Source organism: Arthrobacter sp. UNC362MFTsu5.1, from assembly GCF_000685965.1.
GTDB lineage: Bacteria > Actinomycetota > Actinomycetes > Actinomycetales > Micrococcaceae > Arthrobacter.
The window spans coordinates 1-55,675 of the sequence record NZ_JMLE01000010.1; the positions used below are offsets into that span (position 1 = coordinate 1).

Sequence of the window (55,675 nt, forward strand, 5' to 3'; positions counted from 1 at the left end):
GAACTGAAGCTGGGCTATTTCGGCAACGTCACCCACGCCCCCGCGCTGGTGGGCGTCAAGCAGGGTTTCCTTGCCAGGAGCCTGGGCGAGACCAAGCTCAGCACGCAGGTGTTCAACGCCGGCCCGGCCGCGATCGAAGCCCTCAACGCCGGTGCGATCGATGCCACCTACATCGGCCCGAACCCGGCGATCAACTCGTTCGTGAAGAGCAAGGGCGAGTCCGTGAGCATCATCGCCGGGGCCGCGGCGGGCGGCGCGCAGCTGGTGGTGAAACCGGAGATCGCCGCCGCGGCGGATTTGAAGGGCAAGACCCTGTCCACGCCGCAGCTGGGCGGAACCCAGGACGTGGCGCTGCGGGCCTGGCTGGCCGCGCAGGGCTACAAAACCAACACCGACGGCAGCGGCGACGTGGCCATCAACCCCACCGAGAACGCCCAGACCCTGAAGCTGTTCCAGGACGGCAAGCTCGACGGCGCGTGGCTGCCCGAGCCCTGGGCGTCCCGGCTGGTGCTGCAGGCCGGCGCCAAGGTGCTGGTGGACGAGAAGGACCTGTGGGACGGGTCCCTGACCGGGAAGCCGGGCGAGTTCCCCACCACCATCCTGATCGTGAGCAAGAAGTTCGCCACCGACCACCCCGACACCGTCAAAGCCCTGCTCAAGGGCCACGCCGAATCCGTGGCATGGCTCAACTCCGCCGCCGCGGACGAGAAGTCCTCCGTCATCAACGCCGCGCTGAAGGAAGCCTCCGGCGCTGAACTGAAGGCAGACGTCATCGAGCGGTCGCTGAAGAACATCGTCTTCACCGTGGATCCGCTCGCCGGAGCCTACAAGAAGCTGCTCGAGGACGGTGTGAAGGCCGGCACCACCAAGGAAGCCGACATCAGCGGCATCTTGGATCTCACGGCACTGAACAGCGTCACCGCCGAAACCGGCGGCAGCAAGGTCAGCGCCGCCGGACTCGGCAAGGAGTAGCCGCCTTAGTGCTCGATTCTTTCGGTCCGTCCGCTGTGCAGGGAACGGGTGGCCGCCTCGGCAATGGCCTGCGCCTTGAGCCCGTCCTCCAGCGAGGGCGTGGGTGCCGTGCCGTCCTCCAGCGCGGAAACGAAGTGTGCGAGTGCCGCGGCGTAGGTGGGCTTCACGAGCTCGAACCAGCCCGGATGCAGGCCGTCGTCGATGACCTGCCCCGCCCGGTACCGGGACACCGCACCCGTGCGCCGGCGCTGCGTCTCGGCCATCCCCTCGGAGCCGAACACCTCGATGCGTTCGTCGTAGCCGTAGCTGGTGCGCCGGATGCTGTCGATCTGCACCAGCGCCCCGGTGGGGAGGCGGAGCGTCACGGCGGAGGTGTCGACGTCGTCGTAGTCGGCAAGGCGCGGTTCCGCCAAAGCGGACCCGACGGCGGACACCTCCACGGGATCCAGCCCCGTCAGCCAGCGGACCAGGTCAAAGAAGTGCACGGTCTGGTCCCGCATCTGGCCCCCGGATGCGGCGATGTAGGACAACGGCGGAACGGCCGGCCCGCGGCTGGAGAGCTGGAGAAGTTCGACGGCGCCCACCTCCCCGGCGTCGATGATCCGCTTGAGTTCCACGTAGTCGCGGTCAAAACGGCGGTTGAAGTCCACCATCACCGGGACGCCGCGGCCGGCCGCGTGGGCAGCGGTTTCGCGGGCCCGGCGCAGGTCCAGGTCGATCGGTTTCTCGCACAGGACGGCCAGGCCGGCGTCGGCCGCGCGGGCCAGGTGCTCCGCGTGGGTGTCCGTGGAGGAAGCGATGAACACGGCGTCCACCTCCCGGGGGTCGAACACCTCGTCCAGGTCGCTGACGGCTTGGGTGCCGTGGACTTCGGCCAGGGCTTTGGCCCGGTCGTGGTCGATGTCGTAGATCCGGGAAAAGTCGATGCCCCGGTGCGCGGCAAGGTTGGCGGCATGGACGGAGCCGATGAAACCGGCTCCGAGAAGGGCGAAGCGTTGCATGTCAGATTCCTGCTTCCTGGAACGACGCCGCAGGACGGCCGGCGCCGGGCGAGACCCAGGCGGAGTCCCGGTGGTGCGATGCCGCCACGGCTTCGACGAATTGGACACCCAGGAGCCCGTCGATGCCGGTGGGGATAGTCAGTTCCCGTGACGGCGGCGGCGTGCCGTCGCGGCGGGCGCGCAGGATGTCCGCCAGGTCGCGGTAGAAGTTGGCGAACGCCTCGAGGAACCCCTCGGGGTGGCCCAGGCCAACGCGGGTGAGCCGGGTGGCGTCTTCGGACAGCGTGCCGAGGCCGTGGGTGAGGACCGTGGTGGCGCCGTCCAGGTCCTGGACGGTGAGGTGGTGCGGGTCCTCGTGCTGCCATTCGAGGCTGCCTTTGTCGCCATACACCCTGATGCGCAGGCCGTGGTTGTGGCCGGTGGCGGCCATGCTGGCCCAGAGCCTGGCCGGCACTCCCCCGGCCAGTTCAAGTTCCACTGTGGCGTGGTCGAAGACGCGGCGGCCGGGCACCAGGGTGCTCAGCCGGCCGGACACGCGGTCCGCGTCCAGTCCGGTGATATAGCGCAGCAGGTGGTACGCGTGGGTTCCGAGGTCACCCACCACGCTGGGGAATCCGGCAATATCCGGATTGGTCCGCCAGCGCGCCTGTTTGTGGCCCTGTTCCTCGAGCGGCGTGGCCGCCCAGCCGGAGGCGTGTTCGACGTCGACGAAGGTCACCCGGCCCAGGCCGCCGTCGCGGACCATCCGCGCCGCGTGACGCACCATCGCGTACGCGGAATAGCAGTGCGGGACCGCCAGGACGCAATTGTTTTCGGCGGCAAGCCGCACCAGCTCGGCTGCGGTGCCCGAGTCCCGGGTCAGCGGCTTCTCGCACACCACGGAGATCCCGGCTTCGAGGAAGGCGCGGGCGATGTCGAAGTGGCTGTCGTTGGGCGTCGCCACGACCACGACGTCGGCGCCGTCCGGCCGCGCTGCCTCGGCGGCTGCCATTTCCGTATAGTCCCGGTACGAGCGGTCCCCGGCAATGCCCAGCTCCGCGGCCAGGGCGAGGGACACTTCGCGGTCCCTGCCGAAAACGCCCGATGTCAGCTCGAACTGGTCATCCAGCCGCATCGCATACCGATGGGTCTTGCCGATGTCCGCCCCGGCTCCGCCTCCCACCATTCCTGCGACCAGCCGGCGTGTACGCGGTTCACTCATGACGTTTCCTTCGATTTTGGACAAGTATTGGACCGGTCCATAATGGAGGAGGAACAAGCCGTTAGTCAACCCCTTATGCTGAGGTGGGACCGAGAGGAGACGCAGCATGGACAGTTCGCCCGCATCCGGCGACCAGCCGCGCAGGCCCACCATTCGGGACGTCGCCGAGCGGGCCGGGGTCTCCAAGTCCCTGGTGTCTTTGGTGCTCGGCGGATCCGCCAGCGTGAGCCCCGGCCGCCGCCAGGCCGTGCAGGATGCCATGGCCGAACTCGACTACCGGCCCAACCAGCTTGCCCGCGGCCTCTCGAGCCCGCGCAGCGGCACCATCGGCGTGCTCCTCAATGACCTGCGCAATCCGTGGTTCGTGGAACTGCTGGAAGGGCTGAGCGCCTCGCTTCATGCGGCGGGAGTCTCGCCCGTCCTTGTCGATTCCTACACGGACCACCGGGTGGGCCGGCACTCGGTGGAAACCCTGCTCGAGCAGCGCATCGACGGCATCGTCGTTGTCGGCACCACCACGGAATCCGCCGCGCTGGAGGCGGCTGCCAGGACCGTTCCGGTAGTCCTCGCCGGCACACGGGAACCCGAGCTGGACCGGACCGACGTCGTGGTCAACGACGACGAAGCCGGCGCGCGCCAGGCGACCGGACACCTCATCTCCCTGGGCCACCGCCGCATCGCGCACCTGCAGGGGCCGGGCCGGATCGCCGAACTGCGGCGCGAAGGCTACGAATCATCCATGCGCGCCGCGGGGCTTGAGCCGCTGGTGGTGGCCGGCGGCATGAGCGAGGAAAGCGGCTACGACGCCACCCAGCGGCTGCTGGCCCGCAAGGAACGGCCCACGGCGATCTTCGCATTCAATGACATCGCCTGCATCGGAGCGTTGTCCGCCGCCGATGACCGGGGGCTCAGCGTCCCGGACGACCTCTCGCTGGTGGGCTACGACAACACCTACCTGGCCAAGATCCGGCACCTCTCGCTGACGTCGGTGGACAACGGCAACATCGCCGTGGGCCTGCAGGCCGGCAAGTTCATCCTGGAGCGCAGGGACCACCCGGAGCTGCCAAAGCGGCTGCATCTGGTACCCACCCAGCTCGTGGTGCGCGGGTCCACCGGGCACGCGCCGGCCTGACTGCAGCGGACGGCCCAACGGGGCCACCCGCCGTCGAACCTCAACCGCCGATGTAGCGGTCCCGCCCGGCCCGGTAGCCGAACACTGCGGCCAGCGTACCGACGACGAGGAACAGCACGCCGGCGGCCGCGAAGGAGCCGGTGCCCTGGTGCAGCTGGCCCACCATCAGGGTGCCCGTGGAGCCGAGGCCGTAGCCCACTCCCTGCATCATGCCGGACAGGTGGGCCGCCGTGTGACCGTCCCGGGTCCGCAGCATGATCATGGTCAGGGCCACGGCGGTCAGGCTGCCCTGGCCGAGTCCCAGCAGGCCGGTCCACACCCAGATGAAGTCCAGCGGCCCGAAGATGCTCAGCGCGAACCCGCCGCCGGTCATGAGCGCCACCACCGTGTTGATGGCCCGCTGGTCGCCGAACCTTGCGGCCAGCGCCGGCGCGAAGAGTGAACCGAGCATCTGCAGGACGATGGAGGCGGAGACGATCAACCCGGCCGTGCCGCCGTCCACTCCGCGTTCCCGCAGGATGGGGGCCAGCCAGGCGAACACGCTGAAGGACATCATGGCCTGCAGCACCATAAAAATGGTGACCTGCCAGGCCACCGCCGAGCGCCACACGTTCACGCCGTCGGCCACGGCCTGGTGCCGCGGGTGCCGCTGCCGGACGGCCAACGGCAGGAACAGCACAAGGACGACGGCGGCGGGCAGCGCCCAGAACCACAGCGCCGCCGTCCACTCCCCCGACGCGGCGAATACCGGGTACGTGAATCCGGCGCCCAGGGCGGCCGAGGCGCAGATGGCCGTGGTGTAGAGGCCGCCCATCAGCCCGAGCCTGTGCGGGAAGTCCCGTTTCACCAGTCCCGGCAGCAGCACGTTGCACAGGGCGATCGCCGCCCCGCAGGCAGCTGTCCCGGCAAGGAGGGCGGGCAGGTGGCCGGCGCCCGGCAGCTCGAACGGACGCAGCAGCAGCCCGGCAGTGAGCACAGCCATGGCTCCCAGCAGTACCCGCTCGGCACCGAAACGCCGGGCGAGGACGGGCGCCAGCGGGGCGAATACCCCCAGCAGTGTCACCGGCACGGTGGTAAGGACCACCACCGCCCAGCCCGGCAGGCCGGCGTCGGAGCGTATTTCCGGGAGTACCGCGGCGAAACTGGAGAACACCGTCCGCAGGTTCAGCCCGATCAGCACCAGGCATACTCCGAGGTACACCAGCCCGCGGCGGCTGCTGACGCGGGTGGGCTCGGCTGCGGGAAGCTCATCAATCTCGGCGTCCACCAGCGTGCCGGAGGTGTCGCTCCTGAAGCGGCCCGGGGCTTTGGTCTGCGCGGCATTGCCCGCGGAATTGCGCGATGGTTTGCTCGATGGCTCGCTCGCGGCAGCGTTCTTGGCTCGGTTCGTGGCTTCGGTCACGCGCCCCATTCTCGCAGGAGTTATCCACATAGCTATGAATCCCCGCGGCGGCATGCAACCGCCGCCGCTAGGGCGTGCTGACGATCAAGTACCGCTCGTCGGTGATCTCCTTGCCCCACAATGCCGGGTCCCCCAGCATGGTCACGGCGGCGTTCCTCCGGTGACGGCGGACCAGCTCCAGGCAGCGTTCGGCGGATATTCCGGCACCGGTCCCCCACAGCCCTTCCACGAGGATCATGGTGCCCGAACCGCGAAGCAGCCCGGCCCAGCGGGCCAGTGCCGCGTCCGGATCCGGCAGCGCCCACAGCACATGGCGGGCAAGCACCGCATCGAAGGAGTCCGGCGCCAGGGCCGGCGCAGACGCGTCGCCCACCACGAACTCTGCGGGCACTCCCGCGCCCGCAGCCTTCGCCCGGGCGAGGTCCACCATGTTCCCTGACAGGTCCACGCCCCGCACGCGGTGCCCGGCACCGGCCAGCAGCAGCGAAAGACTGCCGGTCCCGCAGCCAAGGTCCGCCACCTCACTGCCGGGTTCCGGAATCAGCGGCAAAAGCAGCGCCTCCCATGCTCCGCGGACGGCGGGGTCGGCCAGACCGTGGTCCGCCTCGTCGTCGAACGTCTCCGCCTGGTTGTCCCAATAGCTGCGCACGGCATCAGTCATGCGGGACAGTCTGGCATGTCCGGCGCGGGCTCGAAAGGCAAGGCGGCACCCCAGTGCCAGGGGAGTTTTTGTCCGCTTGTCGAGGCTTGGAGCGCTCCCGCCCCGCGTTTGCCGGGCCAAAACTCAACTATTCTGGAAGGGATGAGTGAATCCCCAGAAACCCCTGAGCCTTCCGCTGCCCAGTCGCCGGACACAGCCGCTGAATCAGCCCCAGGGCAGCCGCAGGCCCCCCGCCCGGTAACCCCCGGCACGCAGGCTTCGTTCGGCACCTACGGCGGCCGGCCCGTCAGCTTTGTGCGCCGCGGAACCCGTTTGCAGGGCCGCCGGCAGGTGGCCTGGGAGGAGCACTCGGACCGCTGGGCGGTCGACGTCCCGCGGCACATCGCCAACACCTCCGTGCACCCGGACTACGTGTTCGACGCCGAGGCGGAGTTCGGCCGCAAGGCGCCCCTGATCGTGGAGATCGGCTCGGGCCTTGGCGACGCTGTCTGCCACGCGGCGGAAGAGAACCCGGACTGGGATTTCCTGGCCGTGGAGGTGTACACCCCCGGGCTCGCCAACACCATGATCAAGATCAACAGCCGCGGGCTCAAGAACGTCCGCGTGGTGGAAGCCAACGCGCCGGAGGTCCTCGCCACAATGCTGCCGGCAGGATCGGTCAGCGAGGTCTGGGTCTTCTTCCCGGACCCCTGGCACAAGTCGCGCCATCACAAGCGCCGCCTGATCCAGCCCGAGTTCGCCGAGCTCGTTGCCACCGCCCTCCAGCCAGGCGGCCTGTTCCGGGTGGCCACGGACTGGTCCAACTACGCCGTCCATGTCCGCGACGTGATGACCGGCTCCGACCGTTTCGTCAATCTGCACGACGGCGAACGCAGGGGTCCCGAAAGCCCCCTTACCCAGGTGTGGCAGTCCGGGGTCGAGTCCCTGGTGGGCGGCGCTCCGGTCAAGGAGGGGCGCGCCCCGGTAAGCACCGAACACACCGGCCCCAACGAGGGCGTGGACGAGACCGGCGGCTGGGCACCCCGGTTCGAAGGCCGGATCCGGACGAGCTTCGAAAACAAGGCCCATGAAGCCGGCCGCCTCATCTTCGATCTGTGCTACCGGCGGTTATGATGCACCATGGCCTCCGTCCAGCCCTCCGCGGCTCAACCTGCCCCGCCGCTCCGGTCCGCTGATTCACGCGGGCTGGCGGCCGGCATCACCAGCCTGGTCTGCGCCGTGCTGGCACCGGTCGCGGCAATGGTCGGCCTGTCAACGTTCATCATGGCGGCGGCCGAGCCACTCATGGCAAACGTCCCGCTGCCGGACACCAGCGGCTACTGGATCCTGCTGATGGTCCTGGTGGGCCTGATGGCGGGGCTGGTCCTGACCTCGGTGATTACCGGAATCGTAGCCATCAAAAGGTCGCGCCGGATGAACGCCGCCAGGATCACCGGCCTGCTTGGCCTCGCTTTTACGGCCTTCAACCTGGCGGGCGGCATGTGGACCTGGACCGGCCTGGCCGGGCCCTGGCCCCTCCTCGGCTAGGCCCGGGCTTCGGGCAAGGCGGCTTGGCGCTCAACGCGGCACCCGTGCCCGGCGCGGCGTCCGTGCCCGGCGCGGCGTCAGCTGACCCTGATGGCGCCGACCACGTCTTTGAGCAGGCCGATCCGCGGCTCGAGCTGCGGGTCCACATACGGCCAGATCACCACAACGCCGATGAACCTGTCTTTTTCCCAGACGCCCACCGTGGCGGCCGCTTTCGCGTCTCCCCGGGCGTCGTCATAACCGACAACGACGGCGTAGGCGGCTTTGCCGGGAAGGTTCAGTTCGCCCTCGGTCAGCAGGCTGCCGCCGCGCTCGTCAAGATAGTGGGCCGACATCAGGTGGGCCCAGCCGTTGGCCTCGGCCGGACCTTCAACGGAGGTGTCGTCCTTGATAACGGTGACCAGGACGTCCCCCAGCAGCCCGTACTGCTCCGTGTTGGGGCCGGCAGTGGAATCGTCCAGGACCAGGGTGTGCTCGGGGAAGTCCGCCGTGAAACCGAGCGGGGATTCGATGTGAACTGTCATGGCTGGTGGTTGCTCCTTCAGCGAAAAGTCAGTGTGTGTGCAGGGCTGTGTGTGCAGGGCACGCGGCGGCATTACAGCCGGGACAGCCGGGTGTCGTTGGGGACCTTCTGGTAGGTGCTGACGTTCGTGCTGACCTGGTTTTCCGTGCTGACCTTGACCTCGCCGGCCTTGACATCGAACCCTGCCTCGTTGGACGCCGTGACCACGCTGTTCACCTGGATGGTGGCGGATCCCGCCTCGTAGAGCCTGGCCGCATCCCGGGCGGCTGCCGCGTCGTTCCCGAGTGCCACGTTCTTCATGTAGCTGTCGATCACGGCGCTGTTTTCCGGTGTGTAGTCGATGTCGATCTTGACGGTGCCCTGCGTGCCGGCTGTCACGCTGGATTCGACGTTCCCCGCCTTTACATCCATGCCCTCCTTGACGCCCTGCGTCACGGTACCTTCCAGGGACAGGGACACCGAACTGAGGTTGTTGTCCCTGTCCATGTTCAGCTCCAGGCCGCCCTTGCCGGAGGCTTCAAACGTCCGCCCGTCCAGGTCCAGGTTGCCCTCGGCGGACACTTCCACGCTGCCCTTGGACGTCCCGTCGCTGAGGTTCTTTTCGTAGGCCAGTTCCAGCTTCGCGGAGCCGGCGGCATCGGCGGATTCAGCCCCGGCCTCAAAGCTCAGCGACCCCTTGGCCTTGTCCTCGTGCCCGTTGGAACCGTTGTCCGAGGCGGCCTCGTTCAAGGTGTCCAGGATGTAGTCCGGCGGGTTGCCGGCCACGTCCTTAATGTCGCCCACGCTGTCCGGCGGGAGATCCGCATACATCTGGTTCCGGGCCGCCAAGGCCTCTTCGATGCTGTCGAAGGTGTACTCGCGGGCCACTTCGCCGGTGAGTGTGGCACCGGCCGACCCGGAGGCGTCGTTCACGCCGAGGCCCATGTTGCCGTAGACCTTCACGGTGGCAGAGCCGTCCGCGTTTTCCACCACCTCCGTGCCCACCTCTGCGCCGCCGTGGACCCACAGCACGCGCGCCTCAATGGAGGCCTTCCCTGTCTCCGTGTAGACCGGGATGTCTTCCTTGGCCAGCTCCAGCAGGTGCTCCCGGGCCAGGTCCTGGGCCGACTCCGGAATCCCGCCGTCCATGGCCATGAGCTCTTCGGCCAACGGACCGTCCGGGCCCTCGCCCTCGATCAGGTACTTCTTGTCCGCGGCCGAGAGCCCGTCCCACCACCTGGCCTGTTCCTCCGGGGTGGCCCCTGCCATCGTGGCCAGCTGGCCCTGGAGCTCCGCCCGGTGTTCGGCGGCCGCACGCGCAGCCTCGAGCTTTTCCTGCACCCAGTTTTTCATCTGCTCGAACAGGCCGGACGGCCCGCCCGGCCCGGCACTCGTGCTGCCGGAGCCGGCCGCCGAGGACCGTTCCTGCTCGGCGGCGTTCTGGAGCAGGATCTTCGAGTTCTGCCGGAGGCTTGCCACCACCCGCTCGATGCTGGGGCGGTGGCTTCCGGTCCACTCCTGCCGGAAACGCTCGCCGTCGCTGCCTTTCCAGGGTGCCGCGAGGATCTGGCTCTGCAGCGAGGATGCCCGGCTGCTGAGCAATGAAGCGGCCTTATCTGCTGCCTTGGCCAAGGCGCGAAGCTGACTGACGTCAGCACCGTAAAAGGTCATGGTGTCTCCCCGGAAGAGTGATGCAGCTGCGACGGTGGCGGCTGGTCCATATCGTGCCATGTCGCACTGTGCGGTGCCATGGGCATCACTCCCCATGCCTCCCGCCCGCAGCAGTCCGTGCCGGGGCAGGGATCTGTTCGGAAGCCGGTTCCCGTGGCACGATGGGGCTCTAACACGCACGGCGGGACATCCCCGCGGCGACAAGAACTGCACGAGGATCCGGACATCAAAAAAGAACTGAGAGAGGCCGCTGACACGGCCGAGGAAGTCACCAATTCGCGGCCGCTGGAGCTTATGGCCCGTGCCGGATTCGCTGTCAGCGGCATCCTGCACTTCCTGGTGGGCTCCATTGCGATCCGCCTGGCCATGGGCGGGCAGGGCAAGGCGGACGTCAGCGGCGCCGTGCAGGAACTGGCCAGCCAGCCGGCCGGCCCCATACTGCTGTGGAGCAGCTTCGCCGCCTGCGTGGCCCTGGCCATCTGGCAGACCAGCGACGCGATTTTCGACTACAGCCACCTGCCGAAGCGGGACAAGGTTCTGCGGAAGCTCAAAGCAGCAGGCCAGGCCGTGGTGTTTGCCGCGTTCGCCGTCACGCTTGCCTCGTTCGCGATCGGCACCGGGAAGGACAACAGCCAGTCCACGAGCGACTTCACCATCGCACTGATGAAGGCCCCCGGCGGCGTTGCACTGCTGATCGCCATCGGCGCCGGGGTTGCCATCACGGGAGTTGTCTACGGTATCCGGGGCATCCGTAAGTCGTTCGAAAAGCACCTCCGGATGCCTCCGCCCGGCACCATGCGCACCGCCGTCACCGTCCTCGGCGTGGTGGGCTACATCGCAAAGGGTTTCGCGCTGCTGCTGGTGGGCCTGCTGATCGTCATCGCCACCGTCCAGTCACATCCGGAGGAATCCACCGGGCTCGACGGCGGGCTGAAGGCCCTGCGGGACCAGCCGTTCGGACTGTACCTGCTGGCCGCCGTCGGAATCGGCCTGATCTGCTACGGCGTCTTCCAGGTGGTGCGGGCCAAACTGGCCAAGATGTAGCCGCCTGCGTTCGCCCGGCTAGGGTGGACGCATGCCCCAGGTACGCGCCGAACGCTTCATCCGCCTCGATCCGGAGACCGCGTTTGCGTTCTCCCAGACCACCGGCGAGTTCCGGCTGAAGTGGGATCCCTTCATCTCGGCGCAGGCGTGGCTGGACGGCGCCCGGGCCGCGGGCAAGGGCGTCCGCACCCGCACAGTCTCGAAGATGGGACTGGTGATGGTGAGCGAATACGTCTCCTACGCACCTCCCCGGAATGTGGGAATGACCATGGTGTCCGGCCCGTGGTTCTTCGGCAACTTTGGCGGCGGGTGGCGTTTCACCGCGGCCGACGGCGGCACCCGGGCGGTGTGGAAGTACACCTTTTCGTGCCGGCCGGCGTGGCTGCGGCCCGTGGCGGAGAGGATCGGCAGCTGGCTGCTGGGCCGCGAAATCGAAAAACGCATCGAAGCCTTCGCACGGGCGTGCGAGGATCCGCAGCTCGTGCAGGAGTTCCGCGCCCTGCAGCCCTAAGGCCGCCCGCCCTCGAGGGCCGCCCGGACGCGCTCTCCGATGCCCCGCAGCCGGCTCAGGGGTTCGGTGGCATAAACCAGCCGCACGTACCGCGGCGCCACATCCTGGCCCCACGCCGTCATGGGAGTGGCCGCTATCCGGCCCGTGGCCAGGAGCCGCCGGGACAGTTCCGGCGCCCGCATGCCCAGCGCCTCCGCGTCCAGCAGCAGCGACCAGCCGCCTTCAGGCACCACAACCGGCAGCCCGGCCAGCTCCTCGAGCACCAGGTCCCGGCGCGACTGCCATTCGCGCACCGCACCGGCGATCCCGTCATCGCTGTTGGTCAGTGCCGCGAGGACACCGGCCTGGTTGAAGCCGCTGGCCACGGCGGTGTTGTAGATCGCGGCGAGTGCCACGTCTCCCATCACTTCCACGGGGCCGGCCACCCAGCCCACGCGCCAGCCGATCATGCGGTAGTTTTTGGAAACGCCGCCCAGCGTGATGGTGTGCGGGGCCAGCTCCGGAAATGAGGCCGGATGCCGGTACGGCAGGCCGTCGAACAGGATCCTGTCCATGGCTGCGTCATAGATCAGCCAGCAGTCCGCGTGCAGGCAGGCGTCCCGCACGGCGCCCCATTCGGCGTCGTTGAGCACGTGCCCGGTGGGCATTGCCGGGCTCATCAGCAGGATGGCACGGGTTCGGGCGGACACCGCAGCGGCCAGCCGTGCCGGGTCGAGGCGCCAGCGCCCGCCGGAAACCATCAGCGGGACGAACACCGGCACCGCCCCTGCCAGCCGGACCCTGTTGACCATGCCCGCATAGGTGGGATCCGTGACGATCACTTCGTCGCCGTGGTCCACCGTTGCCAGGAGCACGCTCAGCATCCCCGCGAGCGCGCCGCCGGTAATCACCACCTCGGAGCGCGGATCGTAGGCGAGCCCGGTCTGCTGCCGGAGCCGGTGGGCCACGGCCTGGCGGAGGGCCAGCGTGCCGGTGAAGGGGAGCCAGCTGTTGGCGGCTTTGTTTCCCACTGCTTCCCGGGTGGCCATGACGGCCGACGGCGGCGGCGCGATGTCCGTGTCCAGGTTCTCCATGCGGAGCACGTCAGGATCACCACCGACGGCGGCTGCCACCTTATCGATGCCGAAGGGCTGAATCCGGGCAAACCGCCCGGTCCTGCCGCGGACCATGTGCCCAGCCTCCCACCGGGCGCAGGGTGCGTCAATGGGCCCCGGACGAGCCGTCCACCATGGAAATGACGGCCACGGTCTGCTGCCCCTCGGTGCGCAGTTCCACGCTGCTGATCCGGCTGATCTGGGTGGGTGTGGCCCCGGTGATCCTGGAGCGGCCCCCGGGCGTCGCGGACCAGCTGCAGGCCCGGTCCTCGGTGCCGTCCTGGCCCTTGACCCACAGGGACAGGGTGCCCTGGGTGGGCAGGCTGGTGCCGGAAAACGACACCTCGGTCCCCCAGGCCTTCTTCATGAGGGCAAGCTGGACCTGGAGTCCGCCGGGGGCCTCCACGGAGTAGCTGGCGTCCGGCCGGGGCGGCTGGTTGAATAGCGGCGCGGCCAGCACTCCCAGTGCCAGGCACGCGGCGGCCACCGCGCCGACGAACGCCGCCCACCGCCGTCGTGATTTCCTCCGACGGGCCGCCAGTTCGTCCAGCAAGGCAGCGGGCTCCGCCGCGGAAGCCACTGCCCCCAACGCAGTGGCCTCCGGTGTTGCCGGCGCCGCGGAGGCGGGCCCGGTCAGGGCGACGGCGTCGGCAACGGGAAGGGCGTCCAGCAGTGCCGGCAGGCTGGCGAGTTCGTCGAGCTCGCGGCGGCAGTCCGCGCACCCGGCCAGGTGCTGCTCGAACCGCGACACGTCGGCCGGCTCCAGGCCGCCCAGCAGGTAGGCCCCCAGCAGGTGGTGCATTTCCGCACTGCTCACCGCTGCACCCCCATTTCGTCAAGGATGGTCCGCAGCGCCCGCACCGCGTAGAAGGCGCGGGACTTCACCGTCCCGGCCGGGATGTTCAGCTCCGCGGCTGTTTCCGCGACAGTGCAGCGGCGGTAGTGCAGTGCCACCAGGACGTCCCGGTGTTCGGTGCTCAGCCGCAGCAGGGCTTCCTCCATCAGCACGCGGTTGAGCAGCTCATCAACCCGTTCGGTGGCTTCCGCCGGGTCCGCCACGTCCCGCTCCGTCGCTTCGATGGGACGGCGCTGGGCCTTGCGGTAGTTGTCGATCATGATGTTCCGGGCGGTCCGGAAAAGGTAGCTCCGCAGGCTCCCGGTGATCTCCGGAGCCTGCTGCCAGACACGGAGCACGGTCTCCTGGACCACGTCGTCGGCGAGCTGCGGATCCCGGGAGGCGCTCAGCACGAAGCGCCGCAGCGCCGGGCCGTGCTCCCGGTAGATCGCCGCTACCACGTCCTCATCGAGCGGCATCCCCGCCCCTCCTGCCGTGCTGATGGTCCCCTGCATTGTGTGTGCTGCCTCGTGCTGCTTCGTGTGCTGCCGCCGGGCAGGACGCCCGCCGTTCCCCCGTTACGACGCCACCCGGACCCAAACGGTTCACCGGCCAAATGGCACCGTCCCAAAGGGTTCGCAGGCGCCGGCGGTTCACCGGGCAGCCGTTTGAACCATTCTGCGTCGTTGGACGTCGTACCGGATAGCGCCTGGCCGCTTGGCCGGCCCGAATCCAAGGAGCAGGACATGAAAAAGCAATGGGGCATCGGCCTGTCCGTGGTTGCGCTGGCCGCGGCTCTCACCGGCTGTGGCGGCGGCACCGGAACAACGCCCACCACTGCGGCGGGTACGACGTCGGCCTCCGTCCCCGCGGAAAGCTCCGCCCCTGTGGGAACCTCGTCGTCTCCGGTCCCGGCGGGCGCGGCTGAACTGAAGACGGCGTCATCGGCCGCTGGCCAGATCGTGGTGGACGCGAAAGGCATGAGCGTCTACTTCTTCACCAAGGATGTGAAGGACTCCGGCACCAGCGCGTGCACGGGCGCGTGCATTGCCGCGTGGCCGCCGGTCCTCACGGAATCGGCCGCACCCGCTGTTGAGGGCGTGACGGGCACCGTCGGAACCATCTCCACACCGGAGGGGAAGAAGCAGGTGACCATTAACGGCCTGCCGGTGTACTACTACGTCAAGGACAAAGCCGCCGGTGACATCACCGGCCAGGGCGTCGGCAACGTCTGGTATCTCGTGGACCCGGCGGGCGGGATGGTGCAGGCGGCCGCCGGAGGGTACTAACCGCCGCTGTGGCCGGGAATCGGCAGGTCCACCGGGGGCGTGGGCACCAGCCCGGACGGGTCGGGACTCACCGGGGACGTCGGCAGCGGCTTCCCGGAAGGCAGCTGGCCTGACCCCGGGAGTGAGCCCAAGTCCCGGGGATCGGGCTTGGGCAGGTTGAGTTCCGGTGCGTGCGTCTGGCTTGGCGAAGGGGAGGCCGGCTCGGCCGGCGTCCCCTTACCGGGCTGTACGCCGGGCACGGAACTGCTTTCGGCAGGAGAAGGGGCCGGCGAGGCGGGTGTGGACGCGGGCGAACCCGGCACCGTTCCGGCGGGATCCGTGGCAGGCTGGCCGCCCGTTTTTCCCCCGCTTCCAGAGGTCATGGTTCCCACCACCAGCGTCACCGCGTGGCCGACGTTTCCCAGGGCGTGGCGGAAGTTCTCATCGGATGCTGCAGCGGCGGCACCGCCGGCGGCGAGGGCCGCGGCAACGGTGAGGGCCGTGAGCGGCAGGCGGTGTTTGCGCCGCCGCCGGGCAGCGAGTTCGTCGATGACCGGTTCGTCAACCGCGGGTTCCGGGGTTGCGGTTTCGTGGACAGCCGGCGCCAGGGCGAGCGTGGCGACGGGGACAGTAGCCGGTGCGGCGGCCGGCGCCATGAGTGCGGCCACTGCGGCGGACGGCCGGGGGCTGTCCGCCGCCAGGGCACGAAGTTCCAGCAGTACCGGGCGGAGGTCTGCGGCATCGTCCATGCCGGCGTCGGCCAGCAGGTCGTCAATGATCTGCTGGTTCCGGGATGAGGAGGTGTCACTCATGATCTGCCTGGCTTCCTGTTGAGGCGCGTTCCCTGAGGGCGCTGAGCGCCCTGCGATGCAACTGTTTGACTGCTCCCGGGGTCCTGCCCATGATCTCGGCGGCTTGTTCCACGGACAGGTCCGCGACCACCCGGAGGGCGAGGACTTCCTGGTGGTCCGGGCTGAGCCCTTCAAGCAGGGCTCCTGCCCCGCCGCCATTCGCCTTTGCCAGCGCCAGTTCTTCGGCCGACGCCGTGCTGCGCGCGTCAAGCTCGGATTCGTAGGGGCTGAGCGTCGGGGTGCGCTCATTGCGGCGGTAGTGGTCCACCATCCGTGCGTGGGCGATGGAGAAGATGAGTGACTTGGCGCCCTGGAGCCCGCCGCGCAGGCCGTCAAGCTTCGGATAGAAGGCAAGGAACACGTCCTGGGTGACCGCTTCCGGGTCATCCACGCCGCGCGCCCTCAGGTACCCCAGGACGGCGCCGGAGAACTTTCGGTAGACAAGGGTGAACAGCACGGCGGGGTCGGCCCCGTCCGTGTGCACGTATTCATCTGCCAAAGTGTCGAGCACCCTGAGGCTCCTCCATCCTGCGGGGCACGGTCACATATCTTCCGGGTTCGGAAGGCTGCGGACCGGCCCCTGTTGCACCGCGGGACTCCTGCCAACGGAAGGAGTCCCGCGATCCACCATAGGTAACTGCGTTACGGACGGCCAGCCGAGGTGGGCAGCTCCGGGAGCTGGGTGGGGACTTCGGCGGGGATCTCCGGGGCGGCCGGAACAGCTGCCTGGGTGGGCAGTTCCGGTGCTTCCGGCACCTTCGGAGCTTCAACGTCCACAGCAGCGCCGCCGTTGCCGGAAACTTCGGCCTTGTTGCTGTCAGCCTTGGCCGTTGCGTTGGCCGCGGCCGTGACTCCAGCGCAGTAGCCGTCGATGTTGGCTTCGCCTTCAGCGGCGATGGCCAGCGACTTGAAGCCGGTGGAGGAGGCGTTCAGGCCGCCCCTGGCGAAGGCGGTGCACAGGCCGAATGCGGCCGGGCCGGTGGCGTCAGGGCCGACGGCGCTTGCGGATGCTTCGCCGCTGGCGTTCTCGCCCTCAACGGAGCCGGCGGCATCAGCGGAAGCGGACGGCGTAGCCGAAGCGGAAGCTGCAGCGTCGGCGCTGGCGTCGGACGTGGCAGTCTCGGAAACGCCGCCTACGTGCGGAGCGGGGGCGCCGAGCAGTTCGTGGGCGCTCTGCTGGACGTCAGCAGGAAGGGCTCCGGCAAATGCGGCTGCGCCGGTGCCACCGACCGCCAGCGTGCCGGCCGCCAATGCGCTCGCGGCAATCTTGCTAGAGGCAAAAACAGTGAACAAGGACATGAAACCCTCCGAAAACATATACAACAGTGTCAGTAACGGCCAGGTTGATCCGGCCACTCAAGCGGTGCGGACTCGGTCCGCACTCCCCTTACATCGCCCCGGGCTCCGGAAAAGTTACGCGGTCCCGAAAATTCTTTTGAAACCGCCCGTCCGCCGGCCGAATCGGGTCCGGCGTTAGGATCAGGACATGGGCGAGCCGACCGATCTGAAAAATGCTGCGAAGACCTGGCAGACCATGGTGGACAGCAACCGTGCGCTGCTCCTGCGCAAGTCCGGCCGCGATGCCGGCTGGTGGGCTGCCCGGGGCCATGAGGCCGGGCTGCGGAATGATGCGGAACTCCGCGACTGGATGCGGGACAAGCACGGCATCACCGGTTACGCGCAGTATGCCGTGTCCTGGGAGATGTTCGGCTACCCCGAGTTCATGCTGCGCGACGCCGACGAACTGATCGACGCCCAGTACGCCGGCCACCCCGGGCTGCGGCCGATCGCGGACGCTCTCCTGGCCTGGGCAGCTGAAACGGAGGGCGTGGAGATCCAGCTGAGGAAAGGCTACGTGTCACTCCACTCGCCGCGGCGGAAGTTCGCCCAGGTCACACGGGCCAACAACACGAGCGTGGACATCACGCTCCGGCTGGACGCTCCGGCGGAGGGCCTGCTCAGCGCCGTCAAAGTGCGCGATGGTGATTCCTTCGGCCGCAAGGTGAGGCTGGCGTCCGTTGAGGACGTGGACGACGCCGTCCTGGGCTTCCTCGCGGAAGCGCTCCACCAGAACAGCTGAGCAGGTATCAGGCGTCGGCGGCGGGAAGGACGAAGGACACTGTGGTGCCCTCCCCCGGGGCGCTGGTGAGGCTGATGGAGCCGCCGTGTCCTTCGATAATGGTCTTGCTGATCGGAAGGCCAAGGCCTGCGCCCGGAATGGCGGTATCGCGGGACCTGGCGGATCGGAAAAACTTGGCAAAGGCCTGTTCCTGATCCTCCTTCGTCATGCCTGTGCCCGTGTCAGTGATGGAGCAGACCAGTTCCTTGCCGTTCCTGCGGGCCCGCACGGTAATGCGTCCGCCGTCCGGCGAGTACTTCACCGCGTTCGATATCAGGTTGCCCACCACCTGCCGGATCCTGACCGGGTCCACCCGGGCAGTCAGCGGTTCTTCCGTGTCCAGCACCAGGGCCGCTCCGCAGAGGGCAGCCTTCGCGTGGTGGGCGGCCACGGCGGCGCCCAGGAGCCCTGCCATGTCCGTCTCCTGCAGGACGAGCTCCACGTTTTCAGACGCGACGGCGATCAGGTCATTCACGAGGCCCAGGAGGTGGACGGCGTTCCGCTCCACGATCCGCAGCTCAGCCTGGATGTCTTCGTGGCCCGGTTCGTCAATGACGAGTTCCATGTACCCGAGTATTGACGTCAGCGGTGTGCGGAGCTCATGCGATACCGTGGCGACGAAGTTGTCCTTGGCAGCGAGGGCATTGATCAGCGCGGTCACCTCGGCGAAGGTGACAACAGCTCCCGTGTTGGTCCCGTCCAGGGACCGGATGGCGCGGCCGCTGACGGAATAGGCCCGCTGCCCGGTATCTTCGCCGGCCCAGTACAGCTCATTGGTGAACGTCTCACCGCGGGATGCCCGCACTGCAGGGAAACCGTCCGGCGGCACCGGAGTGGTCCTGTCGCCATAAAAAAGCTCGGGAGATCCTGTGGCTGGCGTCAGGCGGGCCAGCGAAGGATCGGTCCGCATCGCCCTGTTGGTCAGCACATCCTGACCGCTTGCGTCCACCACCCAAACGCCCACGTCAACAGTTGAAAGCACGGCATCAAGCAGCCGCTGGCGCCGGACGCTCTCGGCGAGGGTTGCTGCCAGGTCACGGTCCTTCCGGACCAGCGTCCCGCGTTGCCGGTACAGCGCACCCGCCACCACGTGGGCCGTCACCGCGATCGCGGCCATTACCAGCGGCAGGAAGATTGTCCGGATCATTGACCCCTGCAACGGGTCCGCTCCCAAGGCGACGGCAGGGACGACCGTGCTAAGCACAGTGGCGAGAATCGCCAGGACAACGCGGTGCCGGTGCCGGCTGACGGACAGCCATACCACCGGGAAAACCAGCAGCAGGCTCAGGACATTGAAGCTGGGGCCGCCTGCTTGCCGCGTGAATCCGATGGCCACGCAGTCAAGGACCGGTATCAGCGTGAACGCTTCAGGGTGCAGCTTCCCCCAGGGAACGGCAAGGCAGAGTCCGAGCAACGCGGCATGTGCCAGCACGGCGATCCTGAAGGTGTCGTCCGCCAGCGCTTCCGGGCTGAAGATCGCAGCAGCAACCACAACCAGGAACAAGGTAACGGACAGCGGCAACTGGCCCATCACCACGCGGCCCCGGACCCCGAGCCGGCCGAAGAACCGGTCGATCCAGTCGGCCAGTAGCGCGTCCCAGGCCGGCCGTGCGGCCTCCGCCGGCGGCCTGTCATTGCCTGGCCCTGCCGCACGCTCGTTCATGTCGATCGGGCCGCTTGCTTGGATACGTACCATCCGTCTGTCCCCCCGGCACAGAAAAGAATCCCCCCGGGCTGCTTCAAGGGCGCTGACCACAGTGTAGACCGCCCGGACGGGGGATCGGGGTTGCGGCGTTGCCCCGCACGGTTCGGAGCCTGTGCCCTAAGCCGCGGGCTGTGAAAAGATCAAGCATGCGTCCCATGCAGCACTCCAGCAAACTCCAGAACGTCCGCTACGAACTCCGCGGGCCCATCCTCCAGGCGGCCAAGGAGATGGAAGCCGAAGGGCACCGGATCCTCAAGATGAATCTTGGCGACACGGCACCGTTCGGACTGGAAACCCCCGAGTCCGTAGTGGTGGACATGATCCACCACCTGCGCGGGGCGCAGGGCTACAGCGATTCCAAAGGGATCTTCTCCGCGCGCACGGCGATCTCGCAGTACTACCAGACCCGCGGCCTGATGCAGATCGGCGTCGAGGACATCTTCATCGGCAACGGCGTGAGCGAACTTATTTCCATGTGCCTCCAGGCGTTCATGGAAGACGGCGACGAGGTCCTCATCCCGGCCCCGGATTACCCGCTGTGGACAGCCGCCGTCACCCTGACCGGCGGCAAGCCCGTCCACTACCTGTGCGACGAGGACGAGCACTGGTGGCCGGACATGGCCGACGTCGAATCGAAGATCACCAAGCGCACCAGGGCAATCGTGATCATCAACCCGAACAACCCCACGGGCGCCGTCTATCCGCGGCACATCCTGGAGCAGTTTGCGGCGCTGGCACGCAAGCACCACCTGGTGCTGTTCTCGGACGAAATCTACGAGAAGATCCTGTACGAAAAGGCCCAGCACATCCACACCGCCTCCGTGGCGGAGGACATCTGCGTCCTGACGTTCAGCGGCCTCTCCAAGGCCTACCGGATGCCCGGCTACCGCGCAGGATGGGTGGCCGTCACGGGCCCGCTCGCGGCAACCCAGGCGTACCGCGAAGGCCTGGAGCTGCTGGCTTCCCTGCGCCTGTGCCCCAACGTCCCCGCCCAGCATGCCATCCAGACCTGCCTTGGCGGCTACCAGAGCATCGAGGCCCTGGTCCGGCCCGGGGGCCGGCTGCGCGAGCAGCGGGACCGCGCCCACCAGCTGCTCACCGCGATTCCCGGCGTCACGTGTGTACCGGCGGCCGCCGCCATGTACCTGTTTCCCCGCCTGGACCCGGAGCTCTACCCGTTCAAGAGCGACGAACAGTTCGTCCTGGACCTCCTGCGTGAACAGAAAATCCTGGTTTCGCACGGCACGGCGTTCAACTGGCCCAGGCCGGACCACTTCCGCTTCGTCATCCTTCCCTCAGTCGAGGACATCGAGGAAGCAGTGCGCCGCATCGCGGCCTTCCTCGCCTCCTACCGGATCGGCGTGGAGGACGAGGCCTAAGCCAGGACCGGACCGCTCATCACCGGGAGGATCAGGAGGCGGCGGCCATCGGCGTGTAGCTGAAGGACTTCAGCGTCAGTGTGCCGTCCTTGGTCAGCGCCTTCAGGCCCGTGGGCGCGCCGGACGGATAGACGAGGGACGTGAGGGTACGCTCCCCGCCGTTGACGAACACTTCCACGGTGCTGTGGTCCACATAGACCGTCAGCTCGACCTTGCCGTCACGGGGTGCGGAGGCCGCCCGGCGGACCACGCCGTAGTCGGGCGCGAGTCCGGCGGTTTCCTTGGCGGCGCCGTCCCGGGAGACGAAGGCCGCTTCCGAGGCGAAGTCATAGCCCACGGTGGCGAAGACGCCGTTTTCGGCCAGCAGCTCCACCTTGGCTTCGCTGCCGTCGTCCCCGGCAGCCTTCTCAAGGGTCAGATCGAGCCGGTAGCCCCCGCCGTCGGGGGTAGGCAGTCCGCCGGCGCCGCCGGGGGTGAGCTTGCGGTCCGTCACGGTGGCGGTGTCGCCTTGCAGGGATTTCAGGGCGTTGGTGGGGGTGGAGACGAGCGTGGGCTTTCCGGAGACGGTCTTGAGACGGATGTCCCGCACCACGGTATCGGCGCCGCCGTGCCAGTCTTCGGTGGGCAGTTTCCGCGCATAGGCCCAGTTGTTCAGCCAGGCGACGGTGTGGCGGGAAGCCATGCGCTGGGCTTCCGTGAGCCGGGGATCGTCCCAGGTCACGGCGGCGTAGAAGTCGGCGCCGTCATCCATCCACTGGTGCTTGTCGTCCGCAGGCTCGAACCGGGTCCCGTCCCAGTTCCCGGTCCAGTAGGCCACGCCGGTGGACCGTCCTTCCCCGGCGCCGTTGGCGCTGGCAGCGAGGACCCAGGTCCGTTTGGCGGGATCGCCGTCGACGTCGAGCTGGAAGAGTTCGGGGCACTCAAGGATCCCCAGGCCTTGGCGTTCAAAGCCTGACAGGTAGCGCCATTCCTTCAAGTTGGCCGAGGCGTACAGCCCGATCTTCTCGCCCTCGGCCAGCGCCATCACCCACTGGTTGTTCGCCTCATCGCGGATGATCTTCGGGTCGCGCCAGTGCTGTTCCCCCGGGTTGTCCATGACGGGGTTCCCGTCGAAGGCCTTGAACGAATAGCCCTTGTCGGTGGAATAGAAGAGCGACTGCCGCTGGATGCCCTCGTCCTGCTGCGTCATGACGGCGACGACGGCGCCCTTGCCGAACCCTGCAGAGTTCTCGTAGTCCACCACGGCGCTGCCCGTTTCAATGTCGCCCAGCCCGTTCTTGTATTTTTCAATGGCCACCCCCTCGTCCTTCCAATGCACCAGGTCGGTGCTGGTGAGGTGGTACCACTCGGTGCCGTTTTCCTCCGGGTAGCCGGCGTTGTAGAGGTAGTAGTAGTGCCAGAGACCGTCCAGCAGGAACGGCCGCTGGGGATCGTTCATCCAGTTTTCGCGGGGTGTGATGTGGTAGCCGGGCCGGTACGCGGAGGCACCGTCCGGACGCGCGAATGCGGACTCCGCCGGTGCCGGCAGCTCCGGACCGGCTCCCAGGTCGGCCAGCATCGCATCCACCGCTTCCGGAGTAACGCAGTCCGGCCGGGAAATGTCCGCGGAACCCGCGCGCACTGCCTTTGCCTGCACGGCGGAGTCCTGTTCGCTGGACCGCACCATCACGTCCTGCCCGTCGCGGGCGGCGGCCACCCAGCCGTCGGCGCATTCGATGGCGCGGAGGTCGGCGACGCCGTCGGTCTGCAGCGGGCGGGCGAGGTTCTCCAGGCTGCGGTCTCCCCCGGCCAGCCAGAATGAGCCGTAATGTCCCGAGTCCTTCCTGGCTTCCGCCTGGGCGTCAGCAACGTCGGCAAGGGCCTCCGCGGCGGGACCAGCAGGGTCCGGCTGCTGCCCGGAGCCCACCACAATGGCCACGGCCACCAGCACGAGAGCCAGGGCGGCGGCCGCTGCGGCCCACAAGGCACGTGGCGTGATTTTGCTGGGAAGGAACCTGAGCGACATGTCCACCGATCATCGGGATGCACAAACGCCGGCGCCGGTTTTTGGCCGGCGCCGGCGTTCATGTTGGTCTGATTCCGCTCAATTTTACAGGGTTTGCGCAGACGAGGTCCCGCCGGAGTCCCGGCAGGGCCCTGGCGTCGGCTTAAGGCGGCGGCTTTAGGCGTCGGCTTAAGGCGGCGGCTTTAGGCGTCGGCTTCTTCGAACTCCACCGCGGCCACGATCTCCTTGGTCGAGGGGCTGATCATGTAGGCCTCGTCGTCCTCCTCCACCATGATGAAATCGCCCTGGTCCGTGGTGAAGTGCCAGGCGAGGACGGTTTCGCCGTTGTGTTCGTAGTTGGGGTCGCCCATGGTGATTTTCCGGAGTTCCTGGCCCGCCACGTCACACAGTTCGCGGATGATCAGCTCGAACTCCGGCGCGTTCTCAAGGGCTTCCTCCGCCGCCTCGGCCTGGCGCTCCGCAAGGTTGGGGATCTGGGCCACACGCTCGGCGATGTGCAGTTCCAGCTGCTCGTCGTCCAGCAGCAGCAGGCCTTCCTGGCCGCGGAGCCAGGCGGCGTTGAGCTCGAGGATGTCCTCGGTCTCAAGCAGCGACTCGAAGGCTTCGTCGAGCTCTTCGAGCTCCCTGACGGCTTCCGGGGAGCTTGTCCCGCCGTCGGCCTCGCCGAAGCCTTCGGTATCCCCGTCCAGGTACGCGTCGGCGTCGTCCTCGCTGAGCGCGTCAAAGGCCGCGGCGGTGCGGTTGAACAGCGCCAGGTGGGCGGTGGCGCCCATGCCTTCCAGGCCTTCGCGGACGTAGGCGTCAATCTCGTCGCGCTCCGGCACCGTGAAGACGTACTGGGCGAAGCCGCCGGCCAGCGCCTGCGTGAGGTAGAAGTCGACGTAGTAGCTGCGGAGGGCGTTGGGCGCGATTTCCGGGGCGTCGAGGAGCTCCGCGTACATGGCGTTGACCACGGTCACGTTGGAGTCGACAACGTCTTCGTTGGCCGCTTCGGCGCTTTCGAGTGCCAGGACGACGGGGTGCTTGCTGGCGGGCTGACCGGTGCTCATGGGAAATCCTCACTGCTGAAAGCGGGTGGTGCTTGGGACCCTTTCACGCTACGCGGCGCACCGGTCCGCGGGTTGAGGCGGAGTTGAACGTTGGGCGAAGTTTCAGGGCCTCTTCCGGCTCGCTAAGATGGATCAGATAACCTGCAGATTTTTGACCTGCTGAAAGTAGCGCGCACCATGCCATCCCAACCGGACGAGAGTGCGGCACTGGCAATACAGACCCCCGCGATCAACGACCGCTCCCTCGCGGCCGGACTCGCCTACGCCATGGGCAGCCGGGTTTCGGGGATCTCCTTTGATGCCGCCACCGGCCTGATGCTCGGCAAGGTCCGCGGCGGGCAGGACGTGCCGTATTCCACCACCGCGAAGCTGGTCCGTAAGGCCGGCGGCTGGAGCTGCACCGTCGGGGTCTGCAGCTGCCCCGTGCGCAAGGACTGCAAGCACGTGGCCGCGCTGCTCTTCGCGGCGGAGGACAATCCGGCCACCCGCGTCCAGCTCCTGGCCCCGGCTGAAAGCACCCGCCTGTCGCGTGAGCCCCTGGTGCAGGAGATGCCGGACTGGGAACAGGCCCTGGGGCCGCTCATTGCCCTGCCGGGAATCACCCCGTCCACCAACGGCATCCCGCTGGCCCTGCAGTTCGATATTGAGGAACCGGCCCCGCACTTCTCCTACACCGGCCGGCGCGATCCGCTCCGCAGTGTCCGGCAGCTCAAGGCCCGCCCGGTGATCATGGGCGCCAAGGGCAAGTGGATCCGCGGCGACGTCTCCTGGAACACGCTCAGTTACCTGAACTACCGGCGCGAATGCAACGAAGCGCATGTGGAGTGGATGCAGGAATTCCTCGCGTCCCACACCGCCCTCGCTAACCGCCAGCACAATTCCACCGCGCCCTGGCTGGGGCTGAACACCTATGCCGGCAAGAACCTCTGGAGCCTGCTCGCCCAGGCCCGGAAGATCGGCGTCGCGCTGGTCCACACCGGCAGCCAGGAGCCCGTCCGGTTCGTGGAGGAGCCGGCCGCCGTCGGCCTTAACCTGACCCGCTTTGGTACTTCCGGCGGGGGAGGCGCCGCCGCCGTCGAACCTGCCGTCGTCGAATCTGCCGCCGTCGACAGCGGAAAAACGTCCGACGACGGCGGGCTGACGCTGGCCCCCACCATCACCGTTGAGGGGGAGGTGGTTGATCCGGCCTCCGTGGGGACGATCGGCCGGCCCGCCCACGGGATCTTCCTGACGTCCGGTGCGGACGCCCTTCCGGGCGTGGGCAGCGGGTCGATCATCACCCTGGCTCCCCTGGAAACCGGCCTCAGCGAAGAACTCCTGACGTTCGTCACGGCCGGCAGCACCCTGCATATTCCGGCCCGGGACGAGACCCGCTTCCTCACCGGCTTCTACCCCAAGCTCAAGCAGGCTGCCCGGGTCACGGCGTCGGATGAATCCGTCGAGCTGCCCTCTCTGGCCGTTCCCACGTTGTCCCTCCTGGCCAATTACGGCAGCGACCACAAAGTGCGGCTGCACTGGGAATGGCACTACACGTCCGGGAACCTGGTCACGGCACAGCCGCTGTGGCGGCACCCGGGCGACCACGGCTACCGGGACGATCCCGCGGAGGCCCGCATCCTCGAGGCTCTGGGCCAGCCCTGGGAAGTGGTCCCCAAACTGGGCGAATCCGCTACCGGCGGCTGGGGCACCCCGCGGCTGGCGGCCTCGGCCGAACTGAGCGGGCTGGACACCCTGGCCTTCACGGAGGAAGTCCTTCCCCGGCTCCGCAACACCCCGGACGTTGTGGTGGACACCGCGGGGGACATCGCCGACTACCGTGAGGCCGAAGAAGCGCCCGTGGTGGCCATCTCCACCAAGGCCACCGACCAGCGCGACTGGTTCGACCTCGGCATTGTGATCACGCTCGAAGGCCAGCCGGTTTCCTTCGCTGCCCTGTTCTCCGCGCTGGCGGCCGGCGAAACCCGGATGCTCCTGCCCAGCGGCGCGTACTTCTCCCTGGACCTGCCCGAGCTGCATCAGCTGCGCGCACTCATTGACGAAGCACGCTCCCTGCAGGACAACAAGGACGCGCCGCTGCAGATCAGCCGGTTCCAGGCCGGGCTCTGGGACGAGCTCGCGCACCTCGGCATCGTGGACCAGCAGGCCTCCGCCTGGCGCGAAGCCGTGGGCGGGCTGCTGGAAGGCGGCATCAAGGGACTGCCCCTTCCGGACACCCTCAACGCCGAGCTGCGCCCGTACCAGCTGGAAGGCTTCAACTGGCTCAGCTTCCTCTACAAGCACGGGCTGGGCGGGGTGCTGGCGGACGACATGGGCCTGGGCAAGACCGTTCAGGCGCTGGCCCTGGTCTGCGCAGCCAAGGAGGCCGCCGGGGCACCGGCCCCCGCAGCGGGCTCCGCACCGTTCTTGGTGGTGGCCCCCACCAGTGTGGTGGGGAACTGGGAAGCCGAAACCGCGCGCTTTGCCCCCGGGCTTACGGTCCGGGCAATCGGCGAAACGTTCGCAAAAAACGGAGCGGACCCGGCCGAGGCGATGGCCGGAGCGGACATCGTGATTACGTCCTACGCCCTCTTCCGGATCGACTACGAGGCGTACGCGTCCCGCGAGTGGGCCGCCCTGGTGCTGGACGAGGCCCAGTTCGTCAAGAACCACCAGTCCAAGGCCTACCAGTGCGCGCGCAAGCTGCCGGCCGCCTTCAAGCTGGCCATCACCGGAACGCCGCTGGAAAACAACCTGATGGAGTTCTGGGCGCTGACCTCGATTGTGGCCCCGGGCCTCTTCGCGAGCCCCAGCAGGTTTGCCGAGTACTACCAGAAGCCGGTGGAAAAGAACGGTGACAAGGGGCAGCTGGACAAGCTCCGCCGTCGGGTCCGTCCGCTCATGATGCGCCGCACCAAGGAGCAGGTCATCCACGACCTCCCCCCCAAGCAGGAGCAGATCCTGGAGGTGGTGCTGAATCCGCGGCACCAGAAGGTGTACCAGACCCACCTGCAGCGCGAGCGCCAGAAGATCCTGGGCCTCATCGAAGACGTCAACAAGAACCGCTTCACCATCTTCCAGTCGCTCACCCTGCTGCGCCAGCTCAGCCTGGACGCTTCCCTGGTGGACCCGTCCCTGTCCGGTGTCCGCTCAAGCAAGCTGGACGTGCTGTTCGAGCAGTTGGAGGACCTGGTTGCCGAGGGGCACCGGGCGTTGATCTTCAGCCAGTTCACCGGCTTCCTGGGCAAGGTCCGGGAACGGCTCGTCGAGGAGAAAATCGAATTCTGCTACCTCGACGGCGGCACCCGCAACCGTTCGGATGTGGTGAACGAGTTCAAGAACGGCTCCGCCCCCGTGTTCCTGATCAGCTTGAAGGCGGGCGGTTTCGGCCTGAACCTGACCGAGGCGGATTACGTGTTCCTGCTGGATCCGTGGTGGAACCCGGCTTCCGAGGCGCAGGCCGTGGACCGCACCCACCGGATCGGCCAGGCGCGCAACGTGATGGTCTACCGGCTGGTTGCCAAGGACACCATCGAGGAAAAGGTCATGGCCTTGAAGGCGAAGAAGTCGCAGCTGTTCGCTGACGTGATGGAAGGCGATGCGCTCTCCGGCGGTTCCCTGACGGCGGAAGACCTGGCCGGCCTGTTCAACGACTGACGGCCGGGCCGGCTGTTCACGGACCGCGGCGAACGTTCAGCTGGCGAACCGTCAGCCCATGGCCGGGGCCAGGGACCTTCCCGTGGACAGCTGTTTCCGGGCCCAGCGGGCGAGCTTCTTGCCCTTGCCCTTCCACCAGTTGTCCTCGTCCTTGTCGTGATGCAGCCGGAAGATGATCATCACCATCACGAAGACACCCATGGCCACATCCAGCCAGGACCAGAAGACGGCATCAACCAGGACGCTGATGCCCATCACGAGGACCGACGGCAGCGCCAGCGTCCGGAAGACGGTGCTGGCCACGTAGCGTCGGTGGGACCTGGGCACGGACAGGGCACGGACCATGTCGAAGCAGAGGCACGCCACCACCATCGCCTGGCCCAGGGATAAGATCACCAGCCCTGCCAGCGAGCCGGCGAACATGGCGACGGATTCCATTCCCGCGCTCATCGGACGCCGCCCGGCGTGGCAGGGCGGGGCAGGGACACTTGGGCATTGCAGAACAGACACATAGGAAACCCCCAGAGAACAGAGACCACAGCTGTGAGACCCAGCTGGGCTCCATTCAAGCCGCTGCCGCTCCGGTACGTCACGAGTAGTGAGTACTCTATTCTGCTCGCCGGTCCCGGGGCCCGCGCCTAGGTACCCGGTCCGTCAGAGGGTGATCCTGCGGCCGATGACTTTTGCGGCGGTTTCGTAAATGGTCTGGTTGTGGGCACGGGCATAGTCGCGAAGCATCGAGAAGGCCCGGTTCATGTCCACGTTTGCCGTGTGCGAGATGACACCTTTCGCCTGTTCAATCTGGATGCGGCTGTTCAACGCGTGCTGTAGCTGTTCGTTGATGAGGGCGTTTTCCCTGGCCGCGCGCTCCTGCAGCAGGGTGATGGTGGCGACGTCGGCAAATGCCTGTGCAATCGCAGCATCATCCGCGCTGAGCGGACCCGGCTCCCGGCCGAAGAGGTTCATGGCACCGATGGTCCGGCTGCGCAGGCGCATCGGAACAGCGTGCAGGGACTTGAAGCCCTGGGCAAGGGCGGAAGCCTGGAACAGCGGCCACCGGGACCCGTCCGTGGCAATGTCGTCAATGGCCACAACAGCGCCGGTGCGGTAGCAGTCAACGCACGGACCCTCGCCGGCCTCCAGCTGGAGAACCTCCACCAACTGGCTTTCCTCGCTCGTGGAAGCCATTACCTGGAGGTCACCGCCCGGGTCAACGAGCACCAGCCCGGCCGCGGCGGCGTCGAGTATTCCCACAGATTCGTCCACCAGGGTGTGCAGGAGGTCGAAAACGTCGTAATCCCCCACCAGGGTGTCCGCTATCCTGACGAAAGCGGCACTTACGCGTCCGGCGCGGCTCATCATCGCCATATTGGGATTCTACTGCACGTCATGGGCGGCGGGTCACCCCGTCGGGAGGCGTGAAATCCAGGGTCCTGGCGACGACGTCACGGGCCACTTCGCGGACCGTGCGGCCCTGGGAGAACGCGTGCGCACGCAGTAACAGCAGCGCATCGGTGGCGGAAGCCCCTGTCTGGGCAAGGACCATTCCCGTGGCCTGATGCACCTCGCGCCGGGAAATCGGCGAGCCGTCCTGCGGTGCATCCGTGCCGTCCGCCGGGGCCAGGGTGAGGAGCTCCCGGAGCAGCTGCCAGGTCGCGGCATCGGCGAGCTGCAGCGCCGTCGAATGGTCGGCCGCACTGAGCGGGCCGGGGTCTGAACAGTAGAGTTCCGCAACCCCGATGTCCATGGCGCCGAGCACCAGGGGAAAGACGAATAGGGCGGACACGTCAAGGTCCCGGATGGCCTTCGCAAAGACGGGCCAGGCGGCATGCGAACCCGCGCGCACGTCGGGCAGGAGCACCGGCCTCCGTCGCTCCAGGGCTGTCCAGCGGGGCCCCTCACCCAGGTCGAACTGGAGTTCGTCAATCCGCGCCGAAACCCGGTTGCTGGCGCACACCGTGGTCTCCGGAGCCAGGCCCGAGAATACGGAGATCGAAGCGCCGGTAATGGGCAGCGACTCCAGGAACACCGTACAAAGGCCGGTGTCCAGCCCCTCAGCCATCGAACAGGAACCGTCAACCATGACGGCCCCGCGCGGCGACAGCCGGATCCGGGAAACGGAAGGACGTCGCTTGAACCATCGGAAAGGCACCTTCCATGCATCAACTGCTGTTTGTACAGTTTATGCCCGCTCCCGGATCAACCGGTTGGCAGCGCCCCGTGAGAGTTTGATCCCGGTCGGTCGGGGCCCGGACCAGCCGGTTCAGCGGGTCCCTGTTCACGTCCCGAGGCGCCGGATACACTTAATTTAGTTGCCCCAGACCCTGGTAGCGCCATTTTGTCGGCGAAAAATCCAGGAGGAGTCCACCCGATGCGCGGCAACCCATCCCTCGAAGTCTCGCTCACGCATGTGGCATCCCAGGACCATAGCGAGCTGCTCAGGGCCGCCATGGCAACGAGCCAGTGGAGGCAGCCCGATTTGCGCCTGAACCGAACCCCGTCCGACGCAGGGGACCCCGGTGTGGCGCAGGAGTTTGACTCGCAGGATTCCGACCGGTGGAACGACCCGCTGTTGGCGGAGATCGAGGACCTCGTCGCCGCGCTGAAGGCGAAAGTGGCACGCTACTCGCTCCTCCGGTCCGACCCGTCCCTCACGGGTCCGTCCCTCACGGGTCCGGCCCTCACGGGTGCCTCCCATCCGGGCGCGTCCCATCCGGACAACAAGACCGCCACAGACTGGATGTACGAAGCCCTCGAAGACATCGCCGCGACCGCCCTGGGCATCGAGCTGGCATCGCAGGAGCGCATTTTCCGGGCGATCTCAGACGCCGGACGGAGTCCCAGGGTCGAAACCAACCCGATCAAAACCACCAAGGAACCAAAGTCAGGAAACGCAGCATGATCAGCACCATCGAGGCCGGACGTACCTTTTTCGTCGAAGCCACGGATCCACGCCTTATCGACGCGGAGCTAAGCACCGCAGTTGAACAAGCACGGCAGCACGCCATGCAAGAGGGCCGCTGCGGCATCCTGGTGACGCGGCTGGGGAACACCACCTTCACCGTTGCCGTCAGCGAAGACGTCCCGTTCGGGGAGACGCTCGAACGGCAGGCACCGCCCACTGCGGGCAACCCCCAGGGCGAAGCCGCTCGTTCACACTAACGGTCCGCCTCCCCTGCGCCGGCCCGGTCAGACGCCGGGCCGGGTTTCCCCTGCGCCAGCCCGGTCAGATCAGCATTGCTTCGCGCACCTTGCCCGCGGATTCGGCCCCGCCCGTGCCGCGGGAACTGACCCGTCCGGCGGCCAGCACGTAGTAGCTGTCGGCCGCGTTCAACGCAAAGCCGATGTGCTGTTCCACCAAAAGGACGCGCATGCCGCTGCGCCGGGACAGCTTGATGATGGTCTCCTGGATTTCGGCAACCACATTGGGCTGGATCCCTTCCGTGGGCTCGTCCAGGATGAGCAGCGTCGGTTCGGTGATGAGTGCCCGGGCGATGGCCAGCTGTTGCCGCTGCCCGCCGGACAGGAGGCCGGCCCGGCGGCCCAGCAGCGGGTTGAGCGCCGGAAACATGTCCAGCGCTTCCGCCACGCGTTCCTTCGCGTTCCGGCGGCCGTCTGCCACCAGCTGCAGATTCTCCAGGGCGGTCAGCTGCCCGAACGACTGCTGCCCCTGCGGAACATAGGCCATGCCACGCGCCACCCGCTGGTGCGGCCGGAGGGCGGAGATGTCCTCCCCGTCCAGCGTGATGGTGCCGCGGGTGGGCCTGAGAAGCCCGACGACGGCGCGCAGCAGTGTGGTCTTTCCCGCACCGTTGTGGCCCAGGAGGGAAACCAGCGACCCGTCGGGGACGGTGATATCCACTCCGGAAATAACCTGGGTGCGCCCGTAGCCGGTCTGCAGGTCCGTGATTTCCAGCATCAGTGCCCTTCCATTCCGGCCGTGCCGAGGTAGACTTCCTGCACTTTTTTGTCGGCCTGGACCTGCGCCACGCTGCCCTCGCTCAGGACCTTCCCGGCCGCGAGGACTGTCACCGAAGTGGCGAACTCCCGGACGAAGTCCATGTCATGTTCAATCACCAGGGTGATGCGGCTGGCCGCGATCCGGCGGAGCAGCTGCCCGGTTTCGTCGCGCTCGTCCTGGCTCATTCCGGCGATGGGTTCGTCCAGGAGCAGCACGTCCGAGTTCTGGACCAGCAGCATGCCGATTTCCAGCCATTGCTTCTGACCGTGCGCCAGGGTGCCGGCCTGCTTGTCCGCGGCCCGGGTCAGCCCGATGATTTCCAGGGCTTCCTGGACGGCGGGGTCCACGCCCTTCCGTCTCCTCAGCAGCTCCCGTGCCTTCCTGCCCGGCCCGGCGGCGATATCCAGGTTCTGCAGCACCGTGAGGTTCTCGAAAACGCTCGCCGTCTGGAACGTCCGGCCCACGCCCAGCCGGGCGATCTTGTGCACTTTCCGGCCCAGGATCTCAGTGCCGGTGTGGTTCACGGATCCGGTGGCGGGAACCAGCCCGGTGATCGCATCGATGATGGTGGTCTTGCCGGCACCGTTGGGGCCGATGAGGAACCGCAGGTCGCCCTGGATGACGTCGAGGTTGACGCTGTCCACGGCGACGAAGCCGTCGAAGGCCACCGTGAGGCCGCGGACCTCGAGGTACTTCGGCCGGCCGTGGCGGAGCCCGCCGGCCCGTGGCTCGCCGTCGGGAAGCAGCGTGGGGGTGGTCATCGGCTTGCCTCTTCCGGGACGGTGGTTGGGGTGGTTGCTGCAGTTGCCGGGGCCGGCACGGCGGAGCCGGGAACCTGCGGCGCGGACGCCGGTGCAGCGCCGCCGGGCTGCTCTGTACGGCGCTGCTTCAGCCGGGAGACGAGCCGCGGCAGCGACGCGAGGCCGCCGGGCATGAACCCGATGACCAGGACGAAGAGCAGGCCTTGGAAGTAGACCCAGAACGACGGGAAGGTGGAGGCCAGGCTGGTCTGGGCGATGGCCACGCTGAGTGCTCCTAGGACGGGGCCCAGCAGCGTTGCCCTGCCCCCGATTGCCACTCCGATCAGGAAGGCGATGGACGGAATGACGCCCACGTCGGCCGGCGAGATGATCCCCACGATGGGCACGAACAAGGCGCCGGCGATCCCTGCCATGACGGCCGCGATCACATAGGTCACTGTCTTGATGGTGGCCGGGTCGTAGCCCAGGAACCGGACCCGCTCCTCCTGGTCCCGGACGGCGACGAGGAGTTCGCCGAACCGGCTGCGCATGAGCTGCCGGGCCGCCGCCAGGGCCAGGAGCAGCACCACGGCGGCGATCGAATAGAGCATCATTTTGTTGGACGGGTCCTTCAAATCGAACCCGAAGAAGGACCGGAAACCGCTGAGGCCGTTGGAGCCTCCGGTGGTGGCCTGCTGGCCGATCAGGAACACGGCGAAGGCGGCCGCCAGCGCCTGGCTGAGGATGGCAAAATACGCCCCCTTGACGCGCCGTTTGAACACGGCCAGCCCCAGGACGAGGGCCACCAGCCCCGGAACGAGGACGACGGCGAGGAGGGTCACCACCGGGCTCCGGAACGGCTCCCACCAGCCGGGGACCTCGCCGCTGCCGTACAGCGACATAAAGTCCGGCACGCCGGACCCGCCGAAGAGGGAGGCGTCCGCCAGCTTGAGGTGCATGGCCATGATGTACGCGCCGAGCCCGAAGAACACCCCCTGCCCCAGGGTGAGCATCCCGCCGCGGCCCCAGGCCAGTCCGATCCCCACCGCAACGATCGCGAAGCAAATGAACTTTCCCAGCAGGGCAAGGTTGAACGCCGAGAGTGCCGCGGGAGCCGCCACGAGCAGAAGCACCGCTCCCGCGGCGAAACCGGCCAGCACCCCCCACCGGGACCGCAGGAAAGTGCTCATGCCAGGCTCCTTGTCTTGAGGCTGAAGATGCCCTGCGGCCGCAGCTGCAGGAAGACCACGATCAGCACCAGGATCAGCACCTTGCCGATGCTCGCCGTCGTCGAAAATTCAAATACGGACTGCAGCACGCCCAGTGCGAACGCCGCGATGACGGCCCCCTTGATCTGGCCGACTCCCCCGGCCACCACCACCAGGAACGCGTCCACGATGTAGTTCGTCCCCAGGTACGGGCCGGTGGACCCGATCAGCGTGACGGCGACGCCCGCCACCCCGGCCAGGCCCGATCCGATGAAGAACGTCAGCTGGTCCGTGCGCCGGGTGGAGATGCCGCTGGTTTCGGCCAGGTCCCGGTTCAGCACCACCGCCCTGATGCGGCGGCCCAGCGGCGTCCCCTTGAGGACCACTACGAGTCCTGCCAGGCAGACCAGGGACAGCAGCAGGATGAACAGCCGGGTGAGCGGGATGGGCGCTCCCAGCAGCTCGACGTTGCCTTGCAGCCAGGCCGGGGCCCGGACGTCCACGCTGGGGGCGCCGAAAATGTCCCGGGCGGCCTGCTGCAGGATCAGCGCCACCCCGAACGTGACCAGCAGGGTGTCCAGCGGACGGTGGTACATCCGCCGGAGCAGCACCGCCTCGAGCACCAGCCCCAGCAGGCCGCCCACCAGGAAGCCCACCGGAATGGAAACCAGCAGCGAGATGCCGGCGTCGGAAATGCTCCGCTGCACCACGAAGGCCGTATACGCACCGGCCATCATGAACTCGCCGTGGGCCATGTTGATGACCCCCATCTGGCCGAAGGTCAGCGACAACCCCAGCGCGGCCAGCAGCAGCACCGAGCCGAGACTGAGTCCGGCAAACATCTGTCCAATCAACAGTTCCATTCCAGCGGGCCTTTCCTCCGGGTTTCTGCAGGGCGGTGGCAGCGGCTACTTGGCCAGGTCCTTGGCCCAGTCGTAGCTGGCCAGGAACGGATCGGGCTCCACGGCCTTCGGCGAGGACCAGACAGTCTCGATCAGGCCCTCGGAGTTGATCTTTCCGATCCGGGGCGTCTTGGTGATGTGGTTGTTCTCGCCGTCCACCGTGACAGTGCCCTCGGGCGCCTCGAACGTCACCCCGCCCGCGGCTGCCTGGACTTTGTCCACTTCGAAGGAACCGGCCTTCTCCACCATGGCCTTCCACAGGTACAGCGAGGTGTACGCCGCTTCCATGGGGTCGCTGGTGACGCGGTCGGCGCCGAACTTCGCCTTGAACGCCGCGACGAACTTCTTGTTCGCCGGCGTGTCAAGGGTCTGGTAGTAGTCCCAGGCCGTGAGCTGGCCCTCCACGTTTTCGAGCCCGACGCCGGGCACTTCCTCCTCGGCGATGGACACCGAGACCACCGGCATGGATGCGGCGGTCAGGCCAACGCTCTTGTACTGCCGGAAGAAGGCCACGTTGCTGTCGCCGTTGAGGGTGTTGAAGACGGCGTCGGCCTTCGAGTCCCGCACCTTGTTCACGATGGTGGAGAACTCCGTGGACCCCAGCGGGGCATATTCCTCGCCAAGGACCTCCATGCCGTGGGCTTTGGCGTAGGCCTGGATGATCTTGTTGGCCGTTCGCGGGAAGACGTAGTCGCTGCCCACCAGGAAGATGGATTTGGTGCCCTGCTCAGCCAGGTAGTCCAGGGCCGGGATGATCTGCTGGTTGGTGGTGGCTCCTGTGTAGAAGATGTTCTTGGACGCTTCGAGGCCTTCGTACTGCACCGGGTAGAACAGCAGGGCGTCGTTGGCTTCGAAGACCGGGAGCATGGCCTTGCGGCTGGAGGAGGTCCAGCCGCCGAACACCGCGGCCGTGCAGTCCTGCTGGATCAGCTTCCCGGCGCGTTCGGCGAACTTGGTGGGTTCACTGGCGCCGTCCTCGCTGATCACTTCCAGCTGTTTGCCCATGACTCCGCCGGCGGCGTTGATTTCCTCGGCTGCCAGGCTCAGGGAATCAAAGACGGTGTTCTCGCTGATGGCCATGGTGCCGGAGAGTGAGTTGATGAATCCGACCTTCACGCTGCTGCCAGACGTGTCCACGCAGGAACTGCCGCTGCTGGCGGTGGAATTGGCGGAGGCCGGATCCGAAATCTGGCTTCCGCAGCCGGCCAGGGCCGTTGCCATTGCCGCCGCGGCCAGGGGGATCAAAGCGCGCCTCGTTACTGAAACCCTCATGTTTACCTGCTTCTCGCTCCGCGCTGCCTCGCGGCAGCTGCTGGTCTCCAGGGTCCTGTCGGGTCCCCCTGGGGCTCAATCTAGGAGCGAATTGTTTCAATACGCATGATGGTTCGTTTCCGCACGATTTCGGACCGGGCGTCCGCAGTGGATCAGAAGCCCGGAAACGGTAAGTTGGCTGACAAAATGGCGGAAAGTGCGGATGGCAAAGTTAACCTGAAGGAAACTTTCCCGCCGTCATTTTGGGTTTGGCGGCGACACAAATCCCGAGGAGCAGCATGAGCGGCCAGCAGAACGCACAAAGAATCCTGGTTGTCGGAGCGGGGGCCACCGGCGGCTACTTCGGCGGCCGCCTGGCGCAGGGCGGCCGCGACGTGACGTTCCTGGTGCGGGAAGGACGGGCAGCCACCCTACGCCGGCGCGGCCTTCGCATCACGGGCCTGGGCCGCGACGACGTCATTGAACCGGCGCTGGTCACGGCGCCTGGCCTGCACGGACCGTACGACCTGGTGCTGGTGACGGTCAAGGCCGCCGCCCTGCCGCAGGCACTGGCAGACCTCGCACCGGCGGTGGGGCCGGAAACGGTGGTCATTCCGTTCCTCAACGGCATGGCCCACATGGACGCGCTCGAGGCGGCCTTCGGCGCGGACCGCGTGCTGGGCGGGATCGTCAAGGTGGTCACCACCCTCACCGACGACGGCGACATCCTGCAGATGAATCCGCTGGCCACACTCACGGTGGGGGAACAGTCAGGCCCGCCGGGCGACCGCGTCGTGCGGGCGGTTGAAACCCTGACCGTGCCCGGTTTCAAGGTTTCGGCCACGGCGGACGCCCTGGCATCCATGTGGCACAAGTGGGCATTCATCGTGTCCGCGGGGACCGTGACCTGCCTGATGCGCGGACCGGTGGGCGCCATCGTCGCGGTACCCGGCGGCACGGACTTCGTGCATTCGGTGCTGGCCGAAGCCGGCGCCGTCGCGGCCGCGGCCGGCTATCCGGTGCCGGATCACGAACATCAGCTGTCCGTGGACATGCTGACGCAGCCCGGGTCAACCTTCACGTCGTCCCTCTACCGCGATGTTGTTGCCGGCCGCCCCGGCGAGACCGAACACCTGCTGGGCGACTTCACCCGGCGGGCACGGCTCCTCGGGGCGGCCACGCCGCTGATCGACCTGGCCCTGATGCAGCTGAGGGTCAGCGCCGCATCCGGCTAGCCTGCGTGCAGCTCCCTGCTTACTTCTTCAGGAAGGCAAGGAGGGCCTGGTTGATTTCCTTCGCGTGGGTCCACAGCATGCCGTGCGGCGCGCCCTCGATCTCCACGTAGTCCGCGGCGGGCAGCGCGTCCTTGAAGCGCCGGCCGGTCACGTCGATGGGCAGGATGTTGTCCGCCGTTCCGTGCACGATGAGGGCAGGAACGTCGATCTTGGGGATGTCCGCGCGGAAGTCCGTCAGCCAGGTGGGCTGCGCCGCCACTGAGGCGTGGGCGGAGGACTTGCTGGCGGTGGCCCAGTTGGCGCGCAGGGCTTCTTCGCTGAGGCGGCTGCCCAGGGTGTCGTCGGTGTTGAAGAAGTTCTTGAAGAACTCCGTGAAAAACGCGTAACGGTCTTCCTTCACTGCGCTGAGCAGGCCGTCGAACACGTCCTGCGGGACGCCGTCGGGGTTGTCGTCCGTCTTCAGCAGGAACGGCTCGAGGGAACCGAGGAACACTGCCTTGGAGACCCGGTCCGAGCCGTAGGTGCCGAGGTAGCGGGCCACCTCGCCGGTGCCCATCGAGAAGCCCACCAGCACGGCGTCGGTGAGATCGAGCTCGGTGAGCAGGGTGTTGAGGTCGGCAGCAAAGGTGTCGTAGTCGTAGCCCTCCGTGGGCTGGCTGGACTTGCCGAAGCCGCGGCGGTCGTAGGTGATGACCCGGTAGCCTGCCGCCAGCAGCGCGCTGGTCTGCCGTTCCCACGATGCGCCGTCCAGCGGGTAACCGTGGATGAGGACCACCGGCTGTCCCTGTCCGTGGTCCTCGTAGTAAAGCTCAACGGTGGTGCTGTTTTCTTTTCCGACAGACACAAAGGCCATGAGGGCGTTCCTTCCGGGGCAGTGAAGACTGGCAACTGGCTTGACCATTCACTCTGTTCCGGCAGGCTTGGCCTGTCAAGGAACGGCGTGTCAGGTCAGTCCGGAAGGCTCAGCCTGCAGCGCTCACTCCGTGGAACGGGGGCGCCACACCACCACGGCCTGGGAGCGGGCGCGGGGCCGCTGGCCGCGGGCCAGGCTCACCACGTCGCCGGCTGCTCCGGCCGCGAAAATGCGTGAATCCAGCGGGCTGCGGCGGCTGCTGAGCTGCTCGGTCAGTTCGGACACCCGGCGCTGCAGCGCGGCCACCTGGTTCTCCAGCTGGAGGATGCGTTTGATGCCCTCCAGCGAGACCCCCTCATGCGAGAGCCGCTGCACTTCCCGGAGCACGTTGACGTCCCGCTGGGAGTACCGCCGGGATTTTCCGGGCGCGCGGCTGGGCGAGACGATGCCCAGCCGGTCGTACTGCCGCAACGTCTGCGGGTGCATGTCCGCCAGCTCAGCCGCCACCGAGATCACGAAGATCGGCTGATCGAAATCAATGTCCAAGGCCGGCTCCTCCCGCTAGTCCCAGTCCCAGTCCGCGCGTTTCCTAGAGACGTGCCTTGGCAGCCAGTCCGGCCCGCACATCGTGTCCGTCCGTGGCTGCAGCGAACGCCTTCACGGCTTCCTCCGCTTCCTTGGTCAGCTTCTGCGGAACCACGACGTCGATGGTCACCAGCAGGTCGCCGGTGGCCTTCGCATGCTTGACCCCGCGGCCCTTGACCCGCAGTGTCCGCCCGGAGGGCGTCCCCGCGGGAACACGGACCTTGACCTTTTCGCCGTCGATCGTCGGCACTTCGATGTCAGCACCCAGGGCAGCCTCCGGGAAGGTGACCGGAACATGGATGCGGAGGTTGTCGCCGTCGCGCGTGTAGAAGTCGTGGCCCTTGACGTTGACGGTGACCATCAGGTCGCCGTTGCCGGCCGGTCCGTACTGGCCCTTGCCGCGGACACGGACCTTCTGGCCGTCCTTGATCCCGGCGGGAACACGGACGTCGATGACGTCCCCGTCCGGTTCGCGCAGGCCGATGGTGGTGCCGCGGATGGACCCGGCGAAGGAAATGGTGGTGGTGGCCGTTCGGTCGGCGCCCTTTTGCGGGGCACGCTGGAATCCCGCTCCGGAGCCGGGGCCGCCGAACTGTCCGCCGAAGAGATCGGCGAATTCCGGCGGAATGCCGCCCGAGGTGCTGTAGCCGCCGGAGTGGCGCCCGCCGCCACCGGTGAAGAGGCCGCCGAAGAGGTCTTCGAAGCCGGCGCCGCCGCCTGCCCCGGCACCGCCGGGAGCGAACCGCGCGCCGCCGCCCATGGCACGGATGGCGTCATACTGCTGGCGTTCGTCCGGATCCGAGAGCACGGAGTATGCCTCGGAGATGTCCTTGAACTTCTTCTCCGACGCGACGTTCCCCGCGTTGGTGTCCGGGTGGTGCTGCCGCGCAAGCTTCCGGTAAGCCTTCTTGATATCGGCGTCGGAAGCGTCCTTGGCGACTCCAAGGATCTTGTAGAAGTCCTTGTCGACCCAGTCCTGGCTAGCCAATGGCGTTTCCTTTCAAGTTCTTTCAAAATGCGCTGCGCAGGTGATGGGCCCCCGCCCCTTCGCGTGGTGGCCTGGTCCTTGCGGACCAGGCCACCACGCTCCGGCAGGCCCGATGCCACTCCCGGGGCCCACCAACTGCTACGCGCTTGTTTGGGCTACTTATGCAGGGACTGCAACAATAACCTGTGCTGCCCGGAGGACCCGTTCGCCTGACCTGTAGCCGGAGCGCAGGACCTGGCTGACGGTGTCGATTTCGACGTCCGGGCCGGGCTGCTGGATGAGGGCTTCGTGGATCGTGGGATCGAACTCCACGCCGGTCTCATCGATGCGCACCAGGCCGTAGGTCTTCAGCGCGTTCTCCAGCTTGGCGGCGATCGCGGCGAACGGGCCGTCGGCCAGGTCGCCGTGCTGCCGGGCGGCGTCGACGTCGTCCAGGACCGGAAGCAGGGAGTTCAGGACGCCGATGACGGCCATCTCCCCTGCCACGGCGCGGTCGCGTTCCACGCGCTTGCGGTAGTTGACGTACTCGGCCTGCAGGCGGCGGAGGTCGTTGCGGAGTTCTTCCGCTTCCTCCGCGCCCACGCCCTGGGCCACTGACTCCTCGGCCGGAACCTCAACGCTGTTGAGGATGTCCTCGGCCTGGGACAGTGCGTCCCCGGAACCGTGGCCCCTTGCGGCGGCGTGCTCCTGGTCAGGGTGGCGGGCCTGGCCGGTCTTCGGATCAACCTTGCGGTTGTCGTGGATCACCGGTTTCTGCGGCTCGTTCTCCTGGTTGTCGTTGTCGCCGCTGGCGTGCGCGTGTTGCTGGCCTGCGGAAGAGTGGTGCTCTTCTTCATTACCGTGGTGCGGCATGATTACTTCTTCTCGTCTTCGTCAACGATCTCGGCGTCGACGATGTCCTCATCGGCCTTGGCGCCTTCGGACCCGGAGTGGGCACCCTCTGCGCCTGCGGCACCCGTGGCACCGTCCGGCGAACCGGCCTGTGCGTAGATGGCTTCGCCGAGCTTGCTCTGGGAAGCCTGCAGCTTCTCAAAGGCGGTCTTTACCGCGGCGTCATCCGCGCCTTCGAGGGCCTTCTTCAGGGCGTCGACGTCGGCCTTGACCTCGGTCTTGACCTCTTCAGGCAGCTTGTCGGCGTTGTCCGCGATCAGCTTGTCCACGGAGTAGGCGAGCTGCTCGGCGGTGTTGCGGGTGTCGGTTGCCTCGCGGCGGGCCTTGTCCTCGGCTGCGTGCTCCTCGGCGTCCTTGACCATGCGGTCAATGTCTTCCTTGGAGAGCGCGGTGCCGCCGGTGATGGTCATGGACTGTTCCTTGCCGGTGCCCTTGTCCTTCGCCGAGACGTGCACGATGCCGTTGGCGTCGATGTCGAAGGTGACCTCGACCTGCGGGACGCCACGGGGTGCCGGCGCGATGCCGGTCAGCTCGAACGTGCCCAGCGGCTTGTTGTCCCGGGTGAACTCGCGCTCGCCCTGGAAGACCTGGATGGCCACGGACGGCTGGTTGTCGTCAGCCGTGGTGAAGGTTTCGGAGCGCTTGGTGGGGATGGCCGTGTTGCGCTCGATCAGGTGCGTCATGATGCCGCCCTTGGTTTCGATGCCCAGTGACAGCGGCGTGACGTCGATCAGGAGGACGTCCTTGCGTTCGCCCTTCAGCACACCTGCCTGCAGCGCGGCGCCGACGGCGACGACCTCGTCCGGGTTGACGCCCTTGTTGGGCTCCTTGCCGCCGGCGAGTTCCTTGACGAGTTCGTACACGGCGGGCATGCGGGTGGAGCCGCCCACGAGCACGATGTGGTCGATCTCGGAGAGCTTGATGCCGGCTTCCTTGATGACGTCCTGGAACGGCTTCTTGGTGCGGTCCAGCAGGTCCTTGGTCAGGTCCTGGAACTTGGCGCGGGTCAGCTGCTCGTCCAGGTGGACCGGGCCGTCGGGGGTGACGGACAGGTACTGGAGGGAGACGTTGGTGCTGGTGGAGGAAGAGAGTTCCTTCTTGGCCTGCTCGGAAGCCTCGCGCAGGCGCTGCAGGGCGATCTTGTCCTTGGACAGGTCGATGCCCTTGACCTTGAGCTGGTTCAGCAGGTAGTCAACGACGCGCTGGTCCCAGTCGTCGCCGCCGAGGTGGTTGTCACCGGCGGTGGCGCGCACCTGGATGGTGGAGAAGTTGTCTTCGTCCTTGCCCACTTCGAGGAGGGAGACGTCGAAGGTTCCGCCGCCGAGGTCGAAGACGAGGATGAGTTCGTCTTCCTTGCCCTTGTCCAGGCCGTAGGCCAAAGCGGCAGCGGTGGGCTCGTTGACGATGCGGAGGACGTTGAGGCCTGCGATTTCGCCGGCCTCCTTGGTGGCCTGGCGCTGGGCGTCGTTGAAGTAGGCCGGCACGGTGACGACGGCGTCGGTGACCTTTTCGCCCAGGTACGACTCGGCGTCGTTCTTCAGCTTCATCAGGATGCGCGCGGAGATTTCCTGCGCGGTGTACTTCTTGTCGTCGATCGCGACGTTCCAGTCAGTGCCCATGTGGCGCTTGACGGACGCGATGGTGCGGTCGATGTTGTTGACGGCCTGGCGCTTGGCGATCTCGCCGACCAGGACTTCGCCGGACTTTGAGAACGCAACGACGGACGGCGTGGTGCGGCCACCCTCGGCGTTGGCAATAACGGTGGGCTCGCCACCTTCGAGAACGGAGACGACGGAGTTGGTGGTTCCGAGGTCGATACCTACTGCACGTGACATGTGTTGCTTCCTTCTTTCCGTGGAAACGCTGGTCTAGATTCAGGCACGCCCACTGATTGAGCGATCTACACTCAACTTTACCCACGGCCGGATTTAAGTCAATCCAAAGTTGAGTCTGCTCCGCTCAACTTTGGAATTCGACGTGGGGACACGGCTGCGCAGGACGCAGGAAAATCGCGCCAATCCGCAGAATTCCGCCAGACGCAGCGGCACCGGGACAGGGTTTCGCTGTGCGTGAAACCCTGTCCTGGAGCAGGCTGGTGGCGTAATTGACTGTCAGGCGGTATCCCCCGGCTCCTCGCCAGATTCTGCACGGCGGGCCGGCTCGCGGGTCTCCGCCTGGCCTGCGGTACCGGCCGTTCCGTAGTCGCCGTCGGGGTATTCGGCTTCCTCCAAGGTCACCAGGTTCTCCCCCGCAGTGCCGGCCTTGCCGTAATCACCGGCCTCGTACTCGCCTTCGACGGCCCCGGCAGGCTCCTCGACCTCCCCGGCGGTTCCGTAATCGCCTTCGGGATACTCGCCGTCGCCGGCGGCCACCTGGTCTTCGTGCGCAATTCCCGCCTTGCCGTAGTCGCCGTCGACATACTGGCCGCTGTCACCTTCGACTGCCGGCGCGGGTTCGGTGCTGCGCTGTTCCGCTTCGTTTGCGCTGTTCTTGGAAATTTCGCTGTTCTCTGACACTGACGGTTCCCTCCTGGAAGCATCGGACGCCCGGACGGGCGCAGGGGCAGTCTATCCATCCGCCCGGCACTTCAACAGGGGGCGGAGGGCAGAGCGGCCCGACCCGCACACCGCCCGCAAACCCACGGCGGGCGGCCACGAAAACGTGCCGCCCGCCGTCGTCCGTCACGGTGTCCGCCGCGCCGGCGCACCGCCTCAGTTGCGCACGACCTCCAGTTCGATGGCCGTCCAGGACAGGGCTGGCAGGGTGGCCCGGACTTCGCCGCCGGCGGCCTTGACGCCATCCAACGGGATGAGGCCCACGGCACCGGGGTTTGCCTGCGTGTTGGTGATGAACCGGTCCGCACCGTCCGGGATGCGCAGCACGTCGGCCCGGACCACCTGGCGGGCGTCGAAGCCGCGAAGGACCACTTCGACGTCGGCGGCTTCTTCCAGTCCGCGGTTGGCCAGGAACAGCGCGATGCGGCCGGTTTCCTCGTTCCAGGTGGCACTGACGTCCACGAGGTCGGCATCGCCGAACTTGGCGTTGCCGTACTTGTCCGAGTCCACGGCGAGCCGGAGGATCTGGCCGTGCGCCAGCTCGGCCATGCGGGCGAAGGGGTGGAAGATGGTCTGCTTCCATGCCGGGCCGTTTTCCTCGCTGAGGATGGGGGCGATCACGTTGACCAGCTGCGCCTGGTTGGCGATCTTGACCCGGTCACCGTGCCGGAGCAGGGAGTTCAGGAAGGTCCCGACGACGACGGCGTCCGTCACGTTGTACTGGTCCTCGATGACGCGGGGGTGCTCGCGCCAGCCGTGCTTGCCCACCTGTTCGGGGCTGTCGGCGTCGCCGGGGCGGGTGTACCAGACGTTCCATTCGTCGAAGGACAGGTTGATGTGCTTCTTGTGCTTGCCCTTGGCCCGCACAGCGTCCGCGGTGGCGATCACGGATTCGATGAAGTAGTCCATGTCCACGGCACTGGCCAGGAAACTGCCGGCGTCGCCGTCGTGCTCCTGGTAGTAGGCGTGCAGCGAGACGTAGTCCACCTGCTCGTAGGCGTGGGTCAGGACCGTCTGCTCCCAGGCGCCGAAGGTGGGCATCCCCGAGTTGGAGCTGCCGCAGGCCACGAGTTCGATGTCCGGATCAACGAAGCGCATGGCCTTGGCGGCTTCCTGCGCCAGCCTGCCGTATTCCTCGGCGGTCTTGTGCCCGATCTGCCACGGGCCGTCCATCTCGTTGCCCAGGCACCACAGCTTGATGTTGAACGGATCCTCGTGGCCGTTCTTGCGGCGCAGGTCGGACAGCCGGGTGCCGGACGGAATGTTGGCGTATTCCACCAGCTCGCGGGCTGCATCGACGCCGCGGGTGCCGAGGTTGACCGCTTCCATGACCTCCACGCCGGCTTCCCGCGACCAGTCCACGAATTCGTGCAGGCCGAAGGCGTTCGTTTCCAGGGTGTGCCAGGCGCCGTCGAGCCGTCGCGGCCGCTCCGCCACGGGACCGATGCCGTCCTCCCAGTTGTAACCGGAGACGAAGTTGCCGCCGGGATAGCGGACCACGGTGGCGCCCAGCTCTTTGACGAGGTCCATCACGTCGCGGCGGAAGCCGCGCGCGTCGGCCCGGGGATGGCCCGGTTCGTAGATGCCGGTGTAGACACAGCGGCCCATGTGCTCAACGAAGGATCCGAAGATCCGGCGGGGAACCTCGGCTACGGTGAAGTCGCGGTCAATGGTGATGCGTGCGCGGGACATTTTGCTCCTGTCCTAGGGGTGGATTTGATGGCGAAGGATGCTGGGGCTGCTACGTGCCGGCAAGGCCGGTGGTGGCTACGCCCCTGATGATCTGCCGCTGGAAGAAAAGGAAGACGACGATCAGCGGCAGTGCGGCCAGCAGCGCGGACGCCATGTTCTGGGCGTACTGGATGCCGTAGGCGCTCTTGATGGTCTGCAGGCCCACCGGCAGGGTGAGCAGCGAGCTCTCGTTGGTGGCAATGAACGGCCAGAGGAAGTTGTTCCAGGCCCCGATGAACACGAAGATCGCGACGGCGGCCAGGATGGGCCGGGACAGGGGCAGCACGATCGTGGTGAAGATCCGCAGCCGTCCGGCGCCGTCCATCAGCGCGGCTTCCTCGAGTTCCCGCGGAATCTGGTCGAAGAATTTCTTGAGCACGAACACCATGGGCGAGTGGATCACCTGCGGCAGGATCAGCGCCCAGTAGGTGTCGATCAGGTTCAGGGACTGCATCTGCTGGAACAGCGGGATGATGAGGACCGGCGGCGGGATGATGATGGAGGCCACGATTACGCCCATCAGCATCCTCTTGCCGCGGAAGTCGATCCGCGAAATGGCGTAGGCGACGGACGCGGAAATCACCAGGGTGATGGCAGTAATGGCCGCTGACGTGAACAGCGAGTTGAGCGTCCAGGTGGGGATGTTGCCGCTCTGCAGCACTTTGGCAAAGGCATCGAAGGTGAAGCCCGACGCCGGTATCCAGCTGATGGGGGTGGACGCGGCGTCGGTTTCGCTCTTCAGCGCGGTGACGGTGGCCCAGGCAAAGGGCACCAGCCACGCAACGGCGAGGACAGACACGACGACGGTGGCCAGGATGCGGGACAGCGGCGTCTTCGCACGCCGGTTGGCAACGGTTTCGGCGTACCCCTTGGGCTGGAGCGCGGGTTTGGAAAGTGTGGTGGTGGCCATGGCTAGGCGCTCCTTTTCCGTGTGATGAAGACCTGCGCCAGCGCGATGAGCAGGATCAGGCCGAAGAAGATGTAGGAAATGGCTGCGGAGTAGCCCAGCCGGTAGCCCGTGAATCCGGCCTCGAAGATGTACTGCACGATGGAACGGGTTGCTCCGCCCGGTCCGCCTTCGGTCATCTGGTAGATCTGGTCAAAGACCTTCAGGGACGCGAGGATCTGCAGGATCACGATCATCACGGTGGTGGGGCCCAACTGGGGAAGGCTGATGGAGAAGAACTGGCGCCAGCCCCCGGCACCGTCGAGCGAGGCCGCTTCATAGTGCTGCTGCGGAATGTTCTGCAGTGCAGCCAGGTAGAGGAGGAAGTTGAAGCCGATGGTCCACCACACCGTGGCGATCACCACGGCCCACATCGCCACCGCGGGATCGTTCAGCCACGCCACCGGCGGAATGCCGAGATTTGCGAGCATGTCATTGAACAGCCCGAGCTCGGGGTTGTACATCCAGGCGAAGAACAGTGAGACCACGGTGGAGGCGAGCAGGAACGGGGAGAAGAAGGAGAGCCGCCACAGCCACTGCGCGGGAAGGCCCATGTTGACCAGTGCTGCCAGCGCCAGGGCGATGACCACCAGCGGGACGGTGCTGATCAGCGTGAAGTACAGCGTGTTCCCCAGCGAGCGCCACATGTCCGAGTCGGCGAACGCCTCGCTGTAGTTGGCCAGGCCGATGAACCCGCTGTTGGCGCCCGTGAGGGACTTTCCGGTGAGGCTCATAACGGCCCCGGAAATCATGGGCCAGACCAGGAACATCAGGAAGAAGGCCAGGAAGGGGGCGGAGAAGGCCCAGCCGTGGAGGTTGTCGCGCCGGGAACGCAGCGATTTCGCCGCGGGCGCAGGTTTTACCGCGGGCGCTGGTTTTGCCGGGGGCGCTGTGGTGCGGGCAGTGCTCATGAGGACTCCTTTGTCACGGACTTTGTCACGGGCGGGTCAATGTTCAGGCGGGATTCTGCAGAGGATTCGGCGGCCATGCCGGATGCCGTCCTCACACCGGGTTCGGCATTGCGAGGACGGTGTTGATGCGCTTCATAAACGCGTCCCAGCCGTCGGCGGCCTTGTCCCGTCCGAGGAACACGTTCTGGACGTTCTCGGCGAAGTAGCCTTGGAAATCGGATCCCGAGCCGGTGAACCAGGCCACGGGGTCGTAGTTGATGATGTCCGCCGCCTGGGCATAGTCCGCCTGCGGCTTGAGTGCCGCGTATTCCTTGGACTTCACCACCGGCTGGTAGGCCGGGATGTGTCCGGCCTCGGCCCAGCTCAGGGAACCCTTGAGCATGGACGCCACGAACTGGTAGACGCCGCGGCGCTTGGTTTCGTCCAGCCGGGCCTGGTGCGGCAGCACGAACGAGTGCGAGTCGGCGAAGGCGGCCGGCGTTCCAAAGAGGGTGGGGATGGTGCTGGCACCGAACGGAACTCCTGCCGTTTTCATGGTGGGCAACTCCCACACACCGGTGAAGAGCAGCCCCGACCCCGAGCCGGCGAACTCCGCGATGGCTGTCCCGCCGTCGCCGCTTTTCGTGGAGATGGTGTTATCCAGCAGGGACGTGATGAACTCCAGGCAGTCGATGGCCACGTCCCGCTCCACCTGGGCGGGCCTGCCCGGCTCCAGCACGAAGTCCGCGCCGTGTTGGCGGTAGAGCGTGTAGAACAGCCGCCACATCTGCGCGCCGTCGCCCAGATATCCGTAGGAGAGCCCGTGCTTGCCGGTGACGCGCTGCAGTTCGCGGCTTACTTCCAGGAACTGCGACGGCGAGGAGATCTCCGCCAGCCGGCCGTCCTTCCCCAGGACGCCGGCCTTGTCCGCAACTTCGGTGTTGTAGAGCATCACGAACGGGTGCGAGTCCAGTGCCAGCGAAAATACCTGGCCGTTGAACTGGCTCTTCTCCCAGATTCTGGGTCCGAAGTCCTCCGGGCGCACGCCGAACTCCGCCAGCAGGTCCAGGTCCCACGCATCCAGCAGTCCGCCGGGAGCGTAGCCCGGCACCCTGGCCGCATGCATCACGGCAACCTCCGGAGGCCGCCCGCCGGCGGAGGCCATGGCCAGCTTGGTGTAATACGGCGCACCCCACGCCAGCACGGTCGGCTTGACCCTGTAGTCGGGGTGGTCCGCGTTGACCTTGTCGATCATGGCCATCATCTTGATGCCGTCTCCGCCGGAGAGCAGATGCCAGAAGCGGATGTCGTTGCCCGCCGCCTGGGCCGCGCCGCCGCAGCCCGTCAGGCTCGCTCCGAGGGTAAGGCTGCCTGCGAGCACACCGCCTCCGAGCAGCAATTGCCTGCGGGTCATCTGCATCGGGCGTGAATCAACTTGCTTCACCGTCACTCCTTTGGACGTAGCCGTTGGTAAAAAATTCGCCGACTGTCCGGCTGCTTCGGGCCCGTGGGGGCGGGCCGGACAACTGTGGGCTGCAACACACTTTATATCGTTGTAAATGGAGTTACAAGGAAAATTTGTTAGCGCTCACAAATTGAGAGTTGCCATGCTGTTTTTTCGGGTGCGACAGCCGTTATTCGAGTCCGGCTACACCCGCCAGAACCTGCAGGTGGTGCTCGAACAGAGCGTCCTTTGCCGCAAAGGTACCCTCCCCATATTGGCCGAAAACCTCGAAGCTGATGGCACCGAAAAGCGAAGTCCAGACCAGCGCACCGCGCGCCAGCAGTCCGTCGGGAAGCGCCAGCCCGAGCTCTTCCCGGATGGCTGCCAGGTCGACCGCCAGCTGCGCCGACACCGCAGCCGCAGACGGCCCCGCCAGAGGCTCAGGCTCGGCGCGCAGGGCGCCGGCCCGCCAGGCGGCGTCGACAATGGCGGTCAGGCTGCGGATCACCCTGGTCCCGGGACCGGCTGTCCGTTCCGCCGGCGCCCGGTACCCGGGCACCGGACTGCCGAACAGCAGGGCGTAACGGGCGGGTTCACGGACGGCCCAGCCGCGGACGGCGCGCCCCAGGGCCCGGAACCGCCCGGCGAAATCCGCTTCGGGCACGCGGGCGACGGCGGCCTCCACCTCGTCGCCCAGCTCGCCGTACGCGTCGATCAGCAGCAGGGTCAGGAGCTCGTCCCGGTTTTGCACGTACCGGTACACGGCCGAGGACACCACTCCGAGGTCCCGGGCCACTGCCCGCAGCGACAGGGCAGCCGCGCCGTGGACGGCCAGGTGTTCGCGGCCCAGCCGGACAATGTCGGCGGTGGTCTGCGCACGGGCACGCTCCCGCGGCGTGCGCGGTGCGCGCGGTGCAGGGGCGGAGTCATTGTTGGCCGGCATGCCTCCAGCATTTCACGCTTCAGAGCACTGTCAACAATTGAGAGCAGTGCTCTTGACTTTGGAACTCCCGCCGAGCATCCTTATTTCGAGAGCGGCGCTCTCTCAGATTCCAGAGCAGACTGAAGATCCCGAGGAAAGGGAATCCAATGCCCGAACTTTTTGTGGTCACCGGCGCCGGCCCGGTGGGCTGGACCGTTGCGGAGCAGCTTGCGGCCCAGGGTAAGCGCGTGCGGGTGCTGACGCGCTCCGGCAGCGGCCCGGAGCACCCCCTCATCGAGAGGATGTCTGTGGACGTCGCCCATCCGGCACTGCTGGACGGGGCGTTCGCCGGGGCGGCCGCCGTCTTCCACTGCATCCATGGCTCCGCCTACGCTGAGGACGCATGGCAGCGGGAGCTCCCCCGGGCCGAGGAGGCCGTGCTGGCGGCGGCCGGCGAGGCGGGCGCCGTCGTCGTATTTCCTGAAAGCCTGTACTCCTACAGCCGGCCCGGCACCGTCATGGCGGAGGACAGCCCCCGCGAGGCGCAGGGCGGAAAGCGCGGAGTCCGGACGGCGCTGCTGAAGGCGCGCGCAGCCTCCCCCGCGAATACTGTCAGCGTGGTGGCGGGCGATTTCTTCGGCCCGCGCGTGCGGAACTCCCACGCCGGCGAACGCATCGTGCCGGCGGTGCTGGCCGGAAAGCGGCTGCTGGTGATCGGCAGCGCGGACCAGCCGCATTCCTTCACGTACGTGCCGGACCTTGCCGCGGCCATGATCCGTGCCGCGCAGACTCCGGCCTTGTGGAACCGGGTGTGGCACGCTCCCACGGGCCCGGCAGTCACCCAGCGCAGGCTTGCGGCGGCCTTCGCGGAAGCCGGCGGGGTGCCCGCTCCCAAAATGGGCGCAGTGCCGGGCTGGGCCCTCCGGGCCATCGGATTGTTCTCCGGCGGCACCCGCGAGCTGGCCGAGATGCTGTACCAGTTCGAGCGGCCGTTCGTCATGGATTCGCACGCCAGCGAGGCCGCCCTGGGCCTGCATCCGACCCCGCTGCCGGAAGCCGCAGCCGCCACCGTGGCCTGGTGGCGGGCGCAGGGGTGACGATTCAGCCGTCACGCACAGCAGGCTTTTGGCCGACCACGAAGGGCGCGGCCGCGTAGATTCGCGGCCGCACCCTTCGCGGAGTCCCGATAATGTGCGTGGCGTGACGCGCACGCCCCGCTAACTGCGCGCGGCACCCTCCAGGTCCGTATCCAGGCTGCTCTCGGCATCACGCGGGCCAGCGGATGCCCGACCGCCGTCGTCCAGCCGCCCCAGTTTGCTGGGCCACCAGATCCGTCCGCCCAGGTCGTAGGCAAGCGCCGGGACCAGCAGCGAGCGGACCAGAACGGTGTCCAACAGGACCCCGAAGGCCACGATGAAGGCGAGCTGGACCAGGAACATGATGGGGATGACGCCCAGCGCGGCGAAGGTGGCAGCGAGGACCACGCCTGCGGACGTAATGACGCCGCCGGTCACGCCGAGTCCCCGCAGGATCCCCGGCCTGGTGCCGTGCTTGAGGGACTCCTCCCGCACCCTGCTCATCAGGAAGATGTTGTAGTCCACGCCCAGGGCCACCAGGAACACGAAGCCGAACAGCGGCACCGTCGCATCGGCCCCCGGGAACCCGAAGAGGTTGTTGAACACCAGGGCCGAAACGCCCATGGCGGCGGCGTAGGAAAGCACCACCGAGGCCACCAGCAGGACCGGGGCCAGGACGGAGCGCAGCAGCAGCATGAGGATCAGCAGGATGACGGCGAGGACCACGGGGATGATGACGATCAGGTCGCGCTGGGCCGTGGTGTTGGTGTCCAGCGCGGTGGCCGTGACGCCGCCCACCAGGGCGGAGTCGTCGATCTTCTTCAAATCCTCGCGGAGCTTCACCACGACGTTCTCAGCGTCGCTGGAATCCGCGGCATAGTTCAGGGTGGCGTTGATCAGGACTTTGCCCTCGCGGACATCAGGGTCGCGGGGAGCCCCCGGGGCCCCTGTCACCGGCACGCTCCCCTCCGCCAGGAGGTAGGCATCGCCGACGCCGTCGGCCGCCTTGGTCTTCTCCAGCACCTCCTGCGCTTTCGCTTCGTCGGCGACGATCACCGCGGGGCTGCCGGAACCGGCGTCGAAATGGCGGGCCAGCGCGTCCTGGCCGTCCACCGCGTTGGAGGCGGTGAGGATAACGTCCGTCTGCGGCACGCCGTTGGCCTTCAGCTGCAGGATGCCAGCGGAGGCCACCAGGAGCAGGAGCACCGAGGCCACCCAGACGGCCCGGGGGCGGCGGGAAACGAGGGAGCCGGTGGCGCGCCACAGGCCCTTCTGGCCTTCGAGGCCGGTGACGAGTTCAGGCTCGCGCTCGGTCTCCGGGATCAGCTTGGGACGGAACGGCCAGAAGGCGGCGCGGCCCAGCAGGGCCATCAGTGCCGGGAGCAGCGTGAGGGCGGCAAAGAGCGAGCACAGGATGCCGGCGGCCGCCACCGGGCCCAGCGCCTTGTTGGAGTTGAGGTCGGAAAAGAGCAGGCACAGCAGGGCGATGATCACCGTGGCGCCGGAGGCCAGGATGGGTTCAAAGGAGGCTTTCCAGGCCGTGAGGACGGCGGACGTGCGGTTGGTGGTGTGGGTTAGCGCTTCGCGGAACCTGGCAACATACAGCAGCGCGTAGTCCGTCGCGGCACCGATCACCAGGATGGAAAGGATGCCCTGGCTTTGGCCGCTCAGCTGGATCCAGCCCAGCTTGGCCATGCCGAACACCAGCAGGATGGCTGCGCACAGCGCGAACACCGAGGTGAAAAGCACCGCGATGGGCAGGAGCAACGAGCGGTAGACAATCAGCAGGATGATGAACACGGCGGCGAGGGCCACCAGCAGCAGGATCCCGTCTATGCCCGCGAAGGCGCTCACCAGGTCAGCCGTCAGTCCCGCCGGACCGGTGACGAAAGTCTGCATTCCTTCCGGGGCTGACGCCTGAACTTCCTGGCGGAGCTCCTGGACGATTTCCTTGACCTGGCCCGACGAGGATATGGGCACCACGAACTGGACCGCTTCGCCGTCCTCCGACGGGATGGGACCGATGACCGCACTGCCTGCCTGCAGCTCCTCAAGCTTGTCCTTTAGGGCGGCAGCCTCGCCCAGTTGCGCAGGCGTGAAGGCGGAGTCGCTTTCGACGACGATGACGGCCGGGATCTCGTCGGAATCCCGGAACTTTGCCTGCCAGTCCTGGGCTTCGGTGGCCTCGGCACCGGCAGGCAGGAAGGACGCCTGGTCATTGGAGGAGACTTCGTCGAGGCGGCCGAAAGTGGGTCCGCCGACGCCGGCGATGGCCAGCCAGGTGATCACGAGCAGTACGGGGACCAGCCAGCGTAGCCAGAACGGGACGCGCGCGGTGCCGGGATGCCTCTTTTTCATGGGTCCTTCTTGGGGTGGCTCGGAGGAGTAGAATTTACTCCATAGTAGACTATCTCCACCATGGAGATAAGCACTTCGGCACAAATAGTTGCTCGCACCCGTCGGTGAGAGAATTTTGGCTAGGCTGGCGCAGTTGCCAAGCCATTGCAGAAGGAGGGTCGCCGTGTCAGAAGAGTCATCCGAGCGCCCCGAACCGGCCGCGCCCCAGGGCCTTGTCCGGCTGCTGCAGGAGTTCACGCTTGAAGCCAACCGGTATGTGGATTCGGCCGGCGGACGCAATGACATGCACCGGACGGACCTCAATGCCCTGGCGGTGATCATGCGGCATGCCGCCAAGGACCAGATTGTCACCCCCGGCGTACTCCGCAAGGAGCTCAACCTCAGCTCCCCCGCCACCACGGCGCTGATCGACCGGCTGCACGGTTCGGGACACGTGGTGCGCGAACGCCAGGGAGCGGACCGCCGGCAGGTCCAGCTTCGGATGACGCCCAAGGCCTACCGCGACGGCGGCGCCATGTTCCTTCCGCTGGCCCGCCACATGGGCGCCGCGATGGCGGATTTCACCGCGGCGGAGCTGGAGGTGGCTGCCCGCTTCATGGAATCCATGATCGGGGCAACCATCAGCGCAGCACAGGAAGCGGCCGCGCAGGAACCGGCAGGAAACGCGCCCCCGACCACACCGCAGCAGCAGCCAGCAACGCCGGAACCGCCAGCGCCCAGCCGCTGAAAAGCAGGATCAGCAGCATCACCCCGGCAGCGACAATGACGCCGAACCACGCCGGCGTTCCGGACGGCAGCAGCCGGGTGCCCGCCGCGAGCCCGAAGGCCGTCACCGCGGTGAAGCAGGCCGAGGCCGCGCCGATCTGGAACTGCATGCTGGCCAGCCCGGCCACCGCCGCTCCGAAGGACAGGAAGGTCATCCCGGCCAGGACGGCCAGGCTCACGGAGGGCACCTCGCCCGGGCCGCCGCCGCGCGCCATCGCCGGCGGCAGCACGCCGTCGGCCGCCAGCCTGGAACCGAGCCGGCTGGCGCCCGCGATGAACGTGTTGAGCGGGCCGAAGGTCAGCACAGCCGCAGCAACCGCGGTCAGCGGGGCGGCCAGCGGTCCCAAGCCCATTTCGAGCAGGTCGGCCACCGGCACCGCGCTTTTAGGCAGGGCCGGGCCCAGCACGGCCACCGAGGCTGCCACCACCCCGATGTACACCACTCCGACGACGACGAGCGTCAGCCAGGTGGCTCGCCTGAGGTCCCGGCCGGGGTTGCGGAACTCGGCCGCCAGGTGCGTCACTGCCTCCCAGCCGGCGAAGCAGAAGAACAGCAGGCTGGCCACTCCGCCCACGGCCCAGTAGCCGTGCGGCGCGAAGGGTTCAAAATTCTCCGCTTTGGCAAAGGGTGCGGCCACGGCAACGGCGAGCGCCAGCGCCACGAGCAGCACCATCAGCACCAGCTGGAGGCGGCTGGACAGCCTGATTCCGACGGCGTTGCTCGCGAACCCGGCCGCCAGCAGCAGCGCCGCGGCCACGAGCGCAGTTCCGTGGCCGCCGCCCAGTGCATTGGCGATGTAGTTGCCGCCGATCACCGCCGTGGCGGGAGCGCCGAACGGGATGGCGAAGTAGAACAGGTAGCCGGCAACCACCGAGGCGCGGCGACCGAAAGCCCTGGTCACAAAGTGGGCGATCCCGCCGGCGTCGGGCTCCTGCCGGCTCATCTCAGCGAAGCTGAGGGCGACGGGTGTGCAGAACACCAGCAATGCCGCCCATGCCAGCAGCGAGGCCGGACCCGCCTCCCGGGCGGCGATGGCCGGGAGCACCAGGATGCCCGATCCGAGGATTGCGCCCACGTAGATCCCTGTTGCCCGGAACAGCCCGAGCCCCGCTGAACTGCCGGATTTCTTGTTTCCCACTCCTCCAATGTTCCGCAGAACGGCGGGCTGCAGAAGCGGGAAAACTGACGTCGAAGCACAATAAACTGCCTGTTTTGCTCCGCCCGATTGCCGCGCATTTTCCCGTCGGAGCGGTAGCGTTTCCTTATGAGTGCGCAGCAGCCTGAAGATGTGTACACGCACGGACACCACGAGTCCGTGGTCCGTGCCCATGCCTCACGGACGGCCGAGAACTCCGCCGCGTTCGTGATCCCGTACCTTGCCCCGGGCAGCTCGGTCCTTGATGTGGGCTGCGGGCCGGGCAGCATCACCTGCGACTTCGCCGGCCTCGTGTCGCCGGGGCACGTCACCGGGCTGGACCGCTCGCCGGATGTGATCACCCACGCCAGCGAGCTTGCCGCTGAACGCGGTGTGGCCAACGTCGAGTTCGTGGCCGGGAACATCTACGATCTGGATTTCGACGACGAAACGTTCGACGTCGTCCACGCCCACCAGGTGCTCCAGCACCTGACGGACCCGGTGGAGGCCCTCCGTGAAATGCGCCGGGTGGCCAAGCCCGGCGGCATCGTGGCAGTGCGCGACGCCGATTTCCACGGCATGAGCTGGTATCCCGCCATCCCGGAACTAGACGAATGGATGGAGCTGTACCAGCGCATTGCCCGCCGCAACGGCGCCGAACCGGATGCCGGACGCCGCCTGGTCTCCTGGGCCCAGGCCGCGGGATTCACGGACGTGGCGCCCACCAGCAGCAACTGGCTGTACGCCACGGGCCAGCAGCGCCGGTGGCAGGCCCGGGTGTGGGGCGAGCGGGTGCTGCATTCGGCGTTCGCGGACCAGGCGCTTGAGTACGGCTTCGCCAACGCCGCTGACCTTGCCCGGATCTCCGCAGGGTGGCACCGCTGGGGTTCCACCGACGACGGCTGGTTCCTGATTCCAAACGGCGAGGTCATCGCCCGGGCCTGAATGCGCGGTGGTGCCGATTTCCACATAGGGCACCAACCCTGTGGGCCGCGCCCACTGCCGGGAATAGCCTCAAGAAATGATCATTCAAGCAGGCTTTGACCTTCAGATCCTGGCCCGGCCGCTCATAGTTCAAGCAGGAAAGATCCTCCCCAGGCTTGTGGTGATCCGGCTTGACTCTGAGATGCAGCTGGACGGCGTAGAGGTTGTTAGTGAGGGATTTAGCGGATCGCTGGAACCCCATTTCGATGCAATTCTGGCTGCACTGGACCCTGAGTGGACCAAGTACTTTGCGATCGCCCATGCCGGAACATGGACGGAGAATTGCTTTCCATGGGACATCCCGATCCTTGAGGAGGCAGGGGAACTGGAAACGGTGGCGGCCCGTCGCGGATTCCAGACGATCGGACATTTTGGCCAGGACGAAACCGGATACATGTCTGCCCGAGCGCATTCCTACTTTGACCAATACCCGAGCTATGACGAGCTCCCCTGCACCATGACGCACTGGGTGAATTCGAAGGCCAGCACCTGTTGGTACTGCTGAGTCTGACGAATCTTTAGGCAGGCAGTTCCCTGGCCACCGGTCTGCCTTTAGGATGCGAAGGAAAACCATCGGCGAGGAGAACCCCATGCGCAAAGTGACGGCCGGCCTGTTTTACTCCGTGGACGGCGTGGTTGAGTCGCCCAACCTTTGGCAGTTCGACAGTTTCGACGAGGAACTCGGTGCTGGT

At 67.1% G+C, this 55,675-nt stretch carries 54 protein-coding genes (1 of these 54 cut by a window edge); 18 read left to right on the top strand and 36 right to left on the bottom strand.

Going from position 1 to position 55,675, the window contains the following annotated elements:
- Window positions 1–972 (top strand): ABC transporter substrate-binding protein (locus BS38_RS0111075; protein ID WP_028270860.1); only part of this gene is annotated, 972 nt, incomplete at its 5' end.
- Window positions 973–977: 5 nt separating this feature from the next.
- Here BS38_RS0111075 and BS38_RS0111080 read toward each other — a convergent pair.
- A complete protein-coding gene (locus BS38_RS0111080) occupies window positions 978–1,973 on the bottom strand; it encodes a Gfo/Idh/MocA family oxidoreductase (protein ID WP_028270861.1) in 996 nt (331 codons plus the stop codon).
- Between the two features lies 1 nt (window position 1,974).
- The gene (locus tag BS38_RS24955) at window positions 1,975–3,174 is read right to left on the bottom strand and encodes a Gfo/Idh/MocA family protein (protein ID WP_043438409.1); all 1,200 of its coding nucleotides are present in this window, start codon (window positions 3,172–3,174) and stop codon (window positions 1,975–1,977) included.
- A 106-nt stretch (window positions 3,175–3,280) separates the two neighbouring features.
- Between BS38_RS24955 and BS38_RS0111090 the strand changes: the two genes are divergently transcribed.
- Window positions 3,281–4,306, top strand: a complete 1,026-nt coding sequence (locus BS38_RS0111090; protein ID WP_028270862.1) for a LacI family DNA-binding transcriptional regulator — start codon at window positions 3,281–3,283, stop codon at window positions 4,304–4,306.
- A gap of 40 nt (window positions 4,307–4,346) precedes the next feature.
- On the opposite strand, the gene BS38_RS0111095 is transcribed toward BS38_RS0111090, so the two are convergent.
- Together BS38_RS0111095 and BS38_RS0111100 are read right to left on the bottom strand one after the other, a co-directional pair.
- Window positions 4,347–5,708, bottom strand: coding sequence for an MFS transporter (locus BS38_RS0111095; protein ID WP_442853345.1), 1,362 nt, complete (start codon window positions 5,706–5,708; stop codon window positions 4,347–4,349).
- A gap of 67 nt (window positions 5,709–5,775) precedes the next feature.
- Complete coding sequence (locus BS38_RS0111100) at window positions 5,776–6,369, bottom strand: class I SAM-dependent methyltransferase (RefSeq protein ID WP_028270864.1); 594 nt, start codon at window positions 6,367–6,369, stop codon at window positions 5,776–5,778.
- A gap of 141 nt (window positions 6,370–6,510) precedes the next feature.
- Between BS38_RS0111100 and trmB the strand changes: the two genes are divergently transcribed.
- Window positions 6,511–7,482 (top strand): tRNA (guanosine(46)-N7)-methyltransferase TrmB, encoded by a 972-nt coding sequence (gene trmB, locus BS38_RS0111105; protein WP_028270865.1) that lies wholly within the window; start codon window positions 6,511–6,513, stop codon window positions 7,480–7,482.
- 6 nt (window positions 7,483–7,488) lie between these two features.
- Window positions 7,489–7,896 carry a hypothetical protein gene (locus BS38_RS24960; RefSeq protein ID WP_051628855.1) on the top strand — a complete coding sequence of 136 codons (408 nt, stop codon included), beginning with the start codon at window positions 7,489–7,491 and terminating at the stop codon, window positions 7,894–7,896.
- Between the two features lie 77 nt (window positions 7,897–7,973).
- Here the strand turns inward: BS38_RS24960 and BS38_RS0111115 are convergent, their stop codons facing one another.
- Together BS38_RS0111115 and BS38_RS0111120 are read right to left on the bottom strand one after the other, a co-directional pair.
- On the bottom strand, window positions 7,974–8,420 hold the full coding sequence (locus BS38_RS0111115; protein ID WP_028270866.1) for a hypothetical protein: 447 nt from the start codon (window positions 8,418–8,420) through the stop codon (window positions 7,974–7,976).
- A gap of 71 nt (window positions 8,421–8,491) precedes the next feature.
- The gene (locus tag BS38_RS0111120) at window positions 8,492–10,069 is read right to left on the bottom strand and encodes a hypothetical protein (RefSeq protein ID WP_028270867.1); all 1,578 of its coding nucleotides are present in this window, start codon (window positions 10,067–10,069) and stop codon (window positions 8,492–8,494) included.
- A 237-nt stretch (window positions 10,070–10,306) separates the two neighbouring features.
- On the opposite strand from BS38_RS0111120, the gene BS38_RS0111125 reads away from it, so the two are divergent.
- Both BS38_RS0111125 and BS38_RS0111130 read left to right on the top strand, forming a co-directional pair.
- Window positions 10,307–11,113: a DUF1206 domain-containing protein gene (locus tag BS38_RS0111125; protein WP_231511224.1), complete on the top strand. Its 807-nt coding sequence runs from the start codon at window positions 10,307–10,309 to the stop codon at window positions 11,111–11,113.
- A gap of 31 nt (window positions 11,114–11,144) precedes the next feature.
- Window positions 11,145–11,624 (top strand): SRPBCC family protein, encoded by a 480-nt coding sequence (locus BS38_RS0111130; RefSeq protein ID WP_028270869.1) that lies wholly within the window; start codon window positions 11,145–11,147, stop codon window positions 11,622–11,624.
- Here the strand turns inward: BS38_RS0111130 and BS38_RS0111135 are convergent.
- The 3 genes from BS38_RS0111135 to BS38_RS0111145 are packed head-to-tail and all read right to left on the bottom strand — an operon-like array spanning window position 11,621 to window position 14,032.
- A complete protein-coding gene (locus BS38_RS0111135) occupies window positions 11,621–12,793 on the bottom strand; it encodes a pyridoxal phosphate-dependent aminotransferase (protein ID WP_051628856.1) in 1,173 nt (390 codons plus the stop codon). The two genes, BS38_RS0111130 and BS38_RS0111135, sit on opposite strands and share 4 nt — an antisense overlap.
- Before the next feature lie 31 nt (window positions 12,794–12,824).
- Window positions 12,825–13,535: an anti-sigma factor family protein gene (locus BS38_RS0111140; protein WP_028270871.1), complete on the bottom strand. Its 711-nt coding sequence runs from the start codon at window positions 13,533–13,535 to the stop codon at window positions 12,825–12,827.
- A complete protein-coding gene (locus BS38_RS0111145) occupies window positions 13,532–14,032 on the bottom strand; it encodes a sigma-70 family RNA polymerase sigma factor (protein ID WP_028270872.1) in 501 nt (166 codons plus the stop codon). The genes BS38_RS0111140 and BS38_RS0111145 overlap by 4 nt, the downstream gene beginning before the upstream one ends.
- A gap of 267 nt (window positions 14,033–14,299) precedes the next feature.
- Here BS38_RS0111145 and BS38_RS0111150 point away from each other — a divergent pair, with 267 nt between their 5' ends.
- The gene (locus BS38_RS0111150) at window positions 14,300–14,842 is read left to right on the top strand and encodes a COG4315 family predicted lipoprotein (protein WP_028270873.1); all 543 of its coding nucleotides are present in this window, start codon (window positions 14,300–14,302) and stop codon (window positions 14,840–14,842) included.
- On the opposite strand, the gene BS38_RS0111155 is transcribed toward BS38_RS0111150, so the two are convergent.
- The 3 genes from BS38_RS0111155 to BS38_RS0111165 all read right to left on the bottom strand — a co-directional run bounded on the left by BS38_RS0111155 (window position 14,839) and on the right by BS38_RS0111165 (window position 16,971).
- Window positions 14,839–15,633 (bottom strand): hypothetical protein, encoded by a 795-nt coding sequence (locus BS38_RS0111155; RefSeq protein ID WP_028270874.1) that lies wholly within the window; start codon window positions 15,631–15,633, stop codon window positions 14,839–14,841. The genes BS38_RS0111150 and BS38_RS0111155 overlap by 4 nt on opposite strands.
- Window positions 15,626–16,183, bottom strand: a complete 558-nt coding sequence (locus BS38_RS0111160; RefSeq protein ID WP_028270875.1) for an RNA polymerase sigma factor — start codon at window positions 16,181–16,183, stop codon at window positions 15,626–15,628. Before BS38_RS0111160 ends, BS38_RS0111155 begins: the two co-directional genes overlap by 8 nt.
- 131 nt (window positions 16,184–16,314) lie before the next feature.
- Entirely contained in the window at window positions 16,315–16,971 is a 657-nt protein-coding gene (locus BS38_RS0111165) for a hypothetical protein (protein ID WP_028270876.1), read from the bottom strand.
- Between the two features lie 187 nt (window positions 16,972–17,158).
- Between BS38_RS0111165 and BS38_RS0111170 the strand changes: the two genes are divergently transcribed.
- Window positions 17,159–17,752, top strand: coding sequence for a DUF5655 domain-containing protein (locus tag BS38_RS0111170; protein ID WP_231511212.1), 594 nt, complete (start codon window positions 17,159–17,161; stop codon window positions 17,750–17,752).
- 7 nt (window positions 17,753–17,759) lie between these two features.
- Here the strand turns inward: BS38_RS0111170 and BS38_RS0111175 are convergent, their stop codons facing one another.
- Complete coding sequence (locus tag BS38_RS0111175; RefSeq protein ID WP_043438412.1) at window positions 17,760–19,487, bottom strand: sensor histidine kinase; 1,728 nt, start codon at window positions 19,485–19,487, stop codon at window positions 17,760–17,762.
- 155 nt (window positions 19,488–19,642) lie between these two features.
- Here BS38_RS0111175 and BS38_RS0111180 point away from each other — a divergent pair, with 155 nt between their 5' ends.
- Window positions 19,643–20,875, top strand: a complete 1,233-nt coding sequence (locus BS38_RS0111180; RefSeq protein WP_028270879.1) for a pyridoxal phosphate-dependent aminotransferase — start codon at window positions 19,643–19,645, stop codon at window positions 20,873–20,875.
- 31 nt (window positions 20,876–20,906) lie between these two features.
- Here BS38_RS0111180 and BS38_RS0111185 read toward each other — a convergent pair whose 3' ends face one another.
- Together BS38_RS0111185 and BS38_RS0111190 are read right to left on the bottom strand one after the other, a co-directional pair.
- Window positions 20,907–22,880, bottom strand: a complete 1,974-nt coding sequence (locus tag BS38_RS0111185; protein WP_028270880.1) for a glycoside hydrolase family 32 protein — start codon at window positions 22,878–22,880, stop codon at window positions 20,907–20,909.
- A 182-nt stretch (window positions 22,881–23,062) separates the two neighbouring features.
- On the bottom strand, window positions 23,063–23,929 hold the full coding sequence (locus BS38_RS0111190; protein ID WP_028270881.1) for a DMP19 family protein: 867 nt from the start codon (window positions 23,927–23,929) through the stop codon (window positions 23,063–23,065).
- Between the two features lie 177 nt (window positions 23,930–24,106).
- Here BS38_RS0111190 and BS38_RS0111195 point away from each other — a divergent pair, with 177 nt between their 5' ends.
- Window positions 24,107–27,562 (top strand): DEAD/DEAH box helicase, encoded by a 3,456-nt coding sequence (locus BS38_RS0111195; protein ID WP_028270882.1) that lies wholly within the window; start codon window positions 24,107–24,109, stop codon window positions 27,560–27,562.
- Between the two features lie 51 nt (window positions 27,563–27,613).
- Here the strand turns inward: BS38_RS0111195 and BS38_RS0111200 are convergent, their stop codons facing one another.
- From BS38_RS0111200 to BS38_RS0111210, 3 genes are all read right to left on the bottom strand, one after another.
- Window positions 27,614–28,000, bottom strand: a complete 387-nt coding sequence (locus BS38_RS0111200; protein ID WP_028270883.1) for a hypothetical protein — start codon at window positions 27,998–28,000, stop codon at window positions 27,614–27,616.
- A gap of 216 nt (window positions 28,001–28,216) precedes the next feature.
- Entirely contained in the window at window positions 28,217–28,930 is a 714-nt protein-coding gene (locus BS38_RS0111205; protein WP_028270884.1) for a GAF and ANTAR domain-containing protein, read from the bottom strand.
- A gap of 19 nt (window positions 28,931–28,949) precedes the next feature.
- The gene (locus tag BS38_RS0111210) at window positions 28,950–29,645 is read right to left on the bottom strand and encodes a GAF and ANTAR domain-containing protein (RefSeq protein ID WP_028270885.1); all 696 of its coding nucleotides are present in this window, start codon (window positions 29,643–29,645) and stop codon (window positions 28,950–28,952) included.
- Between the two features lie 288 nt (window positions 29,646–29,933).
- Here BS38_RS0111210 and BS38_RS0111215 point away from each other — a divergent pair, with 288 nt between their 5' ends.
- Together BS38_RS0111215 and BS38_RS24965 are read left to right on the top strand one after the other, a co-directional pair.
- Complete coding sequence (locus BS38_RS0111215) at window positions 29,934–30,464, top strand: hypothetical protein (protein ID WP_028270886.1); 531 nt, start codon at window positions 29,934–29,936, stop codon at window positions 30,462–30,464.
- Window positions 30,461–30,724: a hypothetical protein gene (locus tag BS38_RS24965; protein WP_051628857.1), complete on the top strand. Its 264-nt coding sequence runs from the start codon at window positions 30,461–30,463 to the stop codon at window positions 30,722–30,724. Before BS38_RS0111215 ends, BS38_RS24965 begins: the two co-directional genes overlap by 4 nt.
- 64 nt (window positions 30,725–30,788) lie before the next feature.
- On the opposite strand, the gene urtE is transcribed toward BS38_RS24965, so the two are convergent.
- Genes urtE through urtA form a run of 5 tightly spaced genes read right to left on the bottom strand, consistent with a single transcriptional unit; the run spans window position 30,789 to window position 35,645 of the window.
- Window positions 30,789–31,481: an urea ABC transporter ATP-binding subunit UrtE gene (urtE, locus tag BS38_RS0111225; RefSeq protein WP_028270887.1), complete on the bottom strand. Its 693-nt coding sequence runs from the start codon at window positions 31,479–31,481 to the stop codon at window positions 30,789–30,791.
- Window positions 31,481–32,284 carry an urea ABC transporter ATP-binding protein UrtD gene (gene urtD, locus BS38_RS0111230; RefSeq protein WP_028270888.1) on the bottom strand — a complete coding sequence of 268 codons (804 nt, stop codon included), beginning with the start codon at window positions 32,282–32,284 and terminating at the stop codon, window positions 31,481–31,483. Before urtD ends, urtE begins: the two co-directional genes overlap by 1 nt.
- Window positions 32,281–33,453, bottom strand: a complete 1,173-nt coding sequence (gene urtC / locus BS38_RS24970; protein WP_081818877.1) for an urea ABC transporter permease subunit UrtC — start codon at window positions 33,451–33,453, stop codon at window positions 32,281–32,283. Before urtC ends, urtD begins: the two co-directional genes overlap by 4 nt.
- The gene (urtB, locus tag BS38_RS0111240; protein ID WP_028270889.1) at window positions 33,450–34,334 is read right to left on the bottom strand and encodes an urea ABC transporter permease subunit UrtB; all 885 of its coding nucleotides are present in this window, start codon (window positions 34,332–34,334) and stop codon (window positions 33,450–33,452) included. Before urtB ends, urtC begins: the two co-directional genes overlap by 4 nt.
- Window positions 34,335–34,379: 45 nt before the next feature.
- Window positions 34,380–35,645: an urea ABC transporter substrate-binding protein gene (gene urtA / locus BS38_RS0111245; protein ID WP_028270890.1), complete on the bottom strand. Its 1,266-nt coding sequence runs from the start codon at window positions 35,643–35,645 to the stop codon at window positions 34,380–34,382.
- A gap of 278 nt (window positions 35,646–35,923) precedes the next feature.
- Between urtA and BS38_RS0111250 the strand changes: the two genes are divergently transcribed.
- Entirely contained in the window at window positions 35,924–36,859 is a 936-nt protein-coding gene (locus BS38_RS0111250) for a ketopantoate reductase family protein (RefSeq protein WP_043438415.1), read from the top strand.
- Window positions 36,860–36,878: 19 nt separating this feature from the next.
- Here BS38_RS0111250 and BS38_RS0111255 read toward each other — a convergent pair whose 3' ends face one another.
- From BS38_RS0111255 to BS38_RS0111305, 11 genes are all read right to left on the bottom strand, one after another.
- Window positions 36,879–37,712: an alpha/beta fold hydrolase gene (locus BS38_RS0111255; RefSeq protein ID WP_028270892.1), complete on the bottom strand. Its 834-nt coding sequence runs from the start codon at window positions 37,710–37,712 to the stop codon at window positions 36,879–36,881.
- A gap of 123 nt (window positions 37,713–37,835) precedes the next feature.
- Entirely contained in the window at window positions 37,836–38,258 is a 423-nt protein-coding gene (locus BS38_RS0111260) for a heat shock protein transcriptional repressor HspR (RefSeq protein ID WP_028270893.1), read from the bottom strand.
- Between the two features lie 43 nt (window positions 38,259–38,301).
- Window positions 38,302–39,285, bottom strand: a complete 984-nt coding sequence (locus BS38_RS0111265) for a DnaJ C-terminal domain-containing protein (RefSeq protein WP_028270894.1) — start codon at window positions 39,283–39,285, stop codon at window positions 38,302–38,304.
- A gap of 159 nt (window positions 39,286–39,444) precedes the next feature.
- Entirely contained in the window at window positions 39,445–40,137 is a 693-nt protein-coding gene (locus BS38_RS0111270; protein ID WP_028270895.1) for a nucleotide exchange factor GrpE, read from the bottom strand.
- A 2-nt stretch (window positions 40,138–40,139) separates the two neighbouring features.
- Window positions 40,140–42,011, bottom strand: a complete 1,872-nt coding sequence (gene dnaK / locus BS38_RS0111275; protein WP_028270896.1) for a molecular chaperone DnaK — start codon at window positions 42,009–42,011, stop codon at window positions 40,140–40,142.
- Between the two features lie 276 nt (window positions 42,012–42,287).
- On the bottom strand, window positions 42,288–42,692 hold the full coding sequence (locus tag BS38_RS0111280) for a hypothetical protein (RefSeq protein ID WP_197024934.1): 405 nt from the start codon (window positions 42,690–42,692) through the stop codon (window positions 42,288–42,290).
- Window positions 42,693–42,887: 195 nt separating this feature from the next.
- Complete coding sequence (gene arfA, locus BS38_RS0111285) at window positions 42,888–44,423, bottom strand: arabinosylfuranosidase ArfA (RefSeq protein WP_028270898.1); 1,536 nt, start codon at window positions 44,421–44,423, stop codon at window positions 42,888–42,890.
- 49 nt (window positions 44,424–44,472) lie between these two features.
- On the bottom strand, window positions 44,473–45,372 hold the full coding sequence (locus BS38_RS0111290) for a carbohydrate ABC transporter permease (RefSeq protein WP_028270899.1): 900 nt from the start codon (window positions 45,370–45,372) through the stop codon (window positions 44,473–44,475).
- Window positions 45,373–45,374: 2 nt separating this feature from the next.
- The gene (locus BS38_RS0111295; protein ID WP_028270900.1) at window positions 45,375–46,319 is read right to left on the bottom strand and encodes a carbohydrate ABC transporter permease; all 945 of its coding nucleotides are present in this window, start codon (window positions 46,317–46,319) and stop codon (window positions 45,375–45,377) included.
- 91 nt (window positions 46,320–46,410) lie between these two features.
- On the bottom strand, window positions 46,411–47,742 hold the full coding sequence (locus BS38_RS0111300; protein ID WP_028270901.1) for an extracellular solute-binding protein: 1,332 nt from the start codon (window positions 47,740–47,742) through the stop codon (window positions 46,411–46,413).
- A 190-nt stretch (window positions 47,743–47,932) separates the two neighbouring features.
- Window positions 47,933–48,685 (bottom strand): TetR/AcrR family transcriptional regulator, encoded by a 753-nt coding sequence (locus tag BS38_RS0111305; protein ID WP_028270902.1) that lies wholly within the window; start codon window positions 48,683–48,685, stop codon window positions 47,933–47,935.
- A 146-nt stretch (window positions 48,686–48,831) separates the two neighbouring features.
- Between BS38_RS0111305 and BS38_RS0111310 the strand changes: the two genes are divergently transcribed.
- The gene (locus BS38_RS0111310; RefSeq protein ID WP_028270903.1) at window positions 48,832–49,761 is read left to right on the top strand and encodes an NAD-dependent epimerase/dehydratase family protein; all 930 of its coding nucleotides are present in this window, start codon (window positions 48,832–48,834) and stop codon (window positions 49,759–49,761) included.
- Between the two features lie 120 nt (window positions 49,762–49,881).
- On the opposite strand, the gene BS38_RS24975 is transcribed toward BS38_RS0111310, so the two are convergent.
- Window positions 49,882–52,098, bottom strand: coding sequence for an MMPL family transporter (locus BS38_RS24975; protein WP_043438417.1), 2,217 nt, complete (start codon window positions 52,096–52,098; stop codon window positions 49,882–49,884).
- Window positions 52,099–52,261: 163 nt separating this feature from the next.
- Between BS38_RS24975 and BS38_RS24980 the strand changes: the two genes are divergently transcribed.
- Window positions 52,262–52,825 carry a MarR family winged helix-turn-helix transcriptional regulator gene (locus BS38_RS24980; RefSeq protein ID WP_081818878.1) on the top strand — a complete coding sequence of 188 codons (564 nt, stop codon included), beginning with the start codon at window positions 52,262–52,264 and terminating at the stop codon, window positions 52,823–52,825.
- On the opposite strand, the gene BS38_RS0111325 is transcribed toward BS38_RS24980, so the two are convergent.
- Window positions 52,719–54,002: an APC family permease gene (locus BS38_RS0111325; protein ID WP_028270904.1), complete on the bottom strand. Its 1,284-nt coding sequence runs from the start codon at window positions 54,000–54,002 to the stop codon at window positions 52,719–52,721. The genes BS38_RS24980 and BS38_RS0111325 overlap by 107 nt on opposite strands.
- Window positions 54,003–54,128: 126 nt before the next feature.
- Between BS38_RS0111325 and BS38_RS0111330 the strand changes: the two genes are divergently transcribed.
- The 3 genes from BS38_RS0111330 to BS38_RS0111340 form a co-directional block, all read left to right on the top strand.
- Window positions 54,129–54,944 carry a methyltransferase domain-containing protein gene (locus BS38_RS0111330; RefSeq protein WP_028270905.1) on the top strand — a complete coding sequence of 272 codons (816 nt, stop codon included), beginning with the start codon at window positions 54,129–54,131 and terminating at the stop codon, window positions 54,942–54,944.
- A gap of 76 nt (window positions 54,945–55,020) precedes the next feature.
- Window positions 55,021–55,488: a hypothetical protein gene (locus BS38_RS0111335; RefSeq protein WP_028270906.1), complete on the top strand. Its 468-nt coding sequence runs from the start codon at window positions 55,021–55,023 to the stop codon at window positions 55,486–55,488.
- Window positions 55,489–55,573: 85 nt separating this feature from the next.
- On the top strand, window positions 55,574–55,675 hold the beginning of the coding sequence (locus BS38_RS0111340; RefSeq protein ID WP_028270907.1) for a dihydrofolate reductase family protein. Its footprint extends 453 nt past the window's final position; 102 of the gene's 555 nt are visible here — the first part of the coding sequence; the start codon lies at window positions 55,574–55,576; its stop codon lies off the right edge, out of view.

Bases quoted from the DNA above. Each gene is read 5' to 3' on its own strand.
- BS38_RS0111175 (WP_043438412.1), bottom strand. From the start codon at position 19,487: ATGGTACGTATCCAAGCAAGCGGCCCGATCGACATGAACGAGCGTGCG.
- BS38_RS0111165 (WP_028270876.1), bottom strand. From the start codon at position 16,971: ATGTCCTTGTTCACTGTTTTTGCCTCTAGCAAGATTGCCGCGAGCGCA.
- BS38_RS0111250 (WP_043438415.1), top strand. From the start codon at position 35,924: ATGAGCGGCCAGCAGAACGCACAAAGAATCCTGGTTGTCGGAGCGGGG.
- BS38_RS0111335 (WP_028270906.1), top strand. From the start codon at position 55,021: ATGATCATTCAAGCAGGCTTTGACCTTCAGATCCTGGCCCGGCCGCTC.
- BS38_RS0111180 (WP_028270879.1), top strand. From the start codon at position 19,643: ATGCGTCCCATGCAGCACTCCAGCAAACTCCAGAACGTCCGCTACGAA.
- dnaK (WP_028270896.1), bottom strand. From the start codon at position 42,011: ATGTCACGTGCAGTAGGTATCGACCTCGGAACCACCAACTCCGTCGTC.
- urtC (WP_081818877.1), bottom strand. From the start codon at position 33,453: ATGAGCACTTTCCTGCGGTCCCGGTGGGGGGTGCTGGCCGGTTTCGCC.
- BS38_RS24965 (WP_051628857.1), top strand. From the start codon at position 30,461: ATGATCAGCACCATCGAGGCCGGACGTACCTTTTTCGTCGAAGCCACG.
- BS38_RS0111090 (WP_028270862.1), top strand. From the start codon at position 3,281: ATGGACAGTTCGCCCGCATCCGGCGACCAGCCGCGCAGGCCCACCATT.
- BS38_RS0111205 (WP_028270884.1), bottom strand. From the start codon at position 28,930: ATGGCGATGATGAGCCGCGCCGGACGCGTAAGTGCCGCTTTCGTCAGG.
- BS38_RS0111305 (WP_028270902.1), bottom strand. From the start codon at position 48,685: ATGCCGGCCAACAATGACTCCGCCCCTGCACCGCGCGCACCGCGCACG.
- BS38_RS0111185 (WP_028270880.1), bottom strand. From the start codon at position 22,880: ATGTCGCTCAGGTTCCTTCCCAGCAAAATCACGCCACGTGCCTTGTGG.
- BS38_RS0111215 (WP_028270886.1), top strand. From the start codon at position 29,934: ATGCGCGGCAACCCATCCCTCGAAGTCTCGCTCACGCATGTGGCATCC.
- urtB (WP_028270889.1), bottom strand. From the start codon at position 34,334: ATGGAACTGTTGATTGGACAGATGTTTGCCGGACTCAGTCTCGGCTCG.
- BS38_RS0111190 (WP_028270881.1), bottom strand. From the start codon at position 23,929: ATGAGCACCGGTCAGCCCGCCAGCAAGCACCCCGTCGTCCTGGCACTC.
- BS38_RS0111210 (WP_028270885.1), bottom strand. From the start codon at position 29,645: ATGGTTGACGGTTCCTGTTCGATGGCTGAGGGGCTGGACACCGGCCTT.
- BS38_RS24960 (WP_051628855.1), top strand. From the start codon at position 7,489: ATGGCCTCCGTCCAGCCCTCCGCGGCTCAACCTGCCCCGCCGCTCCGG.
- BS38_RS0111295 (WP_028270900.1), bottom strand. From the start codon at position 46,319: ATGAGCACTGCCCGCACCACAGCGCCCCCGGCAAAACCAGCGCCCGCG.
- BS38_RS0111130 (WP_028270869.1), top strand. From the start codon at position 11,145: ATGCCCCAGGTACGCGCCGAACGCTTCATCCGCCTCGATCCGGAGACC.
- arfA (WP_028270898.1), bottom strand. From the start codon at position 44,423: ATGTCCCGCGCACGCATCACCATTGACCGCGACTTCACCGTAGCCGAG.
- BS38_RS0111270 (WP_028270895.1), bottom strand. From the start codon at position 40,137: ATGCCGCACCACGGTAATGAAGAAGAGCACCACTCTTCCGCAGGCCAG.
- BS38_RS0111080 (WP_028270861.1), bottom strand. From the start codon at position 1,973: ATGCAACGCTTCGCCCTTCTCGGAGCCGGTTTCATCGGCTCCGTCCAT.
- BS38_RS0111195 (WP_028270882.1), top strand. From the start codon at position 24,107: ATGCCATCCCAACCGGACGAGAGTGCGGCACTGGCAATACAGACCCCC.
- BS38_RS0111310 (WP_028270903.1), top strand. From the start codon at position 48,832: ATGCCCGAACTTTTTGTGGTCACCGGCGCCGGCCCGGTGGGCTGGACC.
- BS38_RS0111100 (WP_028270864.1), bottom strand. From the start codon at position 6,369: ATGACTGATGCCGTGCGCAGCTATTGGGACAACCAGGCGGAGACGTTC.
- BS38_RS0111145 (WP_028270872.1), bottom strand. From the start codon at position 14,032: ATGCCGCTCGATGAGGACGTGGTAGCGGCGATCTACCGGGAGCACGGC.
- BS38_RS0111290 (WP_028270899.1), bottom strand. From the start codon at position 45,372: ATGGCCACCACCACACTTTCCAAACCCGCGCTCCAGCCCAAGGGGTAC.
- urtA (WP_028270890.1), bottom strand. From the start codon at position 35,645: ATGAGGGTTTCAGTAACGAGGCGCGCTTTGATCCCCCTGGCCGCGGCG.
- BS38_RS0111150 (WP_028270873.1), top strand. From the start codon at position 14,300: ATGAAAAAGCAATGGGGCATCGGCCTGTCCGTGGTTGCGCTGGCCGCG.
- BS38_RS0111115 (WP_028270866.1), bottom strand. From the start codon at position 8,420: ATGACAGTTCACATCGAATCCCCGCTCGGTTTCACGGCGGACTTCCCC.
- urtE (WP_028270887.1), bottom strand. From the start codon at position 31,481: ATGCTGGAAATCACGGACCTGCAGACCGGCTACGGGCGCACCCAGGTT.
- BS38_RS0111200 (WP_028270883.1), bottom strand. From the start codon at position 28,000: ATGGAATCCGTCGCCATGTTCGCCGGCTCGCTGGCAGGGCTGGTGATC.
- trmB (WP_028270865.1), top strand. From the start codon at position 6,511: ATGAGTGAATCCCCAGAAACCCCTGAGCCTTCCGCTGCCCAGTCGCCG.
- BS38_RS24975 (WP_043438417.1), bottom strand. From the start codon at position 52,098: ATGAAAAAGAGGCATCCCGGCACCGCGCGCGTCCCGTTCTGGCTACGC.
- urtD (WP_028270888.1), bottom strand. From the start codon at position 32,284: ATGACCACCCCCACGCTGCTTCCCGACGGCGAGCCACGGGCCGGCGGG.
- BS38_RS24955 (WP_043438409.1), bottom strand. From the start codon at position 3,174: ATGAGTGAACCGCGTACACGCCGGCTGGTCGCAGGAATGGTGGGAGGC.
- BS38_RS0111135 (WP_051628856.1), bottom strand. From the start codon at position 12,793: ATGGTCCGCGGCAGGACCGGGCGGTTTGCCCGGATTCAGCCCTTCGGC.
- BS38_RS0111120 (WP_028270867.1), bottom strand. From the start codon at position 10,069: ATGACCTTTTACGGTGCTGACGTCAGTCAGCTTCGCGCCTTGGCCAAG.
- BS38_RS0111255 (WP_028270892.1), bottom strand. From the start codon at position 37,712: ATGGCCTTTGTGTCTGTCGGAAAAGAAAACAGCACCACCGTTGAGCTT.
- BS38_RS0111155 (WP_028270874.1), bottom strand. From the start codon at position 15,633: ATGAGTGACACCTCCTCATCCCGGAACCAGCAGATCATTGACGACCTG.
- BS38_RS0111330 (WP_028270905.1), top strand. From the start codon at position 54,129: ATGAGTGCGCAGCAGCCTGAAGATGTGTACACGCACGGACACCACGAG.
- BS38_RS0111170 (WP_231511212.1), top strand. From the start codon at position 17,159: ATGGGCGAGCCGACCGATCTGAAAAATGCTGCGAAGACCTGGCAGACC.